The 56960-nt window shown below is 71.1% G+C and carries 54 protein-coding genes (1 of these 54 running past the window's edge); 32 read left to right on the top strand and 22 right to left on the bottom strand.

Features of this window, described 5'->3' with window-relative positions; translation table 11 throughout:
- Positions 1-979: the 3' portion of a type I restriction-modification system subunit M gene (locus ACZ3II_RS25925; protein WP_465520325.1), read on the top strand. 380 nt of this gene lie to the left of the window's left edge; the window shows 979 of its 1359 coding nt (coding positions 381-1359); its start codon lies off the left edge, out of view; the stop codon is at positions 977-979.
- A complete protein-coding gene (locus ACZ3II_RS25920; protein ID WP_465520324.1) occupies positions 976-2133 on the top strand; it encodes a restriction endonuclease subunit S in 1158 nt (385 codons plus the stop codon). Before ACZ3II_RS25925 ends, ACZ3II_RS25920 begins: the two co-directional genes overlap by 4 nt.
- On the opposite strand, the gene ACZ3II_RS25915 is transcribed toward ACZ3II_RS25920, so the two are convergent.
- On the bottom strand, positions 2123-3634 hold the full coding sequence (locus ACZ3II_RS25915; RefSeq protein ID WP_465520323.1) for a PH domain-containing protein: 1512 nt from the start codon (positions 3632-3634) through the stop codon (positions 2123-2125). The two genes, ACZ3II_RS25920 and ACZ3II_RS25915, sit on opposite strands and share 11 nt — an antisense overlap.
- The gene (locus ACZ3II_RS25910) at positions 3631-4146 is read right to left on the bottom strand and encodes a PH domain-containing protein (protein ID WP_465520322.1); all 516 of its coding nucleotides are present in this window, start codon (positions 4144-4146) and stop codon (positions 3631-3633) included. The genes ACZ3II_RS25915 and ACZ3II_RS25910 overlap by 4 nt, the downstream gene beginning before the upstream one ends.
- Positions 4147-4189: 43 nt before the next feature.
- On the opposite strand from ACZ3II_RS25910, the gene ACZ3II_RS25905 reads away from it, so the two are divergent.
- Entirely contained in the window at positions 4190-4726 is a 537-nt protein-coding gene (locus tag ACZ3II_RS25905) for a P-loop nucleotide/nucleoside kinase family protein (protein ID WP_465520321.1), read from the top strand.
- A 246-nt stretch (positions 4727-4972) separates the two neighbouring features.
- Here the strand turns inward: ACZ3II_RS25905 and ACZ3II_RS25900 are convergent, their stop codons facing one another.
- Genes ACZ3II_RS25900 through ACZ3II_RS25890 form a run of 3 tightly spaced genes read right to left on the bottom strand, consistent with a single transcriptional unit; the run spans position 4973 to position 8389 of the window.
- The gene (locus ACZ3II_RS25900; protein ID WP_465520320.1) at positions 4973-5560 is read right to left on the bottom strand and encodes a PadR family transcriptional regulator; all 588 of its coding nucleotides are present in this window, start codon (positions 5558-5560) and stop codon (positions 4973-4975) included.
- Between the two features lie 10 nt (positions 5561-5570).
- Positions 5571-6368: a crotonase/enoyl-CoA hydratase family protein gene (locus ACZ3II_RS25895; protein WP_465520319.1), complete on the bottom strand. Its 798-nt coding sequence runs from the start codon at positions 6366-6368 to the stop codon at positions 5571-5573.
- Positions 6369-6382: 14 nt separating this feature from the next.
- Positions 6383-8389, bottom strand: a complete 2007-nt coding sequence (locus ACZ3II_RS25890; RefSeq protein ID WP_465520318.1) for an oxidoreductase — start codon at positions 8387-8389, stop codon at positions 6383-6385.
- 175 nt (positions 8390-8564) lie between these two features.
- Here ACZ3II_RS25890 and ACZ3II_RS25885 point away from each other — a divergent pair, with 175 nt between their 5' ends.
- Positions 8565-9131 (top strand): hypothetical protein, encoded by a 567-nt coding sequence (locus ACZ3II_RS25885; RefSeq protein ID WP_465520317.1) that lies wholly within the window; start codon positions 8565-8567, stop codon positions 9129-9131.
- Positions 9132-9252: 121 nt separating this feature from the next.
- Positions 9253-9894 carry a class I SAM-dependent methyltransferase gene (locus ACZ3II_RS25880; protein ID WP_465520316.1) on the top strand — a complete coding sequence of 214 codons (642 nt, stop codon included), beginning with the start codon at positions 9253-9255 and terminating at the stop codon, positions 9892-9894.
- Here ACZ3II_RS25880 and ACZ3II_RS25875 read toward each other — a convergent pair.
- The 6 genes from ACZ3II_RS25875 to ACZ3II_RS25850 all read right to left on the bottom strand — a co-directional run bounded on the left by ACZ3II_RS25875 (position 9851) and on the right by ACZ3II_RS25850 (position 18020).
- Positions 9851-10897, bottom strand: coding sequence for a glucosidase family protein (locus ACZ3II_RS25875; protein ID WP_465520315.1), 1047 nt, complete (start codon positions 10895-10897; stop codon positions 9851-9853). The genes ACZ3II_RS25880 and ACZ3II_RS25875 overlap by 44 nt on opposite strands.
- Positions 10884-11603 carry a class I SAM-dependent methyltransferase gene (locus tag ACZ3II_RS25870; RefSeq protein WP_465520314.1) on the bottom strand — a complete coding sequence of 240 codons (720 nt, stop codon included), beginning with the start codon at positions 11601-11603 and terminating at the stop codon, positions 10884-10886. Before ACZ3II_RS25870 ends, ACZ3II_RS25875 begins: the two co-directional genes overlap by 14 nt.
- 118 nt (positions 11604-11721) lie before the next feature.
- Positions 11722-13020, bottom strand: a complete 1299-nt coding sequence (locus ACZ3II_RS25865; RefSeq protein ID WP_465520313.1) for a glycosyltransferase family 4 protein — start codon at positions 13018-13020, stop codon at positions 11722-11724.
- Positions 13021-13561: 541 nt separating this feature from the next.
- Entirely contained in the window at positions 13562-14464 is a 903-nt protein-coding gene (locus tag ACZ3II_RS25860; RefSeq protein ID WP_465520650.1) for a ricin-type beta-trefoil lectin domain protein, read from the bottom strand.
- Positions 14465-14775: 311 nt separating this feature from the next.
- Positions 14776-17388: a VIT domain-containing protein gene (locus ACZ3II_RS25855; protein ID WP_465520312.1), complete on the bottom strand. Its 2613-nt coding sequence runs from the start codon at positions 17386-17388 to the stop codon at positions 14776-14778.
- Positions 17385-18020 carry a MerR family transcriptional regulator gene (locus ACZ3II_RS25850; RefSeq protein WP_465520311.1) on the bottom strand — a complete coding sequence of 212 codons (636 nt, stop codon included), beginning with the start codon at positions 18018-18020 and terminating at the stop codon, positions 17385-17387. The genes ACZ3II_RS25855 and ACZ3II_RS25850 overlap by 4 nt, the downstream gene beginning before the upstream one ends.
- Positions 18021-18108: 88 nt before the next feature.
- Here ACZ3II_RS25850 and ACZ3II_RS25845 point away from each other — a divergent pair, with 88 nt between their 5' ends.
- The gene (locus tag ACZ3II_RS25845) at positions 18109-18816 is read left to right on the top strand and encodes a cyclase family protein (RefSeq protein ID WP_465520310.1); all 708 of its coding nucleotides are present in this window, start codon (positions 18109-18111) and stop codon (positions 18814-18816) included.
- Here ACZ3II_RS25845 and ACZ3II_RS25840 read toward each other — a convergent pair.
- The 3 genes from ACZ3II_RS25840 to ACZ3II_RS25830 all read right to left on the bottom strand — a co-directional run bounded on the left by ACZ3II_RS25840 (position 18789) and on the right by ACZ3II_RS25830 (position 22696).
- On the bottom strand, positions 18789-20813 hold the full coding sequence (locus tag ACZ3II_RS25840; protein ID WP_465520309.1) for a peptidase M6 immune inhibitor A: 2025 nt from the start codon (positions 20811-20813) through the stop codon (positions 18789-18791). The two genes, ACZ3II_RS25845 and ACZ3II_RS25840, sit on opposite strands and share 28 nt — an antisense overlap.
- A 195-nt stretch (positions 20814-21008) precedes the next feature.
- On the bottom strand, positions 21009-21800 hold the full coding sequence (locus ACZ3II_RS25835) for an ABC transporter permease (RefSeq protein ID WP_465520308.1): 792 nt from the start codon (positions 21798-21800) through the stop codon (positions 21009-21011).
- Entirely contained in the window at positions 21797-22696 is a 900-nt protein-coding gene (locus ACZ3II_RS25830; protein ID WP_465520307.1) for an ABC transporter ATP-binding protein, read from the bottom strand. The genes ACZ3II_RS25835 and ACZ3II_RS25830 overlap by 4 nt, the downstream gene beginning before the upstream one ends.
- Positions 22697-22838: 142 nt before the next feature.
- Here ACZ3II_RS25830 and ACZ3II_RS25825 point away from each other — a divergent pair, with 142 nt between their 5' ends.
- The gene (locus ACZ3II_RS25825; RefSeq protein ID WP_465520649.1) at positions 22839-24080 is read left to right on the top strand and encodes a sensor histidine kinase; all 1242 of its coding nucleotides are present in this window, start codon (positions 22839-22841) and stop codon (positions 24078-24080) included.
- A 70-nt stretch (positions 24081-24150) separates the two neighbouring features.
- Entirely contained in the window at positions 24151-24834 is a 684-nt protein-coding gene (locus tag ACZ3II_RS25820) for a response regulator transcription factor (RefSeq protein WP_465520306.1), read from the top strand.
- Between the two features lie 15 nt (positions 24835-24849).
- Here the strand turns inward: ACZ3II_RS25820 and ACZ3II_RS25815 are convergent, their stop codons facing one another.
- Positions 24850-25116, bottom strand: a complete 267-nt coding sequence (locus ACZ3II_RS25815) for a hypothetical protein (protein WP_465520305.1) — start codon at positions 25114-25116, stop codon at positions 24850-24852.
- A gap of 63 nt (positions 25117-25179) precedes the next feature.
- Between ACZ3II_RS25815 and ACZ3II_RS25810 the strand changes: the two genes are divergently transcribed.
- Complete coding sequence (locus ACZ3II_RS25810) at positions 25180-25728, top strand: GNAT family N-acetyltransferase (RefSeq protein ID WP_465520304.1); 549 nt, start codon at positions 25180-25182, stop codon at positions 25726-25728.
- 125 nt (positions 25729-25853) lie between these two features.
- On the top strand, positions 25854-27809 hold the full coding sequence (locus ACZ3II_RS25805) for an APC family permease (protein WP_465520303.1): 1956 nt from the start codon (positions 25854-25856) through the stop codon (positions 27807-27809).
- 256 nt (positions 27810-28065) lie between these two features.
- On the opposite strand, the gene ACZ3II_RS25800 is transcribed toward ACZ3II_RS25805, so the two are convergent.
- Together ACZ3II_RS25800 and ACZ3II_RS25795 are read right to left on the bottom strand one after the other, a co-directional pair.
- Positions 28066-29073 (bottom strand): TerC family protein, encoded by a 1008-nt coding sequence (locus ACZ3II_RS25800; RefSeq protein ID WP_465520302.1) that lies wholly within the window; start codon positions 29071-29073, stop codon positions 28066-28068.
- A 51-nt stretch (positions 29074-29124) separates the two neighbouring features.
- Positions 29125-29892: a dioxygenase family protein gene (locus tag ACZ3II_RS25795; protein ID WP_465520301.1), complete on the bottom strand. Its 768-nt coding sequence runs from the start codon at positions 29890-29892 to the stop codon at positions 29125-29127.
- A 362-nt stretch (positions 29893-30254) separates the two neighbouring features.
- Between ACZ3II_RS25795 and ACZ3II_RS25790 the strand changes: the two genes are divergently transcribed.
- From ACZ3II_RS25790 to ACZ3II_RS25730, 13 genes are all read left to right on the top strand, one after another.
- Positions 30255-30908: a GOLPH3/VPS74 family protein gene (locus ACZ3II_RS25790; RefSeq protein ID WP_465520300.1), complete on the top strand. Its 654-nt coding sequence runs from the start codon at positions 30255-30257 to the stop codon at positions 30906-30908.
- A gap of 44 nt (positions 30909-30952) precedes the next feature.
- Entirely contained in the window at positions 30953-32461 is a 1509-nt protein-coding gene (locus tag ACZ3II_RS25785; RefSeq protein ID WP_465520299.1) for an APC family permease, read from the top strand.
- On the top strand, positions 32458-33045 hold the full coding sequence (locus ACZ3II_RS25780) for a GNAT family N-acetyltransferase (protein ID WP_465520298.1): 588 nt from the start codon (positions 32458-32460) through the stop codon (positions 33043-33045). Before ACZ3II_RS25785 ends, ACZ3II_RS25780 begins: the two co-directional genes overlap by 4 nt.
- A 143-nt stretch (positions 33046-33188) precedes the next feature.
- The gene (iolC, locus tag ACZ3II_RS25775) at positions 33189-34121 is read left to right on the top strand and encodes a 5-dehydro-2-deoxygluconokinase (RefSeq protein ID WP_465520297.1); all 933 of its coding nucleotides are present in this window, start codon (positions 33189-33191) and stop codon (positions 34119-34121) included.
- Positions 34114-35007 carry a 5-deoxy-glucuronate isomerase gene (gene iolB / locus ACZ3II_RS25770; RefSeq protein ID WP_465520296.1) on the top strand — a complete coding sequence of 298 codons (894 nt, stop codon included), beginning with the start codon at positions 34114-34116 and terminating at the stop codon, positions 35005-35007. Before iolC ends, iolB begins: the two co-directional genes overlap by 8 nt.
- Positions 35004-36887: a 3D-(3,5/4)-trihydroxycyclohexane-1,2-dione acylhydrolase (decyclizing) gene (gene iolD, locus ACZ3II_RS25765; RefSeq protein WP_465520295.1), complete on the top strand. Its 1884-nt coding sequence runs from the start codon at positions 35004-35006 to the stop codon at positions 36885-36887. The genes iolB and iolD overlap by 4 nt, the downstream gene beginning before the upstream one ends.
- Complete coding sequence (locus ACZ3II_RS25760; RefSeq protein ID WP_465520294.1) at positions 36888-38381, top strand: CoA-acylating methylmalonate-semialdehyde dehydrogenase; 1494 nt, start codon at positions 36888-36890, stop codon at positions 38379-38381.
- A complete protein-coding gene (locus ACZ3II_RS25755) occupies positions 38378-39277 on the top strand; it encodes a sugar phosphate isomerase/epimerase family protein (RefSeq protein WP_465520293.1) in 900 nt (299 codons plus the stop codon). Before ACZ3II_RS25760 ends, ACZ3II_RS25755 begins: the two co-directional genes overlap by 4 nt.
- The gene (locus ACZ3II_RS25750) at positions 39274-40209 is read left to right on the top strand and encodes a substrate-binding domain-containing protein (RefSeq protein ID WP_465520292.1); all 936 of its coding nucleotides are present in this window, start codon (positions 39274-39276) and stop codon (positions 40207-40209) included. Before ACZ3II_RS25755 ends, ACZ3II_RS25750 begins: the two co-directional genes overlap by 4 nt.
- Complete coding sequence (locus ACZ3II_RS25745) at positions 40206-41174, top strand: ABC transporter permease (protein WP_465520291.1); 969 nt, start codon at positions 40206-40208, stop codon at positions 41172-41174. Before ACZ3II_RS25750 ends, ACZ3II_RS25745 begins: the two co-directional genes overlap by 4 nt.
- Positions 41171-41938 carry an ATP-binding cassette domain-containing protein gene (locus ACZ3II_RS25740; RefSeq protein ID WP_465520290.1) on the top strand — a complete coding sequence of 256 codons (768 nt, stop codon included), beginning with the start codon at positions 41171-41173 and terminating at the stop codon, positions 41936-41938. The genes ACZ3II_RS25745 and ACZ3II_RS25740 overlap by 4 nt, the downstream gene beginning before the upstream one ends.
- Positions 41935-42942 carry a Gfo/Idh/MocA family oxidoreductase gene (locus tag ACZ3II_RS25735; RefSeq protein WP_465520289.1) on the top strand — a complete coding sequence of 336 codons (1008 nt, stop codon included), beginning with the start codon at positions 41935-41937 and terminating at the stop codon, positions 42940-42942. The genes ACZ3II_RS25740 and ACZ3II_RS25735 overlap by 4 nt, the downstream gene beginning before the upstream one ends.
- A 16-nt stretch (positions 42943-42958) precedes the next feature.
- Positions 42959-43801, top strand: coding sequence for a serine hydrolase domain-containing protein (locus ACZ3II_RS25730; protein WP_465520288.1), 843 nt, complete (start codon positions 42959-42961; stop codon positions 43799-43801).
- A gap of 31 nt (positions 43802-43832) precedes the next feature.
- On the opposite strand, the gene ACZ3II_RS25725 is transcribed toward ACZ3II_RS25730, so the two are convergent.
- Entirely contained in the window at positions 43833-45806 is a 1974-nt protein-coding gene (locus tag ACZ3II_RS25725) for a LysM peptidoglycan-binding domain-containing protein (RefSeq protein WP_465520287.1), read from the bottom strand.
- Between the two features lie 166 nt (positions 45807-45972).
- The gene (locus ACZ3II_RS25720; RefSeq protein WP_465520286.1) at positions 45973-46572 is read right to left on the bottom strand and encodes a TetR/AcrR family transcriptional regulator; all 600 of its coding nucleotides are present in this window, start codon (positions 46570-46572) and stop codon (positions 45973-45975) included.
- Positions 46573-46625: 53 nt separating this feature from the next.
- Here ACZ3II_RS25720 and paaN point away from each other — a divergent pair, with 53 nt between their 5' ends.
- From paaN to ACZ3II_RS25680, 8 genes are all read left to right on the top strand, one after another.
- Positions 46626-48299 (top strand): phenylacetic acid degradation protein PaaN, encoded by a 1674-nt coding sequence (gene paaN, locus ACZ3II_RS25715; RefSeq protein ID WP_465520285.1) that lies wholly within the window; start codon positions 46626-46628, stop codon positions 48297-48299.
- Positions 48300-48748: 449 nt separating this feature from the next.
- Complete coding sequence (paaA, locus tag ACZ3II_RS25710; RefSeq protein ID WP_465520284.1) at positions 48749-49624, top strand: 1,2-phenylacetyl-CoA epoxidase subunit PaaA; 876 nt, start codon at positions 48749-48751, stop codon at positions 49622-49624.
- Positions 49624-49911 carry a 1,2-phenylacetyl-CoA epoxidase subunit PaaB gene (paaB, locus tag ACZ3II_RS25705; protein WP_465520283.1) on the top strand — a complete coding sequence of 96 codons (288 nt, stop codon included), beginning with the start codon at positions 49624-49626 and terminating at the stop codon, positions 49909-49911. The genes paaA and paaB overlap by 1 nt, the downstream gene beginning before the upstream one ends.
- 8 nt (positions 49912-49919) lie before the next feature.
- Complete coding sequence (gene paaC, locus ACZ3II_RS25700; protein WP_465520282.1) at positions 49920-50942, top strand: 1,2-phenylacetyl-CoA epoxidase subunit PaaC; 1023 nt, start codon at positions 49920-49922, stop codon at positions 50940-50942.
- Between the two features lie 5 nt (positions 50943-50947).
- Positions 50948-51439 carry a 1,2-phenylacetyl-CoA epoxidase subunit PaaD gene (paaD, locus tag ACZ3II_RS25695; RefSeq protein ID WP_465520648.1) on the top strand — a complete coding sequence of 164 codons (492 nt, stop codon included), beginning with the start codon at positions 50948-50950 and terminating at the stop codon, positions 51437-51439.
- A gap of 1 nt (position 51440) precedes the next feature.
- Positions 51441-52487, top strand: a complete 1047-nt coding sequence (paaE, locus tag ACZ3II_RS25690) for a 1,2-phenylacetyl-CoA epoxidase subunit PaaE (protein ID WP_465520281.1) — start codon at positions 51441-51443, stop codon at positions 52485-52487.
- Between the two features lie 88 nt (positions 52488-52575).
- A complete protein-coding gene (locus ACZ3II_RS25685; protein ID WP_465520280.1) occupies positions 52576-53082 on the top strand; it encodes a GNAT family N-acetyltransferase in 507 nt (168 codons plus the stop codon).
- A gap of 340 nt (positions 53083-53422) precedes the next feature.
- The gene (locus ACZ3II_RS25680) at positions 53423-53839 is read left to right on the top strand and encodes a hypothetical protein (RefSeq protein ID WP_465520279.1); all 417 of its coding nucleotides are present in this window, start codon (positions 53423-53425) and stop codon (positions 53837-53839) included.
- 99 nt (positions 53840-53938) lie between these two features.
- Here the strand turns inward: ACZ3II_RS25680 and ACZ3II_RS25675 are convergent, their stop codons facing one another.
- Both ACZ3II_RS25675 and ACZ3II_RS25670 read right to left on the bottom strand, forming a co-directional pair.
- Entirely contained in the window at positions 53939-54649 is a 711-nt protein-coding gene (locus tag ACZ3II_RS25675; protein ID WP_465520278.1) for a TIGR03089 family protein, read from the bottom strand.
- 42 nt (positions 54650-54691) lie between these two features.
- Positions 54692-54973, bottom strand: a complete 282-nt coding sequence (locus ACZ3II_RS25670) for a peptidoglycan-binding protein (RefSeq protein WP_465520277.1) — start codon at positions 54971-54973, stop codon at positions 54692-54694.
- 601 nt (positions 54974-55574) lie between these two features.
- Here ACZ3II_RS25670 and ACZ3II_RS25665 point away from each other — a divergent pair.
- Positions 55575-56399, top strand: a complete 825-nt coding sequence (locus ACZ3II_RS25665; RefSeq protein ID WP_465520276.1) for a S1C family serine protease — start codon at positions 55575-55577, stop codon at positions 56397-56399.
- Positions 56400-56454: 55 nt separating this feature from the next.
- Here the strand turns inward: ACZ3II_RS25665 and ACZ3II_RS25660 are convergent, their stop codons facing one another.
- Positions 56455-56730 (bottom strand): hypothetical protein, encoded by a 276-nt coding sequence (locus ACZ3II_RS25660; protein ID WP_465520275.1) that lies wholly within the window; start codon positions 56728-56730, stop codon positions 56455-56457.
- Positions 56731-56960 lie beyond the last annotated feature (230 nt).

Here is a 56960-nt window from a genome sequence, read left to right as displayed (position 1 = left end):
CCTGTACGAGTACATGCTGGGCCGGCTCGCCACCGCCGGGCAGAACGGCCAGTTCCGTACGCCCCGGCACATCATCCGGGTGATCGTCGCGATGATGGCGCCCGGCCCGGAGGACGAGATCTGCGACCCGGCGTGCGGGACGGCGGGTTTCCTGGTGGCGGCCGCCGACCGGGTGCGGGGCGAGGCGGGCCGGTTGCACGGGTTCGACTTCGACCGGACCATGCTGCGGATCGCCAGCATGAACATGCTGCTGCACGGGGTGGAGCAGCCCGACATCCGGTACCGGGACTCGCTGCGCGAAGGCGCGGACTCCGACGCCGGCCGGTACACGATGATCCTGGCGAACCCGCCGTTCGCCGGCAGCCTCGACGTGGCGGCGGACCTGCGGGCGATCGCGCCGACCCGCAAGACCGAGCTGCTGTTCCTGGCGCTGATCCTGCGGCTGCTGGCGCCCGGCGGCCGGGCCGCGGTGATCGTGCCGGAGGGGGTGCTGTTCGGGTCGACACGGGCCCACCGGGACCTGCGCCGCACCCTGGTCGACGAGCACCGGCTGGACGCGGTGGTGCGGCTGCCGGGGGGAGTCTTCAAACCGTACGCCGGAGTCTCCACCGCGATTCTGTTCTTCACCCGCACCGATCGCGGCGGCACCGGCCGGGTGTGGTTCTACGACGTCACCGCGGACGGTTTCAGCCTCGACGACAGACGGGTCCCGCACGACGCGGACGACCTGCCGGACCTGCTGGCCCGCTGGCCGCACCGGGACGGCAGCGAACGCGACCGGCCACGTACCGGGCAGAGTTTCTGCGTGCCGCGGGAGGAGATCGCCGAGCAGGGGTACGACCTGACCCTGAACCGCTACCGCAGCGTCGTCCCCACCACCCCCGTGCACCGCCCGCCCCAAGACATCCTCGCCGACCTGGAGACCCTGGACGGTGAGATGCGGCGCGACCTGGCCGCGTTGAAGGCGATGCTGCGGTGACGACGGCCCGGATCGGCGAGCTGGTCCGCCCGGTGCGCACCTGGGATCCGCGGACCGCGCCGGACGGCCGGTTCCGCTACATCGACCTCGGAGCGATCGACCAGCGCACCAAACGGATCACCGGTGACCGGACGGTGCCGTCGGCGGCGGCACCGAGCCGGGCCCGCCAGCTGGTGCGCGCCGGTGACGTGCTGGTGTCGATGGTCCGGCCCAACCTGAACGGGGTCGCCCTGGTCGGCGACGACCTGGACGGCGCGACCGCGTCGACCGGGTTCTGCGTGCTGCGCCCGGCCGGGCGGCTGGACAGCCGGTACCTGTTCCACTGGGTACGCACCCCGCGTTTCGTGGCCGCCCTGACCCGCCGGGCCACCGGTCAGAGCTACCCCGCCGTCACCGACCGGGCCGTCCGCGACCTGGCGATCCCGCTGCCCGCCCGGTCCGAGCAGCAACGGATCGCCGCCGTGCTGAGCCGCGCCGACGACCTGCGCGACCGCCGCCGCCGGGTCGGTGAGCTGCTGTCCGAGCTGGTGCCGGCGATCTTCTCGGAGATGTTCCCGGCGGGCCGCTGGCCGTGCGAGCCGCTCGGCGCCCTCACGGCGGTCATGGCGGACGGCCCGTTCGGTTCAGGGCTGAAGACCGCCCACTACACCGATTCCGGGGTACGGGTGGTGCGCCTGCAGAACATCCTCGCCGGCGAGTTCGCCGACCACGACCGGGCGTACGTCTCCGAGAAGCACTTCGCCGGGCTGCGCCGCCACCCGTGCCGGCCCGGTGACGTGCTGGTCGCGACACTCGGCGACCCCGCGCCGCGCGCCTGCGTGCAACCGCCGTGGCTGGACCGGGCCCTCAACAAGGCCGACTGCGTGCAGGTACGGGTCGACCCGGCGCTCGCCACCCCCGAGTACGTGGCCGCCGCCCTCAACATGCCCGGTACCGTCGCCGCCGCCCGGCGGCTCCGGCTCGGGCAGACCCGTACCCGGATCAGCATGGGCCGCCTGCGGACCCTGGAGATCCCGGTGCCGCCGCTGGCCGCGCAGGCCGAGTTCAGCCGCCGCGCCGCCGTCGCCGGGACGCTGCTGGCCCGGCACCGGACGGCGGTGACGCAGGCCGACGACCTGTACGCGGCCCTGCGCGACCAGGCGTTCAGCGGCTGACCGGCAGCTGCGGGGTGGCCTCGGTGATCAGCGCGAGCGCCTGGTCGACGGAGACGTCCGGCGCCGTGTAGTGCCGTTCCCCGGCCGACGTCGCCACCTCGACGGTCGCCCGGCCACCACGACGCTGGAACAACGACTGCCGGACGGTCCAGCCGATCACCGCCCGCCGTTGCAGCGCGACCGTGCGCCGCGTCAGCGGGCCCCCGCGAACCGCCAGATAGTCCCCGGTCACGGTATGGCCGAGAGCCCGGTAGGCGACCACGGCCAGCGGCACGGTGACCGGTGTCAGCAGCAACGGCAGCGGCCACACCCACCCGGGCAGCGCCCCGCTCAGGGTGAACAGCGCCAGCGCCGCGGACGCCAGCGCCGGGTGGATGACCGCCCAGCCCAGCCGCCGGGTCAGCGCGCCCCGCGGATGCCGGCGCAGCGGCGCCTCGAGGGGCCGGGTCCCGTCGGGCAGGATCCGGGCCGCGATCTCCCGCGCCTCCTCCCGCCGCAGCCGGGGCAGGATACCGCCACCGGACCCCTCGCCCGTGCCGCCCAGCCCGGTCAGCAGCAGGCCGGTCCGGACGATCCGCAGCCCGCGCAGCAGCAGCGGCTCGGCGAACGTGATCCCGCGGATCCGGGCGTCGGAACGCTGCACGGTCTGGGTGCTGAGCAGGCCCCTGCTGGTCACCAGGGCGGTGTCCGGGGCGGTGCCGGTGCGGACCAGCCGGAAGTTCCAGTTCTCGACGGCGAACGCCACGGCCGACACGGCGATGCCCAGGGGGTAGCCGATCAGCAGCAGCAGCCCGAGGTTGGCGGCGAGACCGCGGCTGTCCCAGCCGATCAGGTCGCGGCCCAGGGCGAGCAGGTCGACGCCGAGCACTTTCAGCGGCCAGTACAGCGCGAACAGCGGGCCGGCGACCGCCAGGACCGCCCACACGGTCACCGCGTTCAGCGGCACCCAGCCGCGTTGCAGCGTGGCGATGACGGTCTCCGCGACAGCGCCGCCGCTCTCCGGGACGGCCGGGCCGGGCGTGCTCCCGTGGCCCGGCATCAGCTCCTGCCGCACCAGCGCGGCGTTCCCGCGGTCCAGGGCATCGAGGTGGAACGAGCTGATGGACTCGCCGGATCCGATGTGCACCGTGCGCAGCCCCAACAGCCGCGGCAGCAGCTTGGCCGAACTGTCCACGCTGCGGATCCGGTCCCGGGCCACGATCCGGTGCTTGCGGGCGATCCAGCCGGTGCGCATCTCCACCCGCTGCGCGGTGATCCGGAACCGGGTGGACTGCCACCGTTTCACATCCGACACCGCCCGGAGCAGGCCGAACACGGCGCCGATCACCAGCGGCCACACCGGATCGTCGCGCAGGGCGATCCCGGCGAACCCGGTCACCGACGACAGCACCAAGCGGATCAGCCCGAGGTGCACCACCCGCACGCTCAGCCGCCGCCACGGCTGCTCCGGGCCGGTCGCCGTCTCGTCCGGGCCGCCGTCCACCGCGGGCGAGACGGTCATGTCGCGTCGCCCTCGGTCGCCCCGGTAATCTCCCGCAGCCGGTCGACGGTCACCTCGGCCTCCGCGGCGTTCACACCCTCGATCGAGATCTTGCCCTCCGACGAGGCCGTGGTGACGGTGATGGTGGCCAGCCCCAGACGCCGCTGCAGCGGGCCGATCTCGGTGTCGATGCTCTGGATGCGCGAGATCGGCACGATCTGCCACTTGTGGGTGAACGAGCCGGTGAGGGCGTAGACGGCGTCGTCGGTGGCGTCCCAGCGGTGCACCCGGTAGTGCCAGGCCGGCATGATCGTGATGTCCACCGCGAACGTCACGGCGGCGAGCCCGATGACCGGCAGCAGCCACGGGCGCCAGCTCTCGGCGTACCAGAAGATCGTCCCGAGGATCCCCAGCACCACCGCACACCAGATGATCGCCTGCAACGTCTGCCACAGAATGAAGCGGCGGTCGAGCCGCCGCCGCGGCGGACGCAGGCGAAGCCGGATGTCGGCCGGCACCGAAGACGAGACCATGCCGTCCATCGTGACCGGCCGTGCCAAGCCGTATAACTGGATGGTGACCGCTCGACCGACGCTGATCGTGATCAGCGGGCCCGCCGGGTCCGGGAAGACGACGCTCGCCCACGCGCTGGCCCGCGCCGTCGGCTGCCCGGCCATCTGCCGCGACGAGATCAAGGAGGGGATGGTGCACGCCACCGGCGCGTTCACCGCCGGCGTCGGCGACGAGCTCAGCACCCGGACGCTGCCAATCTTCTTCGAGGTGCTCGCGACGCTGCTGCGGGCCGGGGTCACCACGGTCGCGGAGGCCGCGTTCCAGGACCGGCTGTGGCGGCCCCGGCTGGAGCCGCTGCGGGCGCTCGCCGAGCTGCGGATCGTGCACTGCCAGGTCGACGAGGAGCTGCGGTGGACACGGGTGCGGCAGCGCGGGATCCGGCCCGCCCACCCGGACGTCGCGTGGCTGGCCGACCGGCCGTCGTTCGACCGGGTCGCGATCGACGCGCCGGCCCTGGAGGTCGACACCACCGACGGCTACCACCCGGGCCTCGACGCGATCGTCGCGTTCACCGCCGGCGCCGGCCCAGCACCGGCGTGACCCGCAGGTCCCGGCGGCCACCACTCGTCACCAAGACCCTCGCGCGCCCGTAGCGCCGGCTGCAACGCCTGGACCGCCGCAAGCCAGGCGTGCCACTGGCCCGACGCGGTCAGGCGCAGCCGGCGTGCGCGGCCGCGGCGAGTTCGACGACGATCCTGTCGGAAGAATCGGGTTCGGGCATGAGGTCACCTCGCCTCGGGCCGCTGACGTCATGCCGTGCCGCCGCCTCCCGCGAGCGATGTGTCCTCACCCGGACATCTGTTGTCGCTGCTCATCCGGCGTGGGGAAGCGGCGGGCCAGGACAGTCAGCGCGAGATCCGCCCAGGCGATGTTCTCGCGTTCGAAGGTGATGCCCCGGTTCAGTGTCAGGTACGGGCCGATGCGGCTGCCGGTGGCCAGGAACTCCTCGTCGGTGCGGGAGCCGAGGATGTCGGCGAGCCGCTGCTCGTACCCCTCCAGCCGGGCCCGGCTCGCCTTCTGATGCTCCGCGATGGAGGCGCGGACGCTCGCCACGTCGCCGTGCCCGAGCGCCTCTACCTGGACCAGCAGCTCGTCGCGGACCGTTGTCGGTCTCGGGGTGCGGCGGGAGAAGTCCAGCAGCGCCGCCCGGCCCGCCGCGGTCACCGAGAAGATCCGCTTGTCGGGACGTTTGTCCTGCTTGACGAGACGGGCCGAGAGCAGGCCCGCGGCCTCCATCTTCTCCAGTTCGCGGTACAGCTGCTGCGGGGTGGCGGTCCAGAAGTTGGCGACCGAGCTGTTGAACTTCTTCGCGAGGTCGTACCCGGACGACTCACGATCGATCAGCGCCGCCAGCAACGCGTTCCTCAGTGCCACGCCGGCAATCCTACGGACGGCTGCGCTTGCCGAACGCGGGCGTGGCCTTGGCCATCACCGCCTTGCGCAGGATCTTGGTGTTCGGCAGGGCCAGCAGCCGCAGCTGGGCCCGGCGCTCCCGGGCGAACGTGCGCCGGGCGCTGCCGGTCAGCGCACCGTCGATCAGGCGTTTCGCGGCGGCGAGGGCGTCCGGGGACTTGGTCAGCAGGCTCTCGGCGAACGCGGTGGCCGCCTTCAGCGGGTCGTCGTGCAGCTCGGTGACCAGGCCCAGCCGTTGTGCCTCGGTCCCGTCGAACTGCTCGGCGGTCATGGTGAGCTTCTTGGCCACGTCGGCGCCGAGCAGCTCGGTCAGGGTCCGCACCCCGGACATGTCGGGGATGATGCCCCACTTGCCTTCGAGGACCGACCAGCGGGAGCCGGGGGTGGCGAAGCGGAAGTCGGCGGCCAGCGCGATCTGCAGGCCACCGCCGTAGCAGTGGCCGTGCACGGCGGCGATCACCGGGACGGGCAGGCGGCGCCAGGCCCAGCAGGCCTCCTGGAACAGGTTGGTGCCGCGCCAGGGGAGCGGCAGGAACGCCGTGGCGATCCGGGCGGGGGTACGCATGGCGGCGGCGATGTCGAGGCCGGAACAGAACGAGTCGCCCTCACCGCTGATGGTCACGGCGCGCAGGGTGCGGTCCTTCTTCAGCTCGCGGGCCGTCGTCACCAGCTCGCCGAGGGTGTCCAGGGCGAGGGCGTTGAGCTTGTCGGGGCGGTTCAGCCGTACGTCGGCAATGCCGTTGATCGTGGTGACGGTCAGATACTTCATGACTTGTCCGTTCCTCAGAGGCGGGCGGCGAGTTCGGTGGCCTGCTTGATCGCCCGCTTGGCGTCCAGCTCCGCGGCGACGTCAGCGCCGCCGATGACGTGCACGGACACGCCGCGCTCCCGCAACGGGGCGACCAGGTCCCGGACCGGGTTCTGCCCGGCGCACAGCAGCACGGTGTCGACCTCGAGCGTGCGGGGCGCGCCGGCCACGGTGATGTGCAGGCCCGCGTCGTCGATGCGCAGGTACTCGACGCCCTTCAGCATCGTCACCCCGGAGTCCTGCAGCGTCGCCCGGTGCACCCAGCCGGTGGTCTTGCCCAGGCCCTTGCCGAGGGCCGTCTCCTTGCGCTGCAGCAGGAACACCTCCCGGCGTGGCGGGGCCTTCACCTTCGTGGTCAGGCCGCCGCGTTCGACCGCCGGGTCGGTGACGCCCCAGCGCCGCATCCAGTCCTCGAGGGGTTCGTGCGCGTCGTGCAGCAGGTACTCGCCGGCGTCGAACCCGATCCCGCCCGCCCCGATGATCGCCACCCGCGCGCCGGCCTCCGCCTCGCCGCTGATCACCTGCTGGTAGGTCAGCACCTTCGGATGCTCGATCCCCGGGATCGCCGGGATCCGCGGCTCCACCCCGGTCGCGATCACCACCTCGTCGAACCCGGCGAGTTCCTCGACCGTCACCCGCGTGCCCAGGTGCAGCGTGACACCCCGGACCTCGATCATGTGCCGGTAGTAGTCGAGGGTCCGCGCGAACTCCTCCTTGCCCGGGATCCGCGCGGCGAGCCGGAACTGCCCGCCGATCTCCCCGGCCGCCTCGAACAGGTCGACGGCATGCCCCCGGCCTGCCGCTTCGATCGCGGTGGCCAGGCCCGCCGGTCCGGCTCCGGCCACGGCGATTCTTTTTCTGGTACGGGTGGGCAGCAGCACCAGCTCGGTCTCGTACGCCGCCCGCGGGTTGAGCATGCACGTGGCCCGCTGGTTTTTGAACGTGTGGTCCAGGCACGCCTGGTTGCACGCGATACAGGTGATGATCTCCCGCTCGCGGCCCTGCTCGGCCTTGACCACCCAGTCGGCGTCGGCCAGCAGCGGCCGGGCCATCGACACCAGATCCGCCTCGCCGGCTGCGAGGATCTGCTCGGCCGCCTCCGGCCGGTTGATCCGGTTCGAGGCGATCACCGGGACGCCGATCTCCCGCCGCAGTTTCCCGGTGACCCAGGCGAACGCGCCCGGCGGCACCGACGTGACGATCGTCGGCACCCGCGCCTCGTGCCAGCCGATCCCCGTGTTGAAGATCGAAACGCCGGCCTCTTCCAGCTGTCTCGCCAGGTCGACGGTCTCCTCCCAGGACTGGGCGTTGTCGACCAGGTCCAGCAGGCTGATCCGGTACTGCACGATGAAGTCGTCCCCGGCCAGCTCCCGGGTCCGCCGGACGATCTCCAGGGGGAAGCGCATCCGCTTGGCGGCGGTGCCACCCCAGGCATCCTCGCGATCATTGGTACGGGCGGCGAGGAACTGATTGATCAGGTACCCCTCCGAGCCCATGATCTCCACACCGTCGTACCCCGCCCGCCGCGCCAGCAGCGCCGCCCGGGCGAACGCGCTCGCCGTCCGGTCCACCTGCCGGCTGCTCATCGCCCGCGGCGTGAACGGCGTGATCGGCGACTTCTTCGCCGATGCCCCCAGGCTGAACGGATGGTACGAGTACCGCCCCGCGTGCAGCACCTGCAGCAGGATCTTCCCCCCGTGCTCATGAACGGCATCGGTCACGACCCGATGCCGCAGCGCATGACTCTCCCGCGTCATCCGGCTCCCGAACGGGCTGAGCCACCCCCGCCACGTCGGCGCGAACCCACCGGTCACCATCAGCCCGACCCCGCCACGGGCCCGCTCGGCGAAGAACGCCGCCAGTTTCGGCAGGTCCGCCGCCCGATCCTCCAGCTTGGTGTGCATCGAGCCCATGACGACCCGGTTACGCAGCACGGTGTGCCCCAGCTCGAGCGGCTTCAGCAGATGCGGGTATGCGGTCACGCCCGGAGCGTATATACAAAAAATCGCATAGTAAAGAAGTTGACTATCAACCCCACTTTCAGCGGCTCCCGTGCACCGCGCTGCCCTCGCCCGCGCCACCCCCGGCAGCCGACCTCTCTGGTTCGCGTCGATTGCGGGATGCTCCACTGTGGTGGTGAGGTGGCAGGCTGCAGCCGTGGGATTCTTCGACCAGGTGCCTTCGCCCCCGCCGCCCGAGCCGTTCGCGGAACCGCCCCGGCCACCCTGGATGCGTTCCGAGACGATGATCGGCGGCGCGGTCGCCGGTAGTTTCCTGCTGGCCCGCAGCGAGACCGCCGCCGTCGGCTTGTCCGGCGTCGTCGCCTACCCGAACGGCTTCGAGTTCACCGTCGTGGTCGTCCTCCGCGACGAGGACCGAGGCGGCCGCGTCTTCGAGTACGTGTTCCACCACTTCCGCGGCGACGAGCCGCTGACCCCGCAGTTCCTGCGCCTCGGCGTCCAGTTCGCCGACGGTGGGGTCGCCACCAACCTGAGCACGACCCGGCCGTGGGGCGACGAACCCGAGGGCCCGGTGCTGCTGGGCCAGAACGGCGGCGGAGGCGGCCGCCGCTACGACATGCAGCACTGGGTCTCCCCACTGCCACCACCCGGTCCGGTGACTTTCGTGATCGAGTGGCCCGCCTACGACATCCCCGAAACCCACGCCACCCTCGACGGTTCCCTGATCCGCGCAGCCGCCACCAAATCGATCGACCTGTGGTAGCCACCGGCCACCTCCGGCACCCACCACTGCCGCCCGCTCTGTCGCTTCCCGCGCAGCTCGCACGAGCTGGTGAACGGCGGCCGACCGCGTACCACGGAAAGATCTTGAATATGATCCACCGGTGACCTCGGAGAATCGTGCGGGCCTGGACTCTGATCTGCTGACGGCCGCGAAAGCGGCGACCGGCTTCATGCCGGAGGACGAAGGGCTGGCGCTGGCGGAGGCCGCGCTCGCGGCGCCGGACGGGCCGCTGCTGGAGGTCGGCAGCTACCTCGGCAAGTCGACGCTCTATCTGGCGGCGGCGGCCCGGGGGAGGGGCGGCACGGTGGTGACCGTCGATCATCATCGGGGGTCCGAGGAGCACCAGGCCGGCTGGGAGTACCACGACGCGTCGCTCGTCGACCCGGCCGTCGGCAAGATCGACACGTTGCCCGGGTTCCGGCGGACCATCGCGACCGCCGGAGCCGAGGACGTCGTGGTGGCGGTGGTTGCGCGGGCCGAGGACTTCGCCCGGCTGTGGGCGGCCCCGCTGGCCTTCCTGTTCCTCGACGGCAGCCACACCGACGAATCCGCACAGCGGGACCTCGCGTCGTGGGCGCCCCACCTGGCCGTCGGCGGGATCCTCGCCATCCATGACGTCTTCCCGGATCCGGCCGACGGCGGGCAGGCGCCCTACCGCATCTATCGCCGCGCCCTCGACTCGGGCGACTACACCGAACTCACGGGGCAGGGTTCACTGCGGCTGCTGCGCCGGGATCGCTGAGCAGGTCCGCCTTCTCGCGGAAGATCGCCGACCGCGGGTGCCGGCCGTCCAGCGCGTCGACGGCCAGCACCACCGCCGCTGCCGTCCAGGTGGTGCGTTCCACCGGCCAGCGGACACCGTCGGTCAGCACCAGACCGGTCCAGTAGGAGCCGTCCGTCTCCCGCAGGTGCTGCATCGCCGCGACCATCTCGGTCGCGGCCGCCCGGTCACCCATCGTGTCGAGCGAGAGGGCGAGTTCGCAGGTCTCGGCCCCGGTCACCCACGGCTGGTCGGAGACACACCGCGCACCCATGCCCGGCACCACGAACTCGTCCCACCGCTCGTCGATCCGCTGCCGGGCCGCCGTCCCGCGGACCGCCCCGCCGAGAATCGGGTAGTACCAGTCCATCGAGTACCGGGACTTGTCCGCGAACAGTTCCGGATGCCGGTTGAGCGCGGCGGACAACAGGTCGGCGGCGAGCTCCCAGTCCGGTTGCGGCTCGCCGATCCGGTCGGCGATCGCGGTGCCGCAGCGCAACGCCTGGTGGATGCTCGCGCAGCCGGTGAGCAGGGCCACCTCGTCGCCGGACGCCCACCAGATCTGCCCGCCGGAACCCTGCAGACCGGTCACGAAGTCGAGCGCCCGCTGCACCGTCGGCCACATCCGGGCCAGGAACTCGTCGTCGCCGGTGCACAGCCAGTGATGCCAGCAGCCGACCGCCAGGTACGCGGCGTGGTTCGTCTCGGCCGTCGCATCGGCGATCACCCCGCCGGACTCGTACCGGGAGGCCCACGAACCGTCCGGCCGCTGCGCCCGGCGCAACCAGTCGTAGGCGGCAGCGGCCCGTTCCGTCTCCCCGCCCACGTCCAGCGCCATGGCCGCCTCGACGTGATCCCACGGGTCGGCCTGCCCACCGGAATACCACGGGATCAACCCGTCGGCCTCCTGCTCCCCGGCGATGCTGGCGACGGTGGCCCGGACCGCGTCCGTGCTCAGCACACCCGGCAGATCAGGCACCGACACCGACGGCCACCTCTTCCTTCGCCAGGTAGATCACCACGCTCTTGCCGATCAGCGGGTTGAGCGCCTGCTCCAGCACCCGGGTGAAGGCGGGCTTGTCGACGATGTCCCAGACCAGGAGCTTGTGGTACGCCCGGGTCGGCGCGGCGTCACCGATCGCGCATTTCAGCCACCAGTACGGGCTGTGCAGCGCGTGCGCGAACCCGTTGCCCGTCACCTTCAGCCCGGCCGCCCGCAGCCGGCCGGCCAATTCGTCCTCCTTGTAGATGCGGACGTGCCCGCCCTCGTTGGCGTGGTACTCGTCGGACAGCGCCCAGCACACCCGCTCCGGCAGCCACCGCGGCACCGTCACCGCCGCCAGCCCGCCCGGCTTCAGCACCCGGGTCAGCTCGGCGATCGCCGTCACGTCGTCCGGAATGTGCTCGAGCACCTCGGACGCGATGATCCGGTCGAAGCTCGCGTCCGGAAACGGCAGGGACAACAGGTCGCCCTGCACCGTGGTGGCGCTGGCCGTCGCCGGAACCTCCCCGGCCAGCTCCATCGCCGCGCACCACTGCCGGGTGGTGGCCAGATCCTTCGCGTTCAGATCCAGGGCGACGACGTCCGCCCCGCGCCGGTACGCCTCGAAGGTGTGCCGGCCCTCGCCGCAACCGAGGTCGAGAACCCGCATTCCCGGCCGTACATCCAGCCGGTCGTAGTCGACGGTCAACAAGTTGTGTCTACCTTTCCTGCGCGTTCCGGCGCGCGCCTCTCGTTCTCTTCCGTGATCCTCGGGATTGCCGCAATGCGCGCCCGCTTCTCGGGGCGCCGCTGTTCGGCTCTCGGTGCTACCGCGGCTTCCCGCTCCGTGCGGCGTCGATCGCCGCGGCGTACCACTCCGCGGTCCTTATCGCGGTCCGCCGCCAGGTGAAGTGTTCGACCGCGCGGCGTCGTCCCTCCGCGCCGAGTTGTTTCCGCAGCTCCGCGTCGTCGAGCAGCCGGCCGATGGCCGTTGACAGGGCCTCGGCGTCACCCGGCGGAACGTGCAGGGAGGCGAGCCCGTCCGGCCCGGCCACCTCGGGCAGCGCGCCCGCCGTGGTCACCACCAGCGGCACCCCGCAGGCCATCGCCTCCACCGCCGGCAGCGAGAACCCCTCGTACCGGGACGGGACCGCCGCCACGGTCGCCGACCGGAACAGATCCGCCAGTTCCGCGTCCGTCAGGCCCGAGACGAACCGGACCACGCCCCCCAGCCCCAGCCTCGTGATCGACCGCGCGGCCGGGCCGTCCGGTCGCGCCGACCCGACGACGACCAGTTCGACGTCCCGCTCCGCGCGCAGTTTGGCGACCGCCTCGATCAGTTCCGGCAGCCCTTTCAGTGGCACATCCGCGCTGGCCACCGCCACGATCCGCGCCGTCCCGGCGCCGCGCGAGGCCGCCACTGTGCCCGCGATGTCCGCCGTGGCGCCGGAAGGGCTGAAGGTGTCGACATCGACGCCGACACCGATCACGGTGAGCTGCTCCTGCCGTACTCCGAACGCCTGCACGATCTCGTCCCGCGCCGCTTGCGAGACCGTCGTCAGCCACGGCACCTGCCGGGCCACCCGACCCTGCATCCGCGTGAACGCGTACCACCGGCGCAACGACAGACGCCGCTTCCAGTCCGGTGCCGCCGCCAACTCCAGATCCCGGTCCACGGTGATCGGATGATGAATGGTGGCGACCACCGGCGGGCCCAGCCTTCCGAGCGGCAGCAGCCCGTACCCGAGGCATTGGTTGTCGTGCACGATGTCGAACTCGGTGAGCCGCTCCCGCAGGTGCCGCCAGGCCCGCAACGAGAATGTGAGCGGCTCCGGGAACGCGCCCGTGCACATCGCCGCCCACTCCAGCACATCGATCGCCGTCCGGAACTCGTCCCGCCGAGGGGTCCGAAACGGATCAGGCTCCCGGTACAGATCGAGGCTCGGCAGAACGGTCAGCTCGACCCCGTCGTCCAGTTCTGGCAGCGGCGGCCCGGAGAAGACCTCCACCTGATGCCCGAGCCGGACCAGCTCCCGCGACAGATGCCGGACATAGATCCCCTGACCCCCGCTGTGCGGTTTGCTCCGATATGACAGCAGTGCGATGCGAAGCGGTGCGGAGATCATCACATGACCCTAAGAGTCGGCAACGGGGTAATCACCAGTGTTTCGGCCTGACGATTCGATCACTTTAAAGATCAAGATCAAAGGCCTCCGCCGTACGCCCCCGAAAACGCGCCGCATCCCACTCCCGTCCCAGTCGGCCACCCACCTAAACCATCGTTAAACGATCGAAACTCCCTTTCCGCCCTCCGGCACGGCGTCACTGAGCCGCTTCCCGCCCGCCGATCCGGCCCATCACCGCTCCATGTTCCGAGGCGTCCTCTCCTGACCCCACACGGACGGGATCATCGGCAGAACTCTTCATCCCCCCGCTCCGGGCAGCTTGCTCTCCCGGGAGCGGGCCTGGGCCGGGCACCGCGGCCTTCCTGCGACCGAGCGGCCCGCCCCACTCGCCCGTGTGCCGTCGACAGGGCCGATTCTGTTCAAGGGTTTCCGTGTACTGACGAGACGACATGCCGGCCACCTGTCGTCACCGACATCGCCGGTGGATTGCCGACCTGTGCATGTGCCGGCTCGTCAGGCCGCCTGCCGGGTCAGCCGGCTTTCAGCGGAAGGCCCAGCGCTGATTGTTGCTGGCGCCGCAAACCGTCACGATGACCGGCCGTCCTGGCCGGGCGCCGAAACTGGGATCGGTGAGGCACTGACCGGTCGCGGCGTTGGTCAGCCGCCCGTCCGCGAACAGCTGCCATTGCGCTGTCGTGCGCCCATCGCAGCGGGTCAACTGAACCGTGCCGTCACCCACCAGGTAGGCGCACATGTCCAGAACCTCGAGGGTCCGGTCCGGGTTGAGCCGCCACCGTTGTGGACTGGTGCCGTTGCAGTCGTCGATGTGCACCTCGCGGCCCTCCGCCGCGTCGCCACCGCGCAGGTCCAGGCAGAGACCGTTGCCGGTGACCAGCAGACCCCGGCCGGTGGGGACCGGACTCGGCAGGAGTTCGATCGGCGGCGCCGGGACGGCCGATGTCGAGGCTCCGGTGGCGGCGGACCGGTCGGTGGACGGGGTCGCCGACGTGACCGCGGTGGGCGACGGCGAGCCCGTCAGCCGGCTCTCCGAAGTGGTCGGCTGCTGACCGGAACCGGAGTCCGCCTCATCTCCGGTGTTCCCATCCTGGGCCGGTGCGGCACTCACCGCGGCGCTCGCCGACCGGGGCGGGCCGACCGCGGCCGGCAGCGACGTGCCCGGCATGGAACTCCACACCGTCGGCCCGTCCGCCGGTCGCAACAGCGCGTATCCAGCGACGCTGGCGACCGCTGCCACCCCGGCCCCGATCAGCAGTATCGGGCGGCGCCGCTGCCGGTGGCCGGTTCGTGAGGGCTCGGGTTCCGTGGTGGGGGTGGCGGGAAGCACCTGGGTCGGGATCTCCCCGGCCTGCTGGTCCACCGGCCAGGTCGACACGGACTGTGGCGGCTCGTGGCGGGCGCCGTCCGGCAGGACGAACGGACGCACCAACAACGGGTCATGATTGTCGCCCAGATCCTCGCCCACTTGGCGTCGCCACCCCCCGGTCCGGCATCGGTCACCCAACTTACCGGCATTCAGTTCACCGTGTGGGGACCGTTCAGTCGATGACGATCGTCACGATCCCGCCCCGCCGTCCGGGCCCGTCATCGACTTTCCTGCTGGCCGGCCACCATCGCCGGATACGCCCGCGGCCCTTTTGTCATCCACTGTTGTCTTGTCAATGTGACCGGCGATCACACTCGCCGGGCCTGGACACACCTTGGACGTCGACCCTGCTCAGAAGGCCGGTGCGGTGGTCACGACTTCCAGAAGAGACGCTTCTTCTCCTTCTCCCGCCTGCCGGTGGCGAACTGCTCCAGAACCCGGATCGCGGTCGACCAGCTGGTCTCGAAGTCGGAGCCGCCGCGAATGAGGTCGATCAGGTCACGAACCGGGTCGGCGGTGGGGTCGGTGACCGGCTCGAGGAGGACCGCCAGGCGGCTCGCCATGTCGTCGAGCAGGTCGCGGCGGTCGAGTGCGGGCAGCTGCGCGGCCTCGCGCAGCCTGGCCACCTCGACCGCCGCAAGCTCGCGCAACTCGTCGAGCCCGAGCCCGCCGGTGGTGGCGGCACGGCGGGCCCCCCATCCGGCGGACGGAGCGCCCGGCCGTGGCCGGGGAGCCGGTCCGCCGGTCACGGCCGGGGCCGGAACGATTCCCGCCGTCCCGGTGGCCGCCGAGGAATCCGGTGATCCGGCGCCCGCCGTGTCGCTCGACTTCGGAGAAGCCCAGGGCGGACCGTCGGCAGATGCCTTACCGGCCGGCGCCCCCGTCACGGGCGCCTCGGCCGGCGGCTGGCCGGCGGGCCTCCCGAACGACGTGCCGCGAGGAGCGGACCGGCTCGGGTCCGGGCTCTCCGCCCGGGCAGGCGCGAAACGGCGGGGACTCGGCGCCGGCGAGCCCGGCGCCGGTGGCATGGGCGGCATGATGCCCGGTGCGGACATCGGAGCGGCCATGTCGGGGAACGGCGACGCCACGGCCGACTGGTAGTGGACCGGGGCAGACGGAACAGGCATCTCCCAGCCCGAGGGCAACTCGACGGGCTGGGTGACCCGACGGTTCTGGCCGCCCTCGTTCACCACCCGCTCGTCGACCGCCACGAAGGCGGTGAACCGGCAGAGCACCCCGAACCGAAGAGACGTCCCGACGATCTCCGCCTCCAGCGCGGGGTTGCCCGAAGCGTACGCATCCTCGAGGTCACGCAGCCTGGCCCGTGCCCACAGCGACGTGACCGCCGGCTCCGCACGGCGCTGGACCGGGACCACGGTCCGGAACTCCCGGTCGTCGCGGGTCCGCCCGGTCACCGTGAGGTTCCCCTCAGAGGTGCCGTCATAGCGTCCGGTGATCACGAGGGGCACCCCGGGGTACAGCCCGGGCAGCCGTGCCGGGCTGCGGGAACCGTCCACCAGCGCCAACCCGTCGCCGGTGACGGTGAGACCGGTGACGACCGGTGCGCCGATCCGGCGGTGGATGTGCTCCATCGCCTCGTCGAGACGATCCTCGCTCTCCACCAGCTCGGCGCGGCCCGCGCCGATGGCCGCGAGCCGGCCGAGGAATCCCGCGTTCACCGCCCGGTCGATGCCGACGGTGTGCACCCGGATCGAACCGATCCGTGCGGTCACCTGCTTGACGAGCTGGTCCTCGTTACCGACCTGACCGTCGGTGACCAGCACGAGCACCCGGTCCCGGCCGGAGGTGTCGTCGGCCAGCAGGTTGAGGGCGGTGGTGAGCGGGCTGAGCAGCTCGGTGCCGCCCCGGGCATCGGCGCGGGCCAGATACTCGACGGCCCGATACCGGTTACGGTCGCTCGCCTCCACCAGCCCGGTCCCCAGCTGCTCCGGCCACTCGATCGAATGATCGAAGGTGAGGACCGCGAAGCGGTCCGCGGAGGTCAGCGTGTCGATGACCCGGGCGGCGGCGCGCCGGGCGGCCACCATCTTCCAGCCGGTCATGCTGCCGGAACGATCCAGCAGCAACATGACGTCCTTCGGGCGGGGCGCCGTGGTGGCCTCCGGCGGGAGCACGACGAGCTGATACGTGCCCTGCTCGCCGTCCTCGTCGGGAATGGCGACCGCGGACTCCGCGCCCGGCGCATAGACGAGCCGGAGCACGAAGTCACGATCGGCCCGCTCGCCGGGCTCGATGCGCAGCGTCCCGTCCTGTCCGGTGACGGTGTGCAGGCTGGACCGCACCTCACCGAGCTCCAGCCCGGCCGGGTCGATGTCGACGCTGAGCGACAGCCGCAGCGGGTTGGGGAACCCGGGCAACAGCACCGGGGGTGAGATGCGGGAGGCGTCCGGCACGGCGTCGGTGTCCGGCTGCTGGCCGTCACCCGCCTGCGGGCCGCCGAGCGGCAGACCGGGAACGTATCGGGGCGCCACGACGAGAGGGAACCGGAAGGTCGCGGCGCCGTCCTCGTATGCCAGCGGGCCCACCAGCCGGAGCCGCACCACGACCCGCTCGCCGGGCAGCACGTTGCCGACGCGCATGGTGAAGACGTCCGGCCGCTCCTCCTCGGCGATGGAGGCCCGCCGGCCGGCGGCGATCGCCTCGTCGTATCGCTCACGGGCGGCGCCACGCTCGTGCAGCTGGGCGGTGACGACACGGTCGGCTGCCGTCATCGTCATGCCGGTGACCGCGGCCCGGTCGGGCAGCGGAAAGACATACGTCGCTTCGAGCGCGGTGTCGTGGGTGTTGACGAACTCGGTGGTCAGCTCGGTGCGGACCAGCAGGCCGCTGATCGAGGCGCGGACGTCGAGACGGTCGAGTGGCAGGTTGCCGCGGTCGGTGAACAGGCTGCCGATGCCGGCGCCGCTGACACTCCGGTGGAGTTCCAGCTCGGCGGGGCCCATCGGGCTCACAGTAATGATCATGCGGTTCTCCCATCGGTGAGCCCGCGGGACGCGAGCAGGTCGAGCAAGGGCTGTGCGGCCTCGGCGATGTCGTCGCGGTCGAGGTCGGTGACGTGTCGGGGCAGCAGCAGGACCACGCCGCCGCCGAGCGGAACGCCGGTGATCAGACCGGCCGCTGAGGGCGCCGGGGCGAGACCGTCGAGCGCTGCCGCGAGCGCGCGGCGGGTGGAACCGGGCACCGGATCGATGGCCTGCTGCCTGGAGGGATCAGCCTCGGCGGGGGAGGCTTTCCAGAAATCGGCCCGGGCGGTGCGAGCTGCCGGTGGTGACTCCGTGACCAGCAGATCCTCCGGAACCCGCGCGACGGTGGCGAGTGTCTCCTCGGAGGCGCCGGCCATCGAGGCCTGGATCTCGGCGAGTGTCCGCCCGGCTGCCTGCTGCCGCTTGATGGCGACGAGCTGCAGGAGGTGACGGGGCCCGTAGAGAACGGTGCGGCCGCGGGTGCCCAGGGGCCGGTCGACCAGGCCGATCGTCGTATACCACCGGATCGACCTGCGATCGGGCACCTCCCGGACGCGGCCGTTGGGGGCGCCCGGGTATTCCGCGGCCAGTGCCGCGCTGACCCGCTCGACCAACTGCTCCATCGTCCACATGCCACGAGAATGACACTGTCACCGTGACACTGTCAATGGGGGTATGGTGGCGGGGCGAAGAGCGCGGGATCGCGGAGAGGGGCATGCCATGAGTGGAGACGCCGTGCTGGGCAAGCTGCGGCTGGTCGGTCTGTCACACGTCAACGACCCGGGCCGGGTGAGCGTCTACCCCGGGGATCCACCGCCGCGGCTGGAGACCGTCGCGGTCCTCGACCGGGACGGCTTCTACCTGCGGACGGTCTTCATGGGTGAGCACACCGGCACGCATTGGGGCGCGCCGGGCCATTTCACCCCGGGCGGTCTGCTGGCCGACGAGATGGTTCCGGAGGACCTGTTCCGGCCGGTGGTGAAAGTGGACGTGCGGGCGGCGTGCGCGGCCGATCCCGGATATGCGGTGACCGTCGCCGACCTGCAGCGATGGGAGGAGCAGCACGGCCGGATCCCCGACGAGTCGGTGGTGGTGATCTGGACCGGGTGGGAGGACCGGTTCGGCACCGAGGCCTTCCTGCCCCACCCGGGCTTCTCACCGGAGGCGGTGTCCTGGCTGGTCGACACGGGGCGCCTCGGCGAGCGCGGCGGCACCGGCACCGACGCGTTCAGCCCGGATGTCAGCACCGACACCGCCTTCACGGTGTCCCGGCTCGTCTACCGGCGCCGGCGGGTCAGTCTCGAGGTGCTGGCGCATCTCGCGGATCTGCCCGCCACCGGAGCATGGGTGCTCTGTGGCGGGCAGATCAACAAGGCCGGCTCCGGATCGACAGCGCTGATCTACGGCGTCCTGACGGCAGGCGTGTAGGGCTTGCCGTCGACCTTCAAGGTGTAGGGGGCGTATTGAGTCACCGTGCCGGTCGGCTCGTCGTAGGAGACGATCGCGACCACCTTCGGATACCGGCGGACCTTGGCGAAATCCGCCAGCGGCACCACCGCGGCCCGCCGGGGGGCCAGCCCCACCAGGGTCACGTTCCAGTCGTCCACCGGCGTCGGGCGGACCTGGGTGGGCGACCTCCAGCCGTCCAGGCTGTCGCCGCCCAGCGACACGGCGCCCACCTTGACGTTCGAGAGATGCCAGCCGCCGATGCTGACGGCACTGTCGCTGACATACCGGAAGCCGATGAGCACACGTTTCCCGGCGTACGCCTTGAGGTCGTAAGCGAGGGTCACATTCGCGGCCTTGCCGGTGATCGCCGGGCCCAGCGGGCCGTCGACGGTGCGGTCACCCTTGACCATCCGATAGGTCTTGCCGCCGTCCGCCGACACTGTCACGTACCCGTAGTCGAATTTCTCCTCCAGCCCGTAGGTGGTCTTGAACCGCAGGACCGGGTCGGCGGCCGGCACCTGGACCGGCCGCACCGCCGCGGCATCGGTGCTCGGCGTGTTGCCGGAGAAGAGCATGCCGGTGTCGACCGTCCAGGCCAGCGGTGTCGCGGGCAACGTCTTGGCGCCCTCGAAACCGACCGTGCGGAAGCCCCGCGGCAGCCGGACGAAGTCGGCGCCGTTCGGTGCGGCGCCCGGCCGGCCGTAAGCGGCCGGGTTGTCCATGTTCACGGTCGAGTCCAGGTTCTCCGCGGTGACCCGGCCGCGAGCGGCGCCCCGCACCACGCCGCCGCGCCGGTCGACGATCTTGTCGACGAGTGTCATGACCCGGAAGTCGTGCAGCACCTCGGGCAGGTCGACCCCCTTCGGCAGGGCTGCGGCGAGCGCGGCCAGACCGCGGTTCTTCTTGTCCTTGTGCAGCGTGGTGTGGATCTTCGAGCCGAAGCGGTCCCGCAGGTAGACCATCAGGCTGTAGGTGATGCCGTAATCGGCGAGGATCTCATCGGGCTCACCCTCGGACCACAGGTTCAGCGAGTTCGACGGCCCGCCGCAGTTGCGCGGGTTCGGGTTGTAATGGGTCGTCACATCGCCGAAGCCCTGGTAACAGATGACGTGATTGTCGAACCCGCGATGGTGGACACCGATGGTCGGGTCCACATATCCGGCGAGGGTCTGCGCGTAATCCGCGAGACCTTCGCTGACCCACACGTCCTCGTCCGGGTCGGTGTAATAGGTGAGCAGGTGCTGCCACTCGTGGGCGAACGTCGACTCGTACATCCGGGGCCGCGCCGGGCGGCTGGCGCAGACGTCGTCGGCCGGCTCGTGCCGGGGCTCCTCACCGCTGCGGTGCGCCCAGTCGAAGGCGTCGATCGTGATCACGTTCCGGTCGAACAACTCGTTGAGCTGCTCGGAGAAGAAACCGGAGATGTACGTCTGCCGTTTCGGGAAGTCGAAGTAGTTGTCGTCGCGGATGTTGTCGATCAGCGTCACGGTGCGGTCGCCCGCGCCGGTGAAGTCGCCGGGGAGCCCCGCGTTCGCGCCGCTGCGGGCCGGCGGCGTGCTGAACGCCTTGGTCTCCCGGGGGTAGATGGTCTTGTCGAACTCCTTCACCAGGTCGGCGACCTGAGCGTCGGTGATCTCGGTCGCGTTCTTGCGGCAGTCACCTTCGGGGAAGGCGATGTCCTTCGCGACCCAGACCTCGATGTGCTCGCCGATGCCGCGCAACGTGTAGTCCTTGCGGTACACGTCACCGTCGATCTCGTTGAGACCGGCCCAGCTGCGGACCGTGCCGATCGCCGGGGTCTGTGCGATCGAACGCGCGCTGGGCCGGGGCTCGTAACTGGCGATCGGGAGCGGCTCGCCCTCGAAGGTGAGCCGGTCCAGGTCAGGTTCGCGGGTCTCCGTCTCGAACGGCTCGACGGCTCCGCCGAAAGGCGCGACAGTCCCGGGGAACGGCATACCGGGGCTGTCGAAGGGCATGACCGGACCGCTGATCGGCGCCTCGAGGTTGCCGGGACCCGGCGGGGGAGAGGCCGGTGGCGCGGCCGGCGCCGGGCCCGCAAGCAACGGGATAGAAGCGGTGATTGCCGCGAAGCTGGCAAATAGGGTACGCGTCACGTCTCGGCACGCTACCTCTGATTGCCGGATCGTGACGCCAACACCGGCCGTTGTGGATCAGGAAACCTCCCGCCGGAGCACCCGCACCGTCCCGAGCGCCAGCGGAAGCGCCACCCACACCGCGGCCGACACCGCCAGCCGAGCCCACTCACCCGAAGCCATATCCGGTTCCATCAGGGCTTGCGAGGTGGCGTTCAGATCCAGCCATCCGGCCGCCGAGCGAAGAGCCCGGATGCTCTCACCGAGAACCGTCCAGACCGTCGGGAGCGCGAAGAAGATGACGATCGCCAGCGGCGTGTTCAGCAGCAGGGCGCCGAACGCATTACCCATCAGCACGAAGAGGACCTGCAACAACAGGCTCTGCCAGATCAGCGACGGGTCCAGCGTCCACGACCCGTCACCGCCCGACGCCCGTGCGATCAGGTTCGCCCCGGCAGCCAGCACCGCGGTGGCAGCCGTGGCCGCGACCGCGATCAGGGCGCCCGCCGCCAGCTTCGCCAGCATGACCCGGCCGCGCGCCGGCACCAGGGTGAACGTGGCCAGCGCCGTCCGCTGCGACCACTCGCTGGTCACCGACAGGATGCCGAGGACGGGCAGGAGCACCGCGGACGGCATCAGCCCGAAGGCGTACAGCGCACTGAAGTCCTGTTCACTGTCGTCAGCCCAGCCGAGCATGACCACCGACGTCGCGACGGTGGCCAGGCCGATCACGATCAGGAGCCACAGACCGGCCCTGGTGTCGGCCAGTTTGCGCAGCTCGACCAGGGTCAGCCGGGACAGCGGGACACGGCGCCCGGCGGCAGCCGCCGGGACGGTGGCCGCGGTGGGAAGCGGCGTGGTCGTCGTCATCGGGAGACCTCCTCGAGCGGGGAACCGCTGGTCAGACGCAGGAACATCTCCTCGAGGCCGCCGGCGCCCGCCGGCCGCAGCTCGAGAAGCACCACTCCGGCCGCCGCGGCCGCCTGACCGATCGCCTGCGGATCCGCCGGCACCAGCACGCTGCCGTCGGAGGAGGTGGTGCCGGTGAGCCCCATGCGCTGCAGCAGCGCGTCGAGCGCCGCGGGGTCCGTGGCCCGGACGGACGTCCCGGCGGCGCCGAGCAGTTGCTCCTTGTCGCCCTGGGTCAATATCCGCCCGTTGCCGATGACGACCAGCCGGTCGGCGATCACCTCCACCTCCCGCAGCAGATGGGAGGAGAGCAGCACCGTGCCGCCCCGGTCGGCGAAGTCGCGCAGCAGGCCGCGCATCCAGTGGATGCCCTCCGGGTCCAGGCCGTTGGCCGGCTCGTCGAGGATCAGCACGGCCGGGTCGCCGATCATCGCGTACGCCAGGCCGAGCCGCTGCCGCATGCCCAGTGAATACGCCCGGACCCGCCGCTTCGCCGCCGTGCCGTTCAGGCCGACCCGCTCCAGCCGTTCGCTCACCCGGCCGGTGTCCAGACCCATCGTGATCGCCGCCAGAGCCAGCACCTCCCGCCCGGTGCGCCCGGCGTGCTGCGCCGACGCGTCCAGCAGCACCCCGACGTGCCGGCCGGGGTTGCCGAGCCGCCGATACGGCACACCGTCGATCGCGGAACGGCCGCTGCTCGGCGGAGTGAGGCCGCAGATCATCCGCATGGTGGTGGACTTGCCGGCCCCGTTGGGCCCCAGGAAGCCGGTCACCGTGCCGGGTTCACAGGTGAAGGACACATCGTCGACGGCACGCTGTGTGCCGTACGTCTTGGTCAGGTTCTCGACCGTAATCATGCGTCCCAGCGTGAGCGTCTCCGGGAGGCTCGCGCGTCGGCCGTCGGTCGATGTCCCGCCTACCTTGGTCGATGCTCAGATGTCGACTTTGGTCGGTACCGGCCGGGTGTCACCGGCCCGTAAGGTCGGATTCGTGGGAACGATGTCGGTGGAATATCGCTGGTTGTGGCCGTCGGCTCTGGCAGCCGATCCGGCCGGGCCGCTGCCCGCCCGCCGGTCCACCCGCGACTGGCTCGTGGACGCCGTCTGTTTCGTGCTCGGCATCGGCGCCGCGGTGGCGGTCACCCACACGCTTCTCTATCCGCCCGAGGTCATCACCGAAGCGGGCATCGACAGCCCCACCTGGCTGATCTGGGTGGACGCCGTGGCGAGTGGTGTCGCCGCTGTCGGCCTCTGGTGGCGCCGGCGTTTCCTGGCCCCGCTCGCCGTCTATCTCGCCCTGCTCTCCTTCTTCTCCCCGGCCAGCGGGGTCATCCTGCTCATCGTGGTGTTCACCGTCGCGGTGCACCGGCCGTTCACGGTGCTGGCCACCTACGTGGCGATCGTTCTCGCGGGCAACGTGGTGTTCGCGGCTCTGCGGCCGGAGGTGGCCGCCGGGTTCTGGCTGACGTTCGCCTGGGGTTCGGTGGTGACCGTCTTCGCGGCGTTGTCGGGCATGCTGGTCCGGGCACGCCGCCAGCTGATCGTCTCCTGGCGGGACCGTGCCGAGCGTGCCGAGGCCGAGCAGCGCCTCCGCATCGCCCAGGCCCGGGTGGTGGAGCGCACCCGGATCGCCCGTGAGATGCACGACGTCCTCGCTCATCGGATCTCCCTGCTCAGTCTGCATGCCGGCGCCCTGGAGTTCCGTCCCGGCGCGCCACCGGAGGAGATCGCCGCCGCGGCTGCCGTGGTCCGGGCCAGCGCTCACCAGGCACTGCAGGACCTGCGGGCGGTGATCGGCGTGCTCCGCACCGGCCAGTCCGAGGACGAGCCGGCTCCGGAGCGGCCGCAGCCCACTCTCGGCGCGCTGGCCGGGCTCGCCGACGAGTCGCGCAGTGCGGGCATGCGGGTCCAGCTGGATGTCACGGTCGATCCCGCGGCGGTCCCGGCGGCGACGGCCCGTGCCGGTTATCGGATCGTCCAGGAGGGGTTGACCAACGCGCGGAAGCACGCGCCCGGTGCGGCGGTGCACATCACCGTCAGCGGCGCGGTTGCCGAGGGTCTGACCATCGAGATCCGGAATCCCCTGCCCGTCTCGGTTCCGGTCGCCCCGATCCCCGGCACCGGGGTCGGACTGATCGGCTTGGCGGAGCGGGCGCTGCTGGCCGGCGGCCGGCTCGAGCACGGCCGGACCGGCGATGAGTTCGTGCTGACGGCCCGGCTGCCATGGCAGGCATCCCCATGATCCAGCGCGCGGCGAGCTTCCGGTGAGGGCCCGGTGTGCGGGCCCGATCTGAGTGTCGAAGGTGAGCGTGATGGGGGAACGAATGGTTGCCGAGACCGGAGTGGGCATGGTCCGGGTGCTCATCGTGGACGACGATCCACTCGTACGGGCCGGGCTGTCCATGATCCTGTCCGGGGACGAGGAGGTCACCGTCGTCGGTCAGGCCGCTGACGGCGCCGAGGTGCCCGACGCGGTGGCCCGGTGCCGGCCCGACGTGGTCCTGATGGATATCCGCATGCCCGGCGTCGACGGGCTCGCCGCCACCGAGCGGCTGCGCCGGCAGCCGGACGCGCCGGAGATCCTGGTGCTGACCACGTTCGACGCCGACGAGTTCGTGCTGCGGGCGCTGCGGGCCGGGGCAAGCGGCTTCCTGCTCAAGGACACCCCGCCCGGCCAGATCCGGGACGCGGTGCTGCGGGTGGCCCGCGGGGAGGCGACGCTGTCGCCCAGTGTCACCCGGCAACTGATCTCGCACGTCTCGGCGGGCGCCCCACCCGAGCGGGAGCATGCCGGGCAACTGCTGGACCGGCTGAGCGCCCGGGAACGGGAGGTGGCGCTGGCGGTCGCGCGCGGCCGTTCCAACGCGGAGATCTCCACGGAGCTGCACATGTCGGTCGCCACGGTGAAGGCGCACGTCTCCCGGGTGCTGACCAAACTCGACCTCAACAACCGGGTGCAGGTGGCGCTGCTGGTTCACGACGCGGGCCGGGTGTGACCGATGCGGATCGTCCTACTCGAACAGCGAATGATCCCGGTGGCCGTCGGCGCGGGACCGGGCGCGGCGGCGCAACTGGATCACCACGGCGTCGACGGCGGCGACCACGGCCCACACGGCGAGAAGCCACCCCGGCACCGTCCAGCCCGCGCGGAACAGCAGGACCGCCAGGGCCGAACACACCACCAACCCGACCAGGGCCAGAACCAGCCGCAGGTTGAGCGGGCTGTAAGGCTCCTCGACCGTGCCGCGGCGGCCGTGGGGTTGCGGTCCGAGTGGCATCCCGGCAACCTACCCGACCCCGGCCCGACGAAACCGCGGGTCCCGGCATGAAAGAGGCATGCGGTGAACGAACTGGTCACGGCTCGGACGGTGTTGCGCCGCTGGCGGGCGGACGATCTCGACGCGTTCGCGGAGATCACCGCCCAGCCGGAGGTCATGCGATGGATCCGCGACGGCCGCGTGCTGGACCGGGCCGGGACGGCGGAGCGCCTCGACGCCTTCCGGCGCCACTGGGAGGAGCACGGGTTCGGCCTCTACGCCCTCGTCCTGCGGGAGACCGGTGAGCTGGCCGGCTTCACCGGGCTCGCGGTGCCGTCGTTCCTTCCGGAGGTCATGCCTGCCGTCGAGATCGGGTGGCGGCTGGGGCGGCGTCACTGGGGGCGGGGACTGGCCACCGAGGCTGCCACGGCGGTGGTCGATCACGCGCGCGACGAACTCGGCCTGACCCGCCTCGTCAGCATTCATCAGGTCGGCAACGACGCATCGGCCCGCGTGATGATCAAGCTGGGTATGCGCCTGGACCGGGAGACGATCGAGCCATCGACCGGGCGCCCGGTGCGGGTCTACGCCCTGGACCTCACCGGCTCCCGGCGACCAGCGTCCGACGCGTGATGGAGTGACTGATACGAGCGGCAACGCGAACACAAGATCGACTTTTCTCTATATCGTTTGGCCGCCATCAGGGTCATGATGGAGGGCGGTCATCGATTTTTCGTCGATTCGACACGGGAGGCGCCATGTCCCAGCCGGAGCGCAAGCTCGGCACGTGGCCGGTCTTCGTCATCGCGGTCTCCGCCATGACCCCGCTCACGGTCGTGGCGGGCGCTCTGCCGCTCGGCTACGGCGAGGTCGGGGAGAAGGGCATCCCCGTGGCGTACATGCTGGTCGCCGCCGTGCTGGGAGTGTTCGCGGTCGGGCTGGCGGCGATGGCGCGGCATGTGCCCAACAGCGGCGCCTTCTACGCGTACGCGTCGACGGGAATCTCCCGCCCGGTCGGTGTGGGCACCGCCTTCGTGGCGTTGCTGGCCTACAACGCCATGCAGATCGGGCTCTACGGCGCGTTCGGGGTAGCCGCGCACAACGCCCTCGCGATCTTCGGCGCCGACGTCTCGTGGATCGTGTTCGCGCTGCTCGGCTGGGCGGTGATCGCCGTCCTCGGCCGGCTCGACATCGACCTCAACGCCCGCATCCTCACCGTGCTGGTCTGCGCCGAGGTGCTGATCGTCCTGATCTTCGACCTCGTCATGGTCGGGAACCCGGCCGGTGGCACGGTCACGTTCGACACCCTCGACCCCGGCCTGATCGCCAGCGCGGGCGGTGTGTCGCTGCTGGTCGCCGCGATCGCGGGCATGGTGGGCTTCGAGGCCCCCCTGGTGTACGCGGCCGAGGCCCGGGACCCACGCCGGACGGTCGCCCGGGCCATCGGGTTCACCCTGCTGGTCGCGGCCTTCCTCTACGGCGGCACCGCCTGGGCGATGTCGGTCGTCGCCGGCCCCGACCAGATCGTCGTGATCGCCGGTCAGCATCTCGACGACCTGTTCTTCTACCTGCCCGAGCCGTACCTGTGGTCGGCTGTCGTCGACCTCGGGCGGATCTTCTTCGCCACCAGCCTGTTCGCCGCGATGCTCGCCTTCCACCACACCGTCGCCCGGTACGGTCTGACCGTCGCGCGGGAGGGCGTGTTGCCGCAGGCGCTGGCCCGGACCCGCCAGGGCGTACCCGTGGCGGCGTCGATGGCACAGTCGGCCATCGCCCTCGTCGTGCTGCTGATCTTCGCGGCGGCGGCCTGGAACCCGACCAAGGACCTGTTCTTCTTCGGCACCGTCTCCGGCGGCCTCGGCGTGCTCATCCTGATGACCATCGCGTCGGTCGCCGTGGTGCGGTTCTTCGGCCGGTTCCCCCACGGGGAGACGCTCTGGCGACGGCGGATCGCACCCTGGATCGCCACGGTCTTCCTCTGGATCGTGCTGCTGCTCACCATCGCGTTCTTCGGGGAGCTGCTGGGCAGCGAGAACCTGCTCAAGATCTGGTCGCCGACCCTGCTGTTCCTGCTGGTCCTGATCGCGGGCATCGTGTGGGGCCGCAAACTGCGGCGCGAGCGCCCGGAGGTGTACGCCGTGATCGGCGCCGGCCGGCCACCGCTCGCCCCGGGCGAGATCCTGCCGCCGGACCGTCCCGTTCCCGCCGGCGATGTCTGGAAGGGCCCCGCACCAGGTAAGACACAGCCTCCACGAGGTGACGGGATGCTCAGCGAGCCGGTCCGGACCAGCGAGCCACGATCGGCATCATCGGCCGGCCGGGAAGCGCCGTCGGTCGGTGGGGAAGCGCCGTCGGGTGGCGGGGAAGTGCCGTCGGCCGGCCGGGAAGCACCATCGGGTGGCGGGGAAGTGCCGTCGGCCGCCCAGGAAGACAGGTCTGGCGGTCAGGAAGACTGGTCTGCCACCGGCTCACACGGCGGGACCGGCAAACCCGGGGATCGGGCGAACGATGGGGAGACCGCCTCGGAGAACGGAACCGCGGGTGCCGGTCGACCGGCCGGTGCGCGCGTTCCCCGCGCACGGCGGGCGCCTGAGGACGAACCGGTCACACCGAGCGCCCGGCGGCGAACCTCGGAGGCGAACAGTGAGCCGCCAGATCGGGCCACTGACCAGCACCCCGACGCCGAGCCCGGATCGGCCGACGAGCCCCACTGACTCGCCGATTCAGTGCCGCGAGTCCGAGGCGCGCAGCGACGCGCAGCAAGGCGTGGCGGGACTGGGTGGGGCGGCCGGGGATGGCGGGGAAGACTGTGGGGCTGTGAGGCGAGGGCGTGCGTGGGGCTGTGAGGCGCGCGGCGTGCGTGGGACTGAGGGCGACGGGACCAGGCTGAACGCGGCGTGAGGACGAGTGGACAGGGAAAGCGAAGAAGCAGAGGGGTGCGGGGGCCGCCGGTGACGGCCCCCGCGGTGGTCAGTGGTCGGCGTGGTGCTGGTTGCCGGGGTTGGCGTGGAGGCTGCCGGCGTGCGCCTTCAAAGACGGGTCCTTGCGGGATTTCAGCAGGCTGGCGACCGTGGTGACGACCAGGATGCCGATGATCACGCCGAGGGAGACGGGAGTCGCGACCTCCGGCACCGACGCGCTGATGTCCTTGTGGGCCCAGTGCAGCACCAGCTTGACCCCGATGAAGGCCAGGATGATCGACAGACCGGTGGAGAGGTAGACCAGGCGGTCGAGCAGGCCCTTGACGAGGAAGAACAGGGCGCGCAGGCCGAGCAGGGCGAACGCGTTCGCGACGAACACGATGTAGGCCTGGTCGGTGACGCCGAACACGGCCGGGATCGAGTCGAGGGCGAACAGCAGGTCGGTGCCACCGATGGCCAGCAGGACCAGGAACATCGGCGTGACCATGCGCTTGCCGTCGATCCGGGTGATCATCTTGCCCTCGACGTAGTTCTCCGTCACGGGCAGGAACCGGCGAGCGGCCTTCACCAGCATGTTCTCGTCGACGTCAGGGTCCTCGTCGCGGTGCCGGAACAGCTGCACGGCGGTGTAGAGCAGGATCAGGCCGAACACCAGGAACATGAACGAGAAGGCGTTGAGCAGGGCGGCGCCGACCACGATGAAGATCACTCGCAGGATCAGCGCGATGATGATGCCGAAGGTCAGCACCTTCTGCTGGAACCGCTCGGGCACGGCGAACGTCGTCATGATGATCACGAAGACGAACAGATTGTCGACGGACAGGCTTTTCTCGACGATGTAGCCGGCGAAATACTCCGTGCCGTAGGTCCAGCCGTAGACGTTCGCGAAAACCACGCCGAAGACGATCGCGACGGCGATATAGAAGATTGACCAGCCGGCGGCTTCGCGAAAGCCGACGACGTGTGGACGAAGCACCCCGAGCGTCAAATCGAGGGCGAGCAGGGCGACGATGACACCGATGGTGACGGTCCACCCGAGCGCGGAGACCTCAAGCATGCTTCACAGGATCTCCAAAGATTCTGCAAGCATGCTGAGAAATCGATAGGCTCATGCGACCTGGAACGATCTCTTGGCGAGTCCCATCCAGAAACCCTCGATCGGCTGCTCGGGGGCCTGAGCTGGGTCTCCGGACGCGCCCAGGGTCAGGAACATCGGGGCGAAGTGCTCGATCGTCGGATGCGCGTACGGCATGCCGGGAGCCCGGTCACGGAAGCCGGCGAGCTCGTCGACGGCGCCGCGGGCCAGCGTCTCGGCGGCCCACGCGTCGAACTCGGCCGACCATCCGGGCGCGGCCGCCTCGGGCCGCCAGTCGCGCAGGAACGGCAGGCCGTGGGTGGTGAACCCGGAACCGATGATGAGCACCCCCTCGTCGCGCAGCGGGGCGAGCCGGCGGCCGAGATCGAGCAGACGATCCGGCTCGAGGGTGGGCAGTGACATCTGCAGGACCGGGATGTCGGCGTCGGGGTACATGACGGTGAGTGGCACATACGCACCGTGGTCGAGACCGCGATCGGTGCGGGTGACGGTCTCGTGGTCAGGCATCAATTTCGATATTTTGGCGGCCAGTTCGGGAGCACCCGGAGCGTTGTATCGCACCTGGTAGTAACGCGGGGCGAAACCCCCGAAGTCATAGACGAGCGGCACGGTCTCGGTGGCGCCGAGCATCAGCGGCGCGGACTCCCAGTGAGCCGACGCCACCAGGATCATTTTCGGTCTGGGCAGCCCGGCGGCGAGGTCGCGCAGCTGTGCCGTCCAGGTGGGGTCGTCGACCAGTGGCGGGGCGCCGTGGCTGAGGAAGAGGGCTGGCATCCGCATGGGTACCTCCGTTGAAGCTTCAACCTTTCCGGCAACGGTACGCCGATTTAGTTGATTCCGCAACTAGTGACTCAGGGTGACAATTAACATTTGGAGATCTTTAGATATCGACGTTCGCGAGAACTGAGCGTCACGTTTCAAGATCGTTACCCAAAAGCCCTGAGCAGGACTGTGATCAACATTGCCTACTGTGGAACTCACATTTGTCGCATCTGGACGTTGCGTTGATCCACGGAAGCTGGCAGGCTACGTCGCGTCGCGCTGGGGGGAGCGCTACGTAACTGCTTCGTTGACGTCTCCCCTCATCTCGGAGGGCGCTCGCGGGCACTCTTTTCCAAGCCTTTTCGAGAGGAGAACCAGCAGTGGCGCCGCCGCCGCAGCTACCGCCAGCGGACGATCTCTACCTGACGGCTCACGACTCGATTCGTGGCAAGTCGCTGCTGTCACCGGCCACTCTCGGACTCGGTCTCGGTGCGACCCTGCTCGGCGAACTCATGTTGTGGCGCCGGGTCGATCTCGTCGAGACCGAACTGGTGGTGATCGACGACCGGCCCACCGGGGACGCCGCCACCACCGCGGTGCTGGAGCAGATCCGCCGTGAGGCCGGCCAGCACGGTGTCCGCAACTGGCTCGCCTACCTCTCCACCGGAATCGCCACCGACCTGGTCGAGCGCCGTCTCGCCCGGGCCGGGCTGATCCGCCGGGTGGAGAAGCGCGGCCTGCTGGGCGGCACCAAGGTCTCCTTCGTCCCCGCCGACTCGATGACCGCGGGCTGGCCGGCCACCCGGATCCGCACCAAGGTCAGCCGCGACGAGGCGCTCGACCTGGCCGACCTGCTGCTGGCCGGGGTCATCCTGGCCACCGGGCTGGACCAGCAGGTGCTGGCCACGCTGGGCGCCCGGGAACGGGCCGCGTTGTTCGAGCAGTTCCGCAGAAACTTCCCCGCGATGTTGCAACAGCTCGTGGCGCATGCCGAGGCGGCCGTCGGTGACGCCGTCATGGCCCGCCGAGCCTGACCCCCCATGTAACACCTCAACGAACACCCCCTTGGAGCATCACCGTGTCCTTCACAGGTACACAGCCCCCGCAGAGCCAGGTATCGGACGCGCTCGCCAGCAACCGGCTCGGCGTCGCCTCCGTCGTCTTCTTCGTCATGTCGGCGGCCGCCCCGCTGACCGTCATCGCCGGTGTGGTGCCGACCGGTCTGGCCGTCACCGGGCTGACCGGCTTCGCCATCGCCTACATCGCCGTCGCGATGATCCTCGCGATCTTCTCGGTCGGGTACGTGGCCATGGCCCGGCACATCTCCAACGCCGGCGCCTTCTACGCCTACATCGCCCGCGGCCTGGGCCGCCCGTTCGGTGTCGGCGCGTCCTGGGTGGCGCTGCTGGCCTACAACCTGTTCCAGGTAGGCACCTACGGCGGCTTCGGCGCGATCGCCCAGCCGCTGTTCCTCGACTGGTTCGGCCTGGACCTGTCCTGGTGGGTCATCGCCCTGCTGTCCTGGGCGCTGGTCGCGATCCTGGGTGTCCGGGACGTGGCCGTCAACGGCAAGGTGCTGGCCACCCTGCTGGTCGCCGAGATCGTGCTGACCGTCGTCTTCTCGGTCGCCGAGATGTTCACCGACGGCTTCCAGGCCTCCGCCGCTCCGTTCGACCCGGCCAGCCTGACCGGCGCGGGCGCCGGCGCTCTGCTGGTCATGGCGATCACCGGCTTCGTCGGATTCGAGCAGTCGGTGGTGTTCAGCGAGGAGTCGCGGGACCCGCGGCGTACCGTCGCGCGGGCCACGTACATCGCGGTCGCCCTGATCGCGGTCCTGTACGCCTTCGCCGCCTGGGTGATGATCTCCGCCGCCGGCGCCGACAAGGTGGCGGAGCGGGCCGGGGCCGAGGGCCCGGAGCTGTTCTTCAACCTGGCCGCGGTCCCGCTCGGTGACACGGCCCTGCACCTGGGCCACATCCTGTTCCTGACCTCGATGATCGCCGCGATGATCTCGTTCCACAACATCATCTCGCGGTACATGTTCTCGCTGGGCCGCGAGGGTGTGCTGCCGCGCCTGTTCGGCCGGACCGTTCCGGGCACCGGCGCGCCGAAGAACGGCTCGATCGCCCAGTCGGTGATCGGCCTGGTGGCCATCCTGCTCTACGCGGTGATGGGCTGGGACCCGCTGGTGGAGATGTTCTTCTGGTTCGGCACCACCGGTGGCCTGGGCGTGCTGCTGCTGGTCACGCTCACCGCCTTCGCCGTGATCGGCTTCTTCGCCCGCAACCCGTCCGGTGAGAGTGTGATCCACCGGGTGATCGCCCCGATCGTCGGCGCGGTCCTGCTGCTGGTGGTCTCCTACCTGGCCGTGGACAACATCGCCCTGCTGCTCGGTGTCGAGCCCGGCAGCACTCCGGCGCTGGTCGCGCCGCTGTCGTTCGCGGTGCTGTTCGCCGGCGGCGCGCTGTGGGGCCTGGTCCTGCGGTCCAGCCGGCCGCAGATCTACTCGGGCATCGGCCTGGGCGCCCGCAGCGCGTCCGCCGGTGGCGGGTTCGCCGCGAGCCTGAACCAGGACGGCACGCGGTGATCCGTTCGGCGCGCAAGGACGAGATCCCGGCGATCGGGGCGCACATCTCGCACGCGTTCAACGACCTGGACGCGAACGTCTACGCGGTGCCGGACCCGGCGCAGCGCGAGCAGGTGATGGCGGCCTTCTTCGCCCTGCACGCCGAGCACGCCCTCGACCACGGCCGGGTCGACGTGATCGACCACCCCGATGGCGGATTCGCCGCGGTCGCGGTGTGGTTCGACCACGTCAACGAGCTGCCGGAGCAGCCGCTGTTCGTGGAGCGGCTGTCCGAGGTGGCCGGCGAGCACCTGGGACGTCTCGCGGTGATCGGCGAGCTGCTGGAGAGCCACACCCCGCAGGAGGAGCACTGGCACCTGTCGTTCCTCGCGGTCCGGCCCTCCGAGCAGGGCCGTGGCCTGGGCGGGCAGCTCATGCGGCGTACCCATGAGGACCTGGTCGCCGAGGGCATCCCCGCCTACCTGGAGGCGACCAACGAGGACAATGTGCGCCTCTATCAGCGGCACGGGTACACCCCGATGACCCCGTTCCGGATCCAGCTGCCGGACGGCGCGTCCTTCTACCGGATGTGGCGCGCGGTCTGAGACCAGAAGTCAAGGGGGCGGACGCGATGCGTCCGCCCCCTTGACGTGTCCGCATGCGCGTAATTTCATCGTAACCAGGTCCAACGCAGCGTTGCCGACCGGTTACCCGCCGCTGCCGCGCATCGCCGGCCGGAGGGATGCGCATGCTCGCAGACGAGGTGCTGACGATGGGGCGCATCGGCGTGGACCTCTACCCGGAACAGATCGGCGTTCCCCTGCGCGAGGTGCGCACGTTCGCGAAGTCCCTCGGCGGCAGCCCGTCCAACGTGGCCGTCGCGGCCGCCCGGTACGGCAGGCGGGCCGCGGTGATCACCCGTACCGGCGCCGACGGGTTCGGTGACTTCCTGCACGACGCGCTGCGCGGCTTCGGCGTCGACGACCGGTTCGTGACGTCGGTGCCGGGGCTGCCCACGCCGCTGGCGTTCTGCGAGATCTTCCCGCCGGACCACTTCCCGCTGACGTTCTACCGCTACCCGAAGGCCCCGGACCTGGAGATCCACGAGTCCGACCTGGACCTGACGGCGATCCGGGCGGCCGGGGTGTTCTGGATGACCGGGACGGGGCTCAGCGCCGAGCCGTCGCGCACCGCCACCCTGACCGCGCTGCGGGCCCGCGAACTCACCGATCACACCGTCTTCGACCTGGACTACCGGCCGATGTTCTGGGCGTCGCGGTCCGAGGCCCGGCACTGGTACGCGGAGGCTCTGCCGATGGCCACGGTCGCGGTCGGCAACTCCGACGAGGTGGAGACGGCGGTGGGCGTACCGCACCCGCAAGAAGCCGCGGCCCGGCTGATCGCCGCGGGCCCGAAGCTCGCGGTGATCAAACGCGGGCCTGCCGGGGTCTTCGCGGCGACCGCCACCGAGAGCGTGGAGATCCCGCCGGTGAAGATCGAGACGATCAACGGGCTCGGGGCGGGGGACGCGTTCGGCGGGGCGCTCTGTCACGGCCTGCTGGCGGGCTGGCCGCTCGCGGAGACGATGCGGTTCGCGAGTGCCGCCGGAGCCGTCGTCGCCTCGCGGATGTCCTGTTCGGAGGCCATGCCGACGGAGGCGGAGGTACGTGCCCATGACTGAGGCGCGGGTCAACCCCCTGGTGCCGCGCGGCAGTTCGGCGGACCGGCCGTTCGACGTGCTGGTCACCCCGGAGACGGCCGGCTGGGAGTACAGCGGGCTGCGCGTGGTGCAACTGCCGGTGGGCGGCCGGGTGCGGTTCCTGACCGGATCCGACGAGGTGCTGGTTCTGCCGCTGATCGGCGGCTGCGACGTGGCCTGCGACGACGAGCGGCTGACGCTGACCGGCAGGCGTTCGGTGTTCTCCCGGGTGACCGACTTCGCCTACCTGCCCCGCGGTTGCGCGGTGACCTTGCGCGCGCCGAACGGCGGCCGGTTCGCGCTGCCCGCCGCCCGCGCCGAGCGAACCCTGCCGTTCCGCTACGGCGCGGCCGAGGACGTGCTGGTGGAGTTGCGCGGCGCCGGGCAGGCCAGCCGTCAGGTCAACAACTTCTGCACCCCGGAGACGTTCGAGACCGACCGGTTGATCGCGTGCGAGGTGCTGACCCCGGGCGGGAACTGGTCGTCGTATCCGCCGCACAAGCACGACGAGCAGCACGCCGACGAGAGCAGCCTGGAGGAGATCTACTACTTCGAGGTCGCCGCCTCGCCGGCGGGTGGGCACGGGTGCGGCTACCAGCGGGTGTACGGCCACCCCGACCGCCCGATCGACGTGTGCGCCGAGGTCCGATCCGGCGACGTGGTGCTGATCCCGTACGGCTGGCACGGCCCGTCGATGGCCTCGCCCGGTTACGACCTCTACTACCTCAACGTGATGGCCGGCCCCGGCGAACGCCGCTGGCTGGTCCGCGACGATCCGGCGCACGGCTGGGTGCGTGGCCGCTGGGCCGCCGAACGTGTCGACGCCAGATTGCCGTTGACCTCTACTCGGGAGAGAAGGCGCGGGTGAAGCAACGGTTGACCGTCGGCCAGGCCGTCGTACGTTTCCTGGCGAACCAGTGGACCGAACGGGACGGCGTCGAGCAGCGGGCGGTGGCCGGCGTCCTCGGCATCTTCGGGCACGGCAACGTCGCCGGGATCGGGCAGGCGTTGCTGCAGGCGCAGCGCACGGGCTCACCGGACATGCCCTATCGGCTGGCCCGCAACGAGCAGGCCATGGTGCACACGGCGGTCGGTTACGCCCGGATGCGCAACCGGTTGTCGGCGATGGCGTGCACCGCGTCGATCGGTCCCGGTGCGACGAACATGCTCACCGGGGCGGCGCTGGCCACGGTCAACCGGCTGCCGGTGCTGCTGCTGCCGTCGGACGTCTTCGCCACCCGGGTCGCCACGCCGGTGCTGCAGGAGCTGGAGGATCCGCGGGCCGGCGACGTGTCGGTCAACGACGCGTTCCGGCCGCTGTCGCGGTTCTTCGACCGGGTCTGGCGGCCCGAGCAGTTGCCGGCGGCGCTGCTGGGGGCGATGCGGGTGCTGACCGACCCGGCGGAGTGCGGCGCGGTCACGGTCTGCCTTCCCCAGGACGTGCAGGCGGAGGCGTACGAGTTCCCGGACGAACTGTTCGCCCGCAGGGTCTGGCACGTGCCCCGGCACACCCCCGACCCGCTCGCGCTGGAACGGGCCGCCGCCGTGATCCGGGGCGCCGCCCGGCCGCTGATCGTCGCCGGGGGCGGTGTCATCTACTCCGAGGCGTCCGCCGCCCTGGACCGGTTCGCCCGGGAGACCGGCATCCCGGTCGCCGACACCCAGGCCGGCAAGGGCGCGCTGAGCTGGGATCACCCGTGCGCGGTCGGCGGGGTCGGCGCGACCGGCAGCCCGGTGGCGAACCGGCTGGCCCGCAACGCCGACGTGGTGCTCGGCGTCGGGACCCGCTACTCCGACTTCACCACCGCCTCGCGCAGCGCGTTCCAGCGGCCGGACGTGCGGTTCGTGAACCTGAACGTGACCGGGTTCGACGCCGGGAAACTGTCCGCGCTGGCGCTGACCGGTGACGCCCGGGCCGGGCTGAGCGCGTTGTTGCCGGCGCTGCACGGGCGCCGGTTCAGCGCCGACTACCGGGATCAGGTGGCGGCGTGGAACCGGCGCGTCGAGGACGCGTACCGCGGCAAGGGCGGTAACGGTGACCTGCCCACCCAGGCCGAGGTGATCGGGGTGGTGAACGAGGCGTGCGGAGCACGCGACGTGGTGGTGCAGGCCGCCGGGAGCCTGCCCGGCGACCTGCAGCGGCTGTGGCGGGCCCGGGACCCGAAGCAGTACCACGTGGAGTACGGCTACTCCTGCATGGGTTTCGAGATCGCCGGCGCCCTCGGCATCAAGCTCGCCGAACCCGGCCGCGAGGTGTTCGCGCTGGTCGGTGACGGCTCCTATCTGATGATGGCGCAGGAGATCGTCACCGCGGTCGCCGAGGGCCTGAAACTGATCGTGATCATCGTGCAGAACCACGGGTTCGCGTCCATCGGCGGCCTGTCCGAGCAGGTCGGATCGCAGCGCTTCGGCACCGAGTACCGGTACCGCAACCCGCGCAGCGGCGACTACGACGGCGCCCGCCTGCCGGTCGACCTGGCGGCGAACGCGGAGAGCCTGGGCGCAGCGGTGATCCGCTGCCGCAGCATCGCCGACCTGGTCGAGGGCGTGAAGACGGCCCGGGACGCGGAACGGCTCACCGTCCTGCACATCGAAACCGGCCCGCACACGCCGGCGCCGTCGTCGGAGTCCTGGTGGGACGTGCCGGTCGCCGAGGTCGCCACCCTGCAGAGCACCCGCGACGCGCACGGCGAATATCTCGCCGGCAAACGCGACCAGCGCCACCATCTGCGACCGGGAGGGCTCTGAATGGCGACCATCGAGCACTGGATCAACGGACGCAACACCGGCGGGAACTCCACTCGCCGGGCGCCGGTGTATCAGCCGGCCACCGGCCGTCACCAGCACGACGTGCTGCTGGCCTCGGCGCAGGACGTGGACACGGCGGTCGGCGCCGCGGCGGCGGCCTTCCCGCAGTGGAGCCAGGCGTCGCTGAGCGAGCGCACCCGGGTCCTGTTCGCCTTCCGGGAGCTGGTCAACGCGCACAGCGCGGAGATCGCCGAGATCGTCTCGCACGAGCACGGCAAGGTGCTGTCCGACGCCGCCGGGGAGGTGCAGCGCGGGCTCGAGGTGATCGAGTTCGCCTGCGGCATCCCGCAGCTGCTCAAGGGGTCCTACTCGGATCAGGCGTCGGCCGGGGTCGACGTGTTCAGCTTCCGGGAGCCGCTCGGGGTGGTCGCCGGGATCACCCCGTTCAACTTCCCGGCCATGGTGCCGATGTGGATGCATCCGATCGCCATCGCCTGCGGCAACACGTTCGTGCTCAAGCCGAGCGAGCGGGATCCGTCGTCGGCCGGGTTCGTCGCCGGGCTGTGGCAGCGGGCCGGGCTGCCGGACGGCGTCTTCAACGTGGTGCACGGCGACAAGGTCGCGGTCGACGCGATCCTGGACCATCCGGGCATCGCCGCCGTCTCGTTCGTCGGATCCACCCCGATCGCCCGGTACATCCACGAGCGGGCCACCGCCGCGGGCAAACGGGTGCAGGCGCTCGGCGGCGCGAAGAACCACGCGGTCGTGCTGCCGGACGCGGACCTCGGGTTCGCCGCCGAGCATCTGATCGCGTCGGCCTTCGGGTCGGCGGGCGAGCGGTGCATGGCGATCTCGGCGGCGGTGCTGGTCGGCGACTCGGACCGGCTCGTCGACCTGCTGGCGTTCAAGGCGGCGACGATCAAGGTGGGCCCGGGACACGATCCGGCGAGCCGGATGGGCCCGGTGATCACGGCGGCCGCGAAGGAGCGGATCGAGAATCTGATCGGCGCGGGGGAGCGGCAGGGCGCGACCGTCGCGGCCGACGGGCGGGGCCTCAAGATCGCGGGGTACGAGGACGGCTTCTACGTCGGCCCGACGGTCCTCGATCAGGTGACCCCCGCGATGGACGTGTACCGGGAGGAGATCTTCGGGCCGGTGCTCTCGGTCCTGCGGGTGGACGGCGTGGACGACGCCATCGAGATGATCAACCGGAATCCGTACGGCAACGGCACCGCCGTCTTCACCGGCAGCGGGGAGGCCGCCCGCCGGTTCCAGCGCGGCGTGCACGTCGGCATGATCGGGATCAACGTGCCGATCCCGGTGCCGATGGCGTACCACTCGTTCGGCGGCTGGAAGGACTCGCTGTTCGGGCAGAGCCCGATCTACGGCCCGGAGGGCGTCGCCTTCTACACCCGGTCCAAGGTGGTCACCCAGCGGTGGCCGTCGTCGGCGGCGGCGTCCGAGGCGTCGCTCTACTTCCCGACGGCCCGGTGACCGCCGTGCTGCACCTGGGAAGCTGCCCCGACTCGTGGGGCGTCTGGTACGCCGACGACCCCCGGCAGACCCCGTGGCGGCGGTTCCTCGACGAGCTGGCCGCGGCCGGATACCGGTGGCTGGAGCTGGGACCGTACGGCTACCTGCCCACCGACCCGCATCAGCTCGCCGACGAGATCGCCGCCCGCGGGCTGCGGGTCACCGGCGGGACGGTCGGCGGGGCCGGCGGGCCGCACGGCGACTTCACGGCGGTGCTCGCCGAGACCCGCCGGGTCGCCGAGCTGACCCGGGCCGTCGGCGGCAGCGAGGTGGTGTTCGTGCCGGTGCCCGGCTACCGCGACGACCGGACCGGCGGCTACCTGGAGGCGGCCGAACTCGGCGAGGGCCAGTGGCGGGTGCTGCTCGCCAACAGCGACCTGCTCGGGCGGGTGCTCGCCGAGGAGTACGGGCTCGCCTTCCGGTTCCATCCGCACGCCGACTACCAGGTCGAATATCAGCGGCAGGTGGAACGGTTCCTGGACGGCACCGATCCGCGGTTCGTGTCGCTGTGCCTGGACGTGGGGCATCTGGCGTACCGGCGGGCCGACGTGCTCGGTCTCATCGGCAGATACCCGGAGCGGGTCGGGTACGTCCACCTCAAGCAGATGGACCCGGAGCTGGCCAACCGGGCCGCCGCCGAGGATCTCGCGTTCGGGCAGGCGGTGTCGATGGGGGTGAGCGTCACCGCGCCGGCCGGGGTCCCGGCGTACCCGCCGCTGCTGGACGCCCTGACCGCGCTTGGCCGGGACCTGTTCGTCGTCGTCGAGCAGGACATGTACCCGTGTGACTTCGACACCCCGCTGCCGATCGCCCGCCGTACCCACTCGTACCTGACATCGCTGGGAGGTTTCGCGTGAGAAGACGTGCGCTCACCGCCGGGGTCGCGGCGCTGTTGCTGGCCGGCGCCTGCAGTGAGGGCGGCCGGCCGGAGACGCAGCAGGCCGCCGGGTACACCATCGCGTTCGTCACGCACGAGACGCCCGGCGACACGTTCTGGAACATCGTGCGGTCCGGGGCGCAACAGGCGGCCGCGGACGTGAACGTGGAGGTCCGGTTCTCCAACGATCCGGACGCCACCAAGCAGGCCGTCCTGATCCAGCAGGCGGTCGACGCGAAGGTGCAGGGGATCGCGACGACGCTGGTCACCCCGGACGCCCTGGCCGGGTCGGTGAAGGCGGCGACCACGGCCGGGATCCCGGTGGTGGGATTGAACGCCGGCATCGACCGGTACCGGGACCTCGGCGCGCTGATGTACTTCGGCTCCGACGAGACGGTCGCCGGGACCAGCCTCGGCGAGCGGATCGCGGCGTCCGGGGCGAAGCATCCGCTCTGCGTCATCCACCAGACCGGGTCGGTGGCCCTGGAAGCCCGCTGCGCCGGGGTCAAGAGCAAGCTGCCCGGGACGGAGAATCTCCAGGTCAACGGGGCCGACGACGCGGCCGTCACGTCGACGTTGCAGGCCAAGCTGGCGCAGGACAAGAGCATCGACTACGTGGTGGCGCTGACGGCGCCGGTCGCGCTGGACGCGATCAAGGCCGGGGCCACCGCGAAGATCGTCACGTTCGACCTGAACAAGGAGACCGCGCAGGCGATCAAGGACGGCAGGATCGAATGCGCGATCGACCAGCAGCCGTACGCCCAGGGCTACATGGCCGTCACGTCGCTCTACCTGTATCTCAAGAACGGCAACGACCTGGGCGGCGGCAAGCCGGTGCTGACCGGGCCGTCGTTCGTGGACAAGGACAACATCGACACGATCCTGCCGTACGTCGAGAAGAACACCCGTTGACCCGGCGGCCGGAGATCGGCGCGCTCGCGGCGGCCGGTGTCATCTTCGTGTTCTTCCTGGCCGTCGCGCCGGCGTTCCGGTCGCCCGAGGCGTTCTTCACGGTGCTCTACCAGTCGTCGACGATCGGGATCGTCGCGGTCGCCGTCGGCATGCTGATGATCGGCGGCGAGTTCGACCTGTCGGCCGGGGTGCTGGTCACCTCGGCCGGGCTGGTCAACTCCCTGTTCTGCTGGCACCTCGGGATCAACCTGTGGGTGGGCGCCGTACTGTCGCTGCTGTTCTGCCTGGCCGTCGGCTTCCTCAACGGGTGGCTGGTGATGCGCACCGGGATCCCCAGCTTCCTGATCACCCTCGGCACCTTCTTCATCCTGCAGGGCGCGAACCTCGGCGTCACCAGACTCGTCACCGGTGCGGTGGCGAGCCCGGATGTCAGTGCCATCGACGGGTTTCGCTCGCTCGGGCTGATCTTCGCGTCGAGTTTCGCGGTCGGCCCGGTGACGGTCTGGGGGACCGTACTGTGGTGGGTCCTCTTCGTCCTCATCTCGGGGTGGATCCTGCAACGGGCCCGGAGCGGGAACTGGATCTACGCGGTCGGCGGGGCGGCGGACAGTGCCCGGGCGGCGGGGGTGCCGGTCGTCCGTACCAAGATCGGGCTCTTTCTCGGGGTATCGTTCCTGGCCTGGTTCGTCGGCATGCACAACCTGTACCGGTTCGACACGCTGCAGGCCGGCGGCGGGGTCGGCAACGAGTTCCTCTACATCATCGCCGCGGTGGTCGGCGGCACCCTGCTGACCGGCGGGTTCGGCAACGCCACCGGGGTCGCGGTCGGGGCCTTCCTGTTCGGCATGACCAGCCTCGGCATCGTCTACGCCGGCTGGGACCCGAACTGGTTCCGGGCGTTCCTCGGCGTGATGCTGCTGGCCGCCGTCATGGTCAACCTCTACCTCAGGCGGGTGTTCCGGTGATCCGACTGTCCGGAGTGGGCAAGGCGTACGGGCCGATCCGCGCCCTGCACGACATCGACCTGCAGGTCGACGCCGGGGAGGTGACGTGCGTGCTGGGCGACAACGGCGCCGGCAAGTCCACCCTCATCAAGATCATGTCGGGGTTGCATCCGCACACCTCCGGCCGGATGTTCGTCGACGACCGCGAGACCGTCCTGCGATCCCCGCGCGAGGCCCTCGACCTCGGCATCGCCACCGTGTACCAGGATCTCGCCGTGGTCCCGCTGATGCCGGTGTGGCGCAACTTCTTCCTCGGCGCCGAACTCACCACCGGCCGCCTCCCGCTGCGCCGGCTGCGGATCCGCGAGATGAAACGGACCGCCGAGACCTCCCTGGCCGACATGGGGATCACGATCGCCGACATCGGCCAGCCGATCGGCACCCTCTCCGGCGGGCAGCGGCAGGGCGTCGCCATCGCCCGTGCCGTCCACTTCGGAGCGCGCGTGCTGATCCTCGACGAACCCACCGCCGCGCTCGGCGTCCGCCAGTCCGGCATCGTGCTGCGCCACATCGCCGCCGCCCGCGACCGGGGCCTCGGTGTCGTCCTGATCACCCACAACCCGCATCACGCGCACCTGGTCGGCGACCACTTCGTGGTGCTCAAACTCGGCGCGGCGGTGCTCGACGCCCGCCGTGGCGCGGTCACCCTCGACCAGCTCACCGCGCAGATGTCCGGCGGCGACGAACTCACCGAACTCGCCCGCGAGCTGCGGCGGCCCACATGAGCCTCGCCATCGGGGTGATCGGCACCGGCATGATCGGCCGCGAGCACATCCGGCGGCTCACCACCGTGCTGTCCGGGGTCCGGGTCACCGCCGTCTCCGATGTGGACGACGAACTGGCCGGCCGGGTCGCGGACGCCGTCGGGGCGCGGGTGCTGCCCGGCGCGAAACTCATCGCCGACCCGTCGGTGGACGCGGTGCTGATCTGCTCGTGGGCCGGCACCCACGAGGAGTACGTGCTGGCGGCGATCGCCGCCGGCAAGCCGGTCTTCTGCGAGAAGCCCCTGGCCACCACGTCCGCGGCCTGCCTGCGGATCGTGGAAGCCGAGTCGGCGTACGGCCGGCGCCTGGTCCAGGTCGGGTACATGCGCCGGTACGACGTGGCCTATCAAGCCCTCAAACGCGAACTCGACCGGGGCACCATCGGCGCGCCCCTGATGATGCACTGCGCCCACCGCAACGCCGGGGTCCCGTCGTTCTACGCGCCCGATGACATGATCACCGACACGGCGGTGCACGAGATCGACATGGTGCGCTGGATGTTCGGCGCCGAGGTCGAGGCCGTCCGGGTGCTGCGGCCCCGGCCCAGCAGCCACGCCGGGGAACTGCCCGACCCGCTGCTGCTCGTCCTGGAACTCACCAACCGGGTGCTCGTCGACGTGGAGATCTCGGTCAACGCGCAGTACGGCTACGACATCCGCGGCGAGATCCTCGGCGAGACCGGGACGGCGGCGCTCGGTGAGCTGAGCCCGGTCGCGGTCCGGCGGACCGGGCGGCTCACCAGCCCCATCCCGGCGGACTGGCGGGAACGGTTCCGGGCGGCCTACGACGTCGAACTGCGGGAATGGGTGGACACGCTCCGCGCCGGCGGGGAGGTGGCGGGGCCCGACGCCTGGGACGGGTACGCGGCCACGACGGTCTCGGCGGCGGCGCTGCTGGCGTTGCGTACCGGGGAAAGGGCCGGCGTCGCGCTCGCGGCCCGCCCGCGACTGTATCGCCGGCCGTGAGTGGCATCATCGGCTGATGTCCTTGATCGAAGACGCCTGCCGGGCGATCGGCGCGGAGATCGCGGGGGATCCGCGCTATGCGCACACCAGTCATCTGCGGGTGCAGGTCGCGGGGGAGACGGTGTTCGACGAGCACTATCGCGGCCCGCTCGTCGCCGACGTCTTCTCGGTGACCAAGACCGTGCTGGCCACCGTGTGCGGGATCGCCGCCCGCGACCGCGTCGTCGATCCCGCCTGGCGTCACCTGCTCACGATGACCCGTGGCGCCCGGGTCGACGACACCGACGAGGTGACGGCCCTGCCGTCCGGGCAGGCCGCCCGGTTCGCCGCGGCCCCACGGGAGCATCCGCCGGGTCAGGTCTTCCAGTACGACGACGGCGCGTTCCACCTGCTCTCCGCGCATTTGGCCGAGGCACTGGGCGAACCCGTCGCGGACTACGCCGCCGAGCGCCTGTTCCCGCCGCTCGGCATCGAGGACGCGGTGTGGCCGGCCGACCCGGACGGTGTCACCTTCGGGTTCGCGCACCTGCGGCTGTCCGCGGCCTCACTCGGCCGCCTCGCCGAGGAGTGGCGGCAACCGTCCCTGATGGATCCGGCGTTCGCGGCCGCGATGATGCGCGCGCACACGCCCGGCGGCCCGCCGGAGGGTCTGCCCTACGGGTACGGCGTGTGGGTCGGCGACGGTTACGTGATGGCCGGTGGCTGGGCCGGGCAGCACGTGCTCGTGCTGCCCGGCGCCGTCGTGGTCACCACCGGCGACCCCGGCTTCACCCCGGGCCCGCCGCCGCGCGACGAGCTGCCCCCGGACTGGAGACCGGCCCTCGACCTGATCCGCCGACATCTGCTGCCGCTCCTCTGACGGCACCGGGCATCCGCCGCGGTCGACCGTACTAACGCTGCGGCAGCACCAGCACCTGGCCGACGATGATCCGGTCCGGGTCGGCGATGACGTCCCGGTTGAGGTTGAAGATCTCCCGCCAGCGGTCGCCGTCGCCGAGCTGCTCCCGGGCGATCTTGGTGAGGTTGTCGCCGCGGACCACGGTGTACAACCGCGGGATCGGCCCGGTCGGCTGCTCCGGCGGCAGCAGGAGCACCTGGCCGGGGAAGATCCGGTTCGGGTTCGGGATGGTGGCCCGGTTCAGCACGAAGATCTCCGGCCAGCGGGCCTGGTTGCCGAGCTTCGCCCCGGCGATGCCGGCCAGGGTGTCGCCACGCTGCACCGTGTACGTCCGCGGCACCGCCTGCGCCCCCGGCAGCACCTTCGCCAGGCGCAGCAGGTCGGCCAGCTCGAAGTGGCCCGGCCGTTCCGACGGCAGGGTCGGCTTCCAGCCCGGCGACTTCAGGATCGAGTCCTCGCTGCGGCGGACCAGCCCGACCAGAACCTCGGCCACGATGGTGCTGCCGACGGGGCCCAGGTGGTCGCCGTTGTGCAGGGCCTTCGCCTCGGCGAGCACGTAGTACCAGAGCGGCGTACGCGTCAGGAACTCGCTCTCGTCCAGAGCCGCCCGCTGCGCGTCGTTGCCCGCCGCCGCCCGGATCTGGTCCTTGCTGAGCGCTTCCACGCCGATCAGGTCGGCGATCGCCTGACCGGTCGGCAGCCGCAGACGATAACCCCGGAGCAGATTGCGTACGGCCAGCCGGGCCGCGTCCGGCGGAGTCTCCTTCTCGCCCTTGGGGTTACGCAGCCCGAACAACGATCCACCGGTCGGTGTGTTGATCCCGAACGACGCCAGGCTGGTGTCGATCCTGCGGGCCTTCTGCACGGTGTCGCCGGAGCCGGCGATGTTCTCCCACTCGATGATCCAGTTCTCCGGGAGCGTCTCGAACGGGCCGGCCCCCAGGTCCTCGCCGAGCTGCCCGCTCAGCGCGGTGAACGTGAACAGCAGATCCAGCGACGCGTTCGCCGGCCCGCCGACCCGGAAGTTGGAGTTGAAGTTGTACAGCCCGCGCACCATCGAGTGCCCGAACCGGTAGGCGGCGACAGCGAACTCCAGGGGCATGAAGAACGGCTCGGCGTACGGGTTGAACCACCGGTTGCCGTTGACCACGACGTCCTCGACGATCTCCGGGTCGGCGACCCGCTTGAGGAAGTCCTGGATCACGATGTGCTGGTAGTGCTGGCGCAGCACCCGGCGCGCCTCCCGGAACGGCAGGCCCTGGTCGATCAGCACGTTGTGCGCCTTGAGGAACGCCACGTGCAGCTGCGAGATGATGGTGTTCTCGTCGTTGCGCGGATCGCCGATCAGCGCGGCCCGGTCGTGCTCGAAATCGGTGCTGCGCGGCTCCCGCGGCAGGTCGTTGTCGTCGCCCTTGTCCTTCGGGCGGGCGAACGGCGGGTTCGGGTTCCCGGTCTTGCTGACCTTGCCGACCAGCAGCTTCCGCTCGTTCTGCGGGTCACGCGGCGCCGGCAGGCTGTAGAGGCTGTCCAGGTCCAGGGTGGCGGTGCGCTGATTGCGCAGCACGGCCCGGATCTGGTCCAGCGACAGCGGCTGCATGGCCGGGTCGAGCAGCACGGCCATGCTGCCGGAGCCCAGCCCCGACTTCTGGATCTCCAGGGTGATGTCGTGGTCGACGAACTGTCCGAAGTAGGTGTAGACCGCCGGGATCGGGCCGTTGTCGGCCGGGTTGTCGTCGGTCATCGCCCCGCCGAGCCGCTTCAGCTTGGCCGGCGTGTCCGGTAACCGGGGCAGCAGGTTCGCCTCGTCGTCCTGCAACGTCGGGAACAGCAGGTCGAACGGGTGCGAGCTGACCGGTGGGGCCAGGGCGAACGCCACCGGCGAACGGGTGGCGCAGGCGGCGAGATCCTGGAGAGCGCCGGCGACGTCGTCGTCGGTGATCGGTCGGCCGTGTGCGAGTCGGGGCATGGTGAATCCCTTCGCTCATCTGGTGCCTGTGCGCTTCTTCTGAAGGCCGGTGTCTCTCAGCGGTCACACTAGGCAGCGGCGTCTCCGAGCGAAGACAGGATGACGACACAAGGCCTGGCGCCGGTTGGCAGATGGTGCCAACGCGCCACCCCGCGCCGGCCGGCGGTCAGCGCGTGCGCAGACCGTCGAAGGCCAGGCCGGCGACGGTGTCGGCGATGGACTCCGGGGCGCCCCTATCAGGCCTGTACCACTCGATCAGCGAATTCACCATGCCGAACAGCAGCCGGGCCGCGGTCGCCGGGTCCACGTCGGCCCGCACGCCGCCCTCGGCCTGCGCCTGCTTCACCAGATCGGTGACGGTGCGGTCGAAGGCGCGGCGACGGGTCAGGGCCTGCTGCTCGGCAACGGTGTTGCCGTGCACACGCAACAGCAGGGTGACGAACTCCAGGCGGTCGGCGAGGACCAAAACGCTGTCGCGGATCAATTGCTTGAGGCGTACGGTCGCCGCGCTCCCGCTTCTCGTGGCCTCCTCCGCCGCGGCCTCCAGGCCGCCCAGCGCCCGGTCCACCGCCATGGTGAGCAGCTGCTCCTTGCCGCTGACATGGTGGTAGAGGGTCGACTTGGTGATGCCCAGCGACTCGGCGATGTCGAACATGCTCGTCGCGTCGTAACCGTGGGTGTTGAACAGCCGGACGGCGGCGGTCAGGACCGCATCCTGATCATGACCGGGGCGGCCGCGGCGCCGGGTGCTGTCCGTGTTCTTCACAGGTGAAAATCTAGTACTTGATTTACCGACCGATCGGGCGGTTAATAGACGGCATGACGAGTCCCGCTGAGCTCTACCACGCCCACCACGAGCTGCTGGACCGCGCGATCTCGGCGGCCTCGGCCCGTGACTACTGGTCCGCTTTCCCCGAGTCACCCAGCAAGAAGGTCTACGGCGAGGAGGCCGCTCCGTCCGGCGACCGGGCCTTCACCGCCCTGCTCGGGCAGCCCTTCCCGATCGATGTGCCCGGCGCCGTCGGCAGCGTCGCCACCGAGCGCTCGCCCTACGGCATCGAGCTCGGCGTCAGCTATCCGAAAGCCGATCCCCTCGCCCTCGTCGCCGCCGCCCGCGCCGCCGTCCCCGGCTGGCGTGACGCCGGCCCGCAGGGCCGCGCCGGGGTCGCCGCCGAGATCCTGCGCCGCCTCCACGCCCGGGTGTTCGAGCTGGCCCACGCCGTGCAGCACACCACCGGCCAGGCCTTCGTGATGGCGTTCCAGGCCGGCGGCACCCACGCGCTGGACCGCGGCCTCGAGGCCGTCGCCTTCGCGCTCGCCGCCACCACCCGGCTGCCCGCCACCGCCCCGTGGGCCAAGGGCCCGCTCGCCCTGGAGAAGACGTCCACCGTCGTCGGCCGCGGCGTCGCCCTGATGATCGGGTGCACCACGTTCCCCACGTGGAACGGTTTCCCCGGCCTCTTCGCCAGCCTCGTCACCGGCAACCCGGTGATCGTCAAGCCGCACCCCGGCGCGGTGCTGCCGCTCGCCATCACCGTTCAGGTCTGCCGCGAGGTGCTGCGCGACGCCGGGCTCAACCCCGACATCGTCACGCTCGCCGCCGAGGAGCCCGGCGACGGCATCGCCGCGACCCTCGCCACCCACCCCGACGTGCGGGTCGTCGACTTCACCGGGTCCAGCGAGTTCGGCGACTGGCTGGAGGCGAACGCGCGCCAGGCCGTCGTCTACACCGAGAAGGCAGGTCTCAACACCGTCGTCCTCGACTCCACCGACGACTACCAGGGCCTGCTCGGCAACCTGGCGTTCTCCCTCTCGCTCTACAGCGGCCAGATGTGCACCACTCCGCAGAACATCCTGATCCCGCGCGACGGCATCACCACCGACGCCGGCCGCCGCAGCCCCGACGAGTTCGGCGCCGACCTGGCCGCCGCCCTCGACAAGCTGCTCGGCGACCCCCGGCGGGCCGGCGGCACCCTCGGCGCGATCGTCAACGACGGCGTCTTCGCCCGCCTCACCGAGGCCGGCGCCGCCACCGGCGTGATCCACCCGTCCACCGCGATCGCCGACGAGCAGTTCTCCGGCGCGACCATCCGGACCCCGCTGGTGGCCCGCCTCGACGCCGCCGACGAGAAGACGTACACCCGCGAGTGGTTCGGCCCCGTCTCGTTCCTGATCACCACCGACTCCACCGAGCACAGCCTGCAGATCTTCACCGAGACGGTGCGGGCCCACGGCGCCCTGACGGCCCTGGTCCACTCCACGTCACCGTCGGTGCTGTCCGCGGCCCGTTCGGCGGCTCTCGACGCCGGTGTCCACCTCTCGGAGAACCTGACCGGCGGCGTCTTCGTCAATCAGACCGCCGCCTTCAGCGACCTGCACGGCACCGGCGCCAACCCGGCCGCCACCGCCTCCCTGACCGATGACTGGTTCGTGACCGGCCGCTTCTTCACCCTCCAGTCCCGCCGCCACACCCCCACCCCGGACCCGTCATGACCGACCCCTTCTCCTCTCCCTCTCCGCCCTCGCCGTCGGTTCCGTCCTCTTCGCCCACGACTTCCGCCTCTTCTTCGCCTTCTGTTCCGGCGGTGGCGGCCGGCTCCCCGGAAGGCAACGCCGCCGCGGTGCCTTCTGCGTCCGGCCCCAGCGCGGCATCCGCTTCGTCCTTCCCGTCTGGCTCAGGTTCGGCCTCTGATTCGTCCTCCGCCCCTGACTCGGGCACGGTGGCAGCCTCTTCTCCGGCCGCTTCGACTTCCGGGGCTGCGGCGACCTCTTCTCCCACCTCACCTGCCGCTTCTCCCACCTCACCTGCCGCTTCTCCCACTTCACCTGCCGCTTCTCCCACCTCACCTGCCGCCGGGCCGCCGGGGCCGGGGACGACCGGGATCAGAAGTGGATTCGAGGAGGCGATCGCCCGGGATCAGCGGATCGAGCCGGCCGACGACATGCCGGACGGCTATCGGCGCACGATGGTCCGGCAGATCGCCCAGCATGCGCATTCGGAGATCATCGGGATGCAGCCGGAAGGGGAGTGGATCACCCGGGCGCCGACGTTGCGGCGCAAGGCGATCCTGCTCGCCAAGGTGCAGGACGAGGCGGGGCACGGGCTCTACCTCTATTCGGCGGCGGAGACCCTCGGCGCCGACCGCGGGGATCTGACCCGCCGGCTCATCGAGGGCAAGCAGAAATACTCGTCGATCTTCAACTATCCGACCCGCTCGTTCGCTGACACGGGCGTGATCGGCTGGCTCGTCGACGGGGCGGCGATCTGCAATCAGGTGCCGCTGTGCCGCAGCTCCTACGGGCCGTACGCCCGCGCGATGATCCGCATCTGCAAAGAGGAGTCGTTCCACCAGCGGCAGGGATACGAACTGCTGATGACCATGATGCGCGGCACGCCCCGGCAGCGCGAGATGGTGCAGGACGCGGTGGATCGCTGGTGGTGGCCGTCGCTGATGATGTTCGGCCCGCCGGACGCGCAGTCACCCAACACCGCGCAGTCGATGGCCTGGAAGATCAAGCGGCACACCAACGACGAGCTGCGGCAACGCTTCGTCGACATGACGGTTCCGCAGGCCGGGGCGCTCGGCGTCACCCTGCCCGACCCGCTGCTGCGGTGGAACGAGGAACGCGGCCACTACGACTTCGGCCGGCCCGACTGGGACGAGCTCAAGCGGATCATCTCCGGGGACGGGCCGATGAACCGGCAGCGGCTCGAGCGCCGCCGCCGGGCCGACGAGGACGGCGCCTGGGTCCGGACCGCCGCGGCCGCGCACGCCGCCAAGACGGCGTCCGCCGGAAACATCGCGGGAGGGGTTTGATGGAGAGGCACGAGTGGCCGCTGTTCGAGGTGTTCGTCCGGGCGAAGCGCGGGCTCAATCACGTGCACGTCGGGTCGTTGCGGGCGGCTGATCACGAGATGGCGCTGCACCATGCCCGGGACCTCTACACCCGCCGCAACGAAGGCGTGAGCATCTGGGTCGTGCGGTCGGACGCCGTCGCGGCCAGCGACCCGGCGGCGAAGGAGTCGATGTTCGAGCCCAGCCAGGACAAGGTCTACCGGCATCCCACGCACTATGCGATCCCCGACTCCGTACCGCACATCTGAGGTTGACCATGGCCTTCGACGACGCCTACGACGCGCTGACCGATCATGAGGACGATGCCCGGTGGGCATACGGGACCGGGTTCAGCGACCCGCTCGCCGGTGTGCCCGGTGACCTGCCGGACGGGGTGGACCGCGCCGACCTCGCCGCGTACTGCCTGATGCTCGGCGACGACGCCCTGATCATGTCGCACCGCCTGCAGGAGTGGGTGACCCGCGCACCCGAGCTCGAGGACGAACTCGCGCTGGCCAACATCGCGCTCGACCTGCTCGGCCAGGCCCGGCTGCTGCTCACCCGGGCCGGCGTCGCCGAGGGCTGGGGCCGCGACGAGGACGACCTGGCGATGCGCCGTGACCCGTCGGCGTTCCGCAACGTGTGCCTCGTGGAACGCGCCGACGACGACTTCGCGCAGCTGGTGGCCCGGTTGTGCGCGTTCTCGGTGTGGCGGCTCGCGCTGCTCGACAGGCTGACCGGCTCCCGCGATCCGATGCTGGCGGCCATCGCCGCGAAAGGCGTCAAGGAGGTCACCTACCACCGGGACTACGCGGCCCAGTGGGTCGTCCGGCTCGGCGACGGCACCGACCTCTCGCACCAGCGGGCCGCCGCCGCGGTCGAGGCCCTGACCCCGTTGCTCGACGAGCTGTTCCAGCCCCATCCGATCGAGGCGCGCCTGGCGCGCGAGGGTGTCGCGGTCGACCCGTCGACCCTGCGCGACGACTTCGACGACGTCTGGGATTTCGTCCTGACCACCGCGGCCCTCGGGCCGGCCGGCGCCGTCCGGGAGCCCCGGCCCGGCCCGTCCGTCCCGCACGACAGGCGCACCGATTCCGCCGACGCCGCTGTACCCGGAACCGACGGCTCCGCGCGCATCGCTTCTGCCGACGGAGACGCCGGTCAGGCCGGGACGGCCTCGGGGGAGCGGCCGGTGGAAGCGGGACTGCGCGGGCGGGACGGGGTGCACGGGCCGGCACTGGCGGAGATCCTGGACGAGATGCAAGGGGTCGCGCGGTCGATGCCGGGTGGAGTGTGGTGAGCGCGGTGGTGACGGCGGCCGAGGTGGTGGGGGCGGTCACGGATCCGGAGTTGCCGATGGTCACGCTCGCGGAGCTGGGGATCGTCCGGGACGTGCGGCAGGAGCCGGACGGGGTGGTCGTGACGATCACCCCGACGTACTCGGGATGCCCCGCGATGGAGACCATCTCCGCCGACATCCGGGTGGCGTTGCGGCGGGCGGGCTTCGGGCGGGCCGAGGTGCGTACCGTGCTGGCGCCCCCTTGGACCACGGACTGGATCAGCGAGACCGGGAAGCGCAAGCTCGCCGAGGCCGGGATCGCCCCGCCCGGGGCGGCGCCGGTGCGCCGGGCCGGGCCGATCCCGTTGACCCTCGCGGCACGGCCCGTGCCGGTGGCCTGCCCCCGATGCGGGCACACCGAGACCGAGACGGTCGCGGCGTTCGGCGCCACCGCCTGCCGTGAGCTGCGCCGATGCCCGGCCTGCCGGGAGCCCTTCGAGCACATGCGGGAGATCTGAGATGCCGCCACGGGGGTTCCATCAGCTACGGGTCGCCGGCGTGGACCGGTTGTGCGCCGACGCGGTCGCGGTGACCTTCGAGGTGCCGGCCGAGTCGGCCGAACGCTATCGGTTCCGGGCGGGCCAGTCGCTCACCGTGCACCGGGACGGCGAACGGCGTACCTACTCGATCTGCGCGCCGGTCGGCTCCGCCCCGCGCATCGGCGTCCGCGAGGTTCCCGGCGGGCGGATCTCCCGGTGGATCGTGCACGATCTGCGGCCCGGTGACCTGGTCGACGTCGCGCCGCCGTCCGGGGTCTTCACCCCGGGCGAGGCGGCGGGCGGCCGGCATGTGCTGATCGCGGCCGGTTCGGGGATCACGCCGGTGCTGTCGATCGCCGCCTCCCTGCTGCGGGCGCCGGGGACCGAGGTCACCGTGTTCTACGGGAACCGGCGTGCGGACACCGTCATGTTCGCCGAGGAACTCTCCGACCTGAAGGACACCTATCCGGACCGGCTCGAACTCGTGCACGTGCTGTCGCGGGAGCCCCGCGAGTCCGAGCTGTTCAGCGGGCGCCTCGACGCGGAACGGATCCGGGCGCTGCTCCGGCTGCTGGTGGACGTGCCGGCGGTGGACGACTGGTGGCTGTGCGGGCCGTTCGGCATGGTCACCGACGCCATGGAGGTGCTCGGCGAGTCGGGGGTGCCGGCCGAGCGGGTGCACCGCGAACTGTTCTGGGTCGACGAGGCGCCACCACCGCCGGACCGGCCGGAGACCGTCACCGACGGCCCGAGCAGCGAGGTCACCGTGGTGCTGGACGGGCGGTCCACCACGATCACGGTCCCGGAAGGGGTGACGCTGCTCGACGGGGCCCAGCGGTTCCGGCCGGATCTGCCGTTCGCGTGCAAGGGCGGCGTCTGCGGCACCTGCCGGGGGCGGGTCACCGACGGGGAGGTGCGGATGCGGCGCAACTTCGCGCTGGAGGACGCCGAGGTCGCGGCAGGGTTCGTGCTGACCTGCCAGAGCGTGCCGGCGTCACCGAAAGTGGTGGTCGACTTCGACGAGTGAGCGGGAAATGCGCTTCCCGTACGGGTGATCGCGGAGCATCATCACCCGGATGCGGATCAGGGCGGCGCGGTCGAGTGACCTGCCGGAGTTGCGCGAGATCGAACGAGCGGCGGGCGAACTGTTCCGGGACATCGGGATGGCGGAGATCGCCGAGGACGAGCCGCCGTCGATCGAGGCGCTCACCGGGTATGTGAACGCGGGCCGTGCCTGGGTCGCCGTCGCGTCCACCGCCGGGGACGAGAGCTTCGAGGTGGAGGGTGCGGTCGTTGGCTACCTCATCGCGGATCTCGTGGACGGGAGCCTGCATGTCGAGCAGGTGTCGGTTCATCCGCGGTATTCGCGCCGGGGTGTGGGACGGCGGCTGATCGAGCACGCGGCGGACCATGCGAGAGGGATCGGGGCGCGGGCGCTGACTCTCACGACGTTCGCGGAGGTGGCGTGGAATGCGCCGTACTACGAGCGGTGCGGGTTCGTTGTTCTGACGGACGGCGAGGTCACGCCGGGGCTGAGGGCTGTGCGGGAGCATGAAGCGGCGGCCGGGCTGGATCGGTGGCCACGGGTCTGCATGCGGCGAGAGCTGCACCTTAAAGAGTGAAATATCCGAAATGTCAGTGGTGGTGGCGCTGTCATGAGGGCGAGGTCGGCAGGATGAGAGCCGACCCCACCGGCGGCACCGGGAGACGGCGATGAAGTCACTGGCCTTTCGCGTAATGAGCGGTGCGATTGCCGCTTCGGTCCTGATCGTTCTGCCCGTCACCGCTACCGCGACGGCCTCCTCCCTGCTCACCAGCGCTTCGACGGGGGCGGTGCGGGGAAGCGAGGGCACGCGGACGGCGATCGGCCCGCAAACGGAGGGCGCTTCTGCGATGGCGCGGCCACGAACCGGGGGCGCTGCTGCGGGCTTGGGAACCGTTGGATCGGCGGGGGGTGTGCCGGTGGGTGCGCGGTTGCCGTTCCGGCTGGTGGTTCCGGGGGCGACGGCGCAAGGCGCCTACGAGTTGCCCGGGAACCGGACCGGTGGGGGTGCGGCTGACAGCGCGCGGCCCGGCACGGGTGACGACCGGAAACCGCGCGTGAGCAAGCCGGACGGCCGCATCTCGATCACCCTCAAGATCACCCGCGGCACCCGGTGCGGCGTGTTGCAGACCACCACCAACGGGCCCGCTGACGGGATCGAGTGGTACACGTTCGGTGTGTTGTGCAAGCCCGGCACGGCGACCTTCCGTACCGAGGCGAACCGTCTACCGTGGAGCGCCGGAACCCTCCCGTCGGTGCGGCTGTGCAACGGCCTCAGCCCGGCGCTCGCCGAGGGCGACGACTGTGACGGCTACGAGCCGCCCCGCAGCGCCTGAACCGAGGACATCCATCCGGCGCCGGCCCACCGAACACCTCCGGACGCCGCGGCCTCGTCGGACGGCTCCGCCACGAGCAGGGCCATGCCGGCCGAGCGATCAGGTCCGCAGGACGCGTGTGACCGCCTCGGCGGCGATCAGGTCGTCCAGGCGGGAACGGTCCGTGTTGGCGCAGAGCACGATCGAGGCGCCCGCGGTCAGTGGGGCCATCAGCCAGATCAGTGGTTCCTCGCACGCCGTCGTGTCGATCAGCACCCGATCGCCGGCGACGATCCCGCGGGCGGTGACGACGGCGGCGGCTGCGGCCCCGTACTCCCCGAAGGTCGTGCCGTCGACCGTGGCCGGCTCGCCCACCGCAACCCCGGACGGGGGTGGCGGCGCGCCCAGATGCGCCCGGGCGGCGGGCGGGAAGTCACGATAGCCCGGCGGCACGTCCGGCGACGGCGCGCCGCCCGGGGCGAGACCGAGCACGAACTGGAACCGGGCGGCCGGCACCTCCTCCAGCCAGCTGCCGACCCGCCGCCGTTCCACGAACGTCACGTCCAGATCGGGCCCGGTGTCCGGGGACAGCCCGGCGGCGCCCCAGCCGCGGAACGACACCTCGATCCCGGACGCCCACGCGCCGAGCAGCACCGCCGCGGTCTGCCAGTGCGGCGGCAGCAGCACACCGGCCCGGCTGCCGCGTCTCAGCCCGCACTCACCGGCGAGCAGCGCGGCGGTCGCTGCCACCCAGGCGCCCAGTTCGGCGGGGGTGAGCCCGGTCCGCTCCCCGGTGGCGCCGTCGTAGTAGGTGATCAGGTGCTCACTCATCGCGCACCCACCCTACCGGCGGCCGACTCCCGTGGACATCACTCAGGCGGCTTGGAGCCACGTGCGTTCGCGGGCCTCGGCGGCGTAGCGGGCCAGCAGGTGCACGGTGCGCGGGCCGGCTTCGCCGTCGGCGGGCAGGCCGGTGCGGGCCTGGAAGTAGCGGACCGCCTCGACCAGTGCCGCCTCGTCGGACCCGACCCGCACGCCGAGGTCGGCGAAGAGCTCCCGCAGGGCTTCCGGGTCGGCGGTCGGAACCGGCTCGGCCCAGCCGATCAAACCACCGACGGCGCTGCCGACCAGGCTGAGCATTCCCCGTGTGGACATCTTGACCTCCCGATGTGTGCTGGCTACCTCCAGCATCTCGGCAGGAGCTGTGCCTGACATCTGCCCAAAGTCTCCAAACCCTGTGTGCCGATACGCCTTTCGGCCGACCCGTCGCGCTGATAACGCCGGGGCGGCCGGGGACGGCACTGTGAGCTGGATCAATCCCCCTGACGGGGGTTGACAGACCAAGGCAAATCGGACCCTATTGCCGGGTACGGAGGTCGCGCGGCCGGCATTCCCGCAGCGCCGCCGCCGGCTCGCTGATCGTGGGACCGAACGGCCGCCGTTCCACGGTGGGCCGCGGCCGTCCGATCCGCGGGCGATCCCTCTGATCGCCGGCTGAGAATCCGCCGGGCGCTTGCTGAGCCGGAACGGTATCGGCCGGGATCGCGGCGGAGGCGGGCAAGCCGGGAACGGCAGCGGAAGGGCCGTCGGGGGAGGAGAACGGGGGACCGGGGAGCAGCACGCCGACGACCCTAGACGGCGCCGGCCGACGTTCGGGTTGCCGCGCCGGATACACCCGGACGGGCTACCGGCGGGCACAGCGAAGTCACAGAGGGCTCACCGCCGGCGAACAAGATCGGGGCGCAACCTCGATGGCATGACCGACCTGATGACCCGCCCCACCCCGGCCGAGCAGAACACCGGCCACATCCCGCCCATGATGGTGCAGCCGGTCCGGGACCCGCGGTGGAAGCGCCGTGTCGCCGGCGGCGCCGCGGTGCTGGTCCTGATCGCCGGTGGCGGCAGCACGGGCGCGGTGCTGGCCGAGCAGTACCTGACGACCCCGGCGGCAGCCGCCTCGTCGACGATCAGCGAGGGCAGCGACCTGGCCCCGATCGTCGCGAAGGTCCAGCCGAGCGTGGTGACCGTCCTGGTCGACAGCGCCCGCTCGTCGTCGCTGGGCTCGGGGGTGGTGCTGAGCGCGACCGGGCTGATCCTCACGAACCACCACGTCGTCGCGGCGGACGGCACCGTCAGCGTGCGGCTGTCCACCGGGCAGACAGTGCCCGCCACCGTCGTCGCCTCCGATGCCACCCACGACCTGGCGCTGGTGCAGGCGACCGGGCTGTCCGGCCTGACCCCGGTCACGTTCGCCACCGACGACACGGTCGCGATCGGCGACACCGTGCTCGCGTTCGGCGCGCCGCTCGGGCTGGAGGGCACCGTCACCTCGGGCATCGTCTCCGCCCTGGACCGCACCCTGGACGCCGGCGACGAGAAGCTGACCGGTCTGCTGCAGACCGACGCGGCGATCAATCAGGGCAACTCCGGTGGCGCCCTGGTCGACATGTCCGGCCGGGTGGTCGGCATCAACGTCGCGATCGCCACGACCGGCGACAGCAGCGGCAGCGTCGGCCTCGGGTTCGCCATCCCGGCCGGCACGGTCACCGACGTGGTCCGCCGGCTCCAGGCCCAGGTGTGACATGTCACGGTCGGTGATGGCCGCCGATGTGGCCGTGGTGCGGCGGCGGGATGCGTCAGAGGACCGCGCGGAACTCCGGCCAGTGGCCCCAGAACCGCTCGACCTCCTCGATCACGTTCTGCATCCCGGCGGCGACGTCCGGCGGGACCGGTGTGCCGTCGTCCCAGGTGGGAGCGTTCGGCAGGTAGTAGAGGCCACCCCGCACCCCGGGTTCCACGCCGAGCGTCAGCACGTGCCCGTCGACCTCGAACTGGGTCGCGAAACGGCGGCTGCGCAGGATCGCGCCGGAGTGGTGCCGGGCTTCCCCGTGCTGCAGTTCCTGCACCGTCATGATCTTCTCCTTACCGAGCCGGAATGTGACCCTGGTAACAGTGAGTACGCCCCCAGCGGCCCCGGCGTTCAGGATCGCCACCCGATTTCTTCGTGCGCGCGGTGGATCGGCTGGTTCTCATGGCTGTCTCAAGCGCGGCGAGACAGCCAAGAAAAACCGCCCTTCCAACGCGCGGCCAGGCGGGCCGCCCCTACCGGTGTGGACGGGGCGGCCCGGATACGGTGGGGAGC

The sequence above is a fragment of the Actinoplanes sp. NPDC019969 genome (assembly GCF_055562375.1).
Note: the sequence above shows the minus strand (reverse complement) of the source record. Positions and strands in the feature narration are given on the sequence as shown.

Excerpts from the sequence above, each read along its gene's own strand:
- paaE (WP_465520281.1), top strand. The coding sequence starts at position 51,441 with ATGCCGCCACGGGGGTTCCATCAGCTACGGGTCGCCGGCGTGGACCGG.
- ACZ3II_RS25800 (WP_465520302.1), bottom strand. The coding sequence starts at position 29,073 with ATGCTTGAGGTCTCCGCGCTCGGGTGGACCGTCACCATCGGTGTCATC.
- ACZ3II_RS25815 (WP_465520305.1), bottom strand. The coding sequence starts at position 25,116 with ATGCCACTCGGACCGCAACCCCACGGCCGCCGCGGCACGGTCGAGGAG.
- ACZ3II_RS25915 (WP_465520323.1), bottom strand. The coding sequence starts at position 3,634 with ATGACCGTCTCGCCCGCGGTGGACGGCGGCCCGGACGAGACGGCGACC.
- ACZ3II_RS25665 (WP_465520276.1), top strand. The coding sequence starts at position 55,575 with ATGACCGACCTGATGACCCGCCCCACCCCGGCCGAGCAGAACACCGGC.
- ACZ3II_RS25760 (WP_465520294.1), top strand. The coding sequence starts at position 36,888 with ATGGCGACCATCGAGCACTGGATCAACGGACGCAACACCGGCGGGAAC.
- ACZ3II_RS25670 (WP_465520277.1), bottom strand. The coding sequence starts at position 54,973 with ATGTCCACACGGGGAATGCTCAGCCTGGTCGGCAGCGCCGTCGGTGGT.
- paaA (WP_465520284.1), top strand. The coding sequence starts at position 48,749 with ATGCCGGACGGCTATCGGCGCACGATGGTCCGGCAGATCGCCCAGCAT.
- ACZ3II_RS25795 (WP_465520301.1), bottom strand. The coding sequence starts at position 29,892 with ATGCGGATGCCAGCCCTCTTCCTCAGCCACGGCGCCCCGCCACTGGTC.
- ACZ3II_RS25730 (WP_465520288.1), top strand. The coding sequence starts at position 42,959 with ATGTCCTTGATCGAAGACGCCTGCCGGGCGATCGGCGCGGAGATCGCG.
- ACZ3II_RS25660 (WP_465520275.1), bottom strand. The coding sequence starts at position 56,730 with ATGACGGTGCAGGAACTGCAGCACGGGGAAGCCCGGCACCACTCCGGC.
- ACZ3II_RS25855 (WP_465520312.1), bottom strand. The coding sequence starts at position 17,388 with ATGATCATTACTGTGAGCCCGATGGGCCCCGCCGAGCTGGAACTCCAC.
- ACZ3II_RS25910 (WP_465520322.1), bottom strand. The coding sequence starts at position 4,146 with ATGGTCTCGTCTTCGGTGCCGGCCGACATCCGGCTTCGCCTGCGTCCG.
- ACZ3II_RS25850 (WP_465520311.1), bottom strand. The coding sequence starts at position 18,020 with ATGTGGACGATGGAGCAGTTGGTCGAGCGGGTCAGCGCGGCACTGGCC.
- ACZ3II_RS25675 (WP_465520278.1), bottom strand. The coding sequence starts at position 54,649 with ATGAGTGAGCACCTGATCACCTACTACGACGGCGCCACCGGGGAGCGG.
- ACZ3II_RS25845 (WP_465520310.1), top strand. The coding sequence starts at position 18,109 with ATGAGTGGAGACGCCGTGCTGGGCAAGCTGCGGCTGGTCGGTCTGTCA.
- ACZ3II_RS25840 (WP_465520309.1), bottom strand. The coding sequence starts at position 20,813 with ATGCCCTTCGACAGCCCCGGTATGCCGTTCCCCGGGACTGTCGCGCCT.
- ACZ3II_RS25825 (WP_465520649.1), top strand. The coding sequence starts at position 22,839 with ATGTCGGTGGAATATCGCTGGTTGTGGCCGTCGGCTCTGGCAGCCGAT.
- paaC (WP_465520282.1), top strand. The coding sequence starts at position 49,920 with ATGGCCTTCGACGACGCCTACGACGCGCTGACCGATCATGAGGACGAT.
- ACZ3II_RS25830 (WP_465520307.1), bottom strand. The coding sequence starts at position 22,696 with ATGATTACGGTCGAGAACCTGACCAAGACGTACGGCACACAGCGTGCC.
- ACZ3II_RS25820 (WP_465520306.1), top strand. The coding sequence starts at position 24,151 with ATGGGGGAACGAATGGTTGCCGAGACCGGAGTGGGCATGGTCCGGGTG.
- ACZ3II_RS25805 (WP_465520303.1), top strand. The coding sequence starts at position 25,854 with ATGTCCCAGCCGGAGCGCAAGCTCGGCACGTGGCCGGTCTTCGTCATC.
- paaN (WP_465520285.1), top strand. The coding sequence starts at position 46,626 with ATGACGAGTCCCGCTGAGCTCTACCACGCCCACCACGAGCTGCTGGAC.
- ACZ3II_RS25895 (WP_465520319.1), bottom strand. The coding sequence starts at position 6,368 with ATGAAGTATCTGACCGTCACCACGATCAACGGCATTGCCGACGTACGG.
- ACZ3II_RS25835 (WP_465520308.1), bottom strand. The coding sequence starts at position 21,800 with ATGACGACGACCACGCCGCTTCCCACCGCGGCCACCGTCCCGGCGGCT.
- iolC (WP_465520297.1), top strand. The coding sequence starts at position 33,189 with ATGCTCGCAGACGAGGTGCTGACGATGGGGCGCATCGGCGTGGACCTC.
- iolB (WP_465520296.1), top strand. The coding sequence starts at position 34,114 with ATGACTGAGGCGCGGGTCAACCCCCTGGTGCCGCGCGGCAGTTCGGCG.
- ACZ3II_RS25725 (WP_465520287.1), bottom strand. The coding sequence starts at position 45,806 with ATGCCCCGACTCGCACACGGCCGACCGATCACCGACGACGACGTCGCC.
- ACZ3II_RS25865 (WP_465520313.1), bottom strand. The coding sequence starts at position 13,020 with ATGATCTCCGCACCGCTTCGCATCGCACTGCTGTCATATCGGAGCAAA.
- paaB (WP_465520283.1), top strand. The coding sequence starts at position 49,624 with ATGGAGAGGCACGAGTGGCCGCTGTTCGAGGTGTTCGTCCGGGCGAAG.
- ACZ3II_RS25735 (WP_465520289.1), top strand. The coding sequence starts at position 41,935 with ATGAGCCTCGCCATCGGGGTGATCGGCACCGGCATGATCGGCCGCGAG.